The sequence below is a fragment of the Microtetraspora niveoalba genome, from assembly GCF_001570405.1.
In the GTDB taxonomy this organism is placed as follows: Bacteria; Actinomycetota; Actinomycetes; order Streptosporangiales; family Streptosporangiaceae; genus Microtetraspora; species Microtetraspora niveoalba.
Window position 1 is genome coordinate 114,074 of record NZ_BBYM01000011.1, and the last position, 57,671, is coordinate 171,744.

General features: G+C 71.1%; 48 protein-coding genes (2 of these 48 running past the window's edge). 17 read left to right on the plus strand and 31 right to left on the minus strand.

Going from position 1 to position 57,671, the window contains the following annotated elements; translation table 11 throughout:
* From atpA to AWQ70_RS41130, 12 genes are all read right to left on the minus strand, one after another.
* A protein-coding gene (atpA, locus tag AWQ70_RS11835; RefSeq protein ID WP_067174256.1) for a F0F1 ATP synthase subunit alpha crosses the window boundary here: on the minus strand, positions 1 to 247 show its 5' portion. The gene continues 1,403 nt to the left of window position 1, outside the view; the window shows 247 of its 1,650 coding nt (coding positions 1–247); it begins with the start codon at positions 245 to 247; its stop codon lies beyond the left edge, outside the window.
* A gap of 23 nt (positions 248 to 270) precedes the next feature.
* A complete protein-coding gene (locus AWQ70_RS11840) occupies positions 271 to 1,080 on the minus strand; it encodes a F0F1 ATP synthase subunit delta (RefSeq protein WP_067174258.1) in 810 nt (269 codons plus the stop codon).
* A 55-nt stretch (positions 1,081 to 1,135) separates the two neighbouring features.
* Entirely contained in the window at positions 1,136 to 1,678 is a 543-nt protein-coding gene (locus AWQ70_RS11845) for a F0F1 ATP synthase subunit B (RefSeq protein ID WP_067174261.1), read from the minus strand.
* Positions 1,679 to 1,707: 29 nt separating this feature from the next.
* The gene (gene atpE / locus AWQ70_RS11850) at positions 1,708 to 1,929 is read right to left on the minus strand and encodes an ATP synthase F0 subunit C (protein ID WP_067174264.1); all 222 of its coding nucleotides are present in this window, start codon (positions 1,927 to 1,929) and stop codon (positions 1,708 to 1,710) included.
* 62 nt (positions 1,930 to 1,991) lie between these two features.
* Complete coding sequence (gene atpB, locus AWQ70_RS11855; protein WP_067174267.1) at positions 1,992 to 2,783, minus strand: F0F1 ATP synthase subunit A; 792 nt, start codon at positions 2,781 to 2,783, stop codon at positions 1,992 to 1,994.
* A 67-nt stretch (positions 2,784 to 2,850) separates the two neighbouring features.
* Positions 2,851 to 3,066 (minus strand): hypothetical protein, encoded by a 216-nt coding sequence (locus AWQ70_RS11860; protein ID WP_067174510.1) that lies wholly within the window; start codon positions 3,064 to 3,066, stop codon positions 2,851 to 2,853.
* 63 nt (positions 3,067 to 3,129) lie between these two features.
* Positions 3,130 to 3,552, minus strand: a complete 423-nt coding sequence (locus AWQ70_RS11865) for a Cg1360 family ATP-synthase-associated protein (protein ID WP_067174270.1) — start codon at positions 3,550 to 3,552, stop codon at positions 3,130 to 3,132.
* Between the two features lie 129 nt (positions 3,553 to 3,681).
* Positions 3,682 to 4,953, minus strand: coding sequence for a glycosyltransferase family 4 protein (locus AWQ70_RS11870; RefSeq protein ID WP_084516875.1), 1,272 nt, complete (start codon positions 4,951 to 4,953; stop codon positions 3,682 to 3,684).
* A 57-nt stretch (positions 4,954 to 5,010) separates the two neighbouring features.
* Positions 5,011 to 6,276 carry a serine hydroxymethyltransferase gene (glyA, locus tag AWQ70_RS11875; RefSeq protein WP_067174273.1) on the minus strand — a complete coding sequence of 422 codons (1,266 nt, stop codon included), beginning with the start codon at positions 6,274 to 6,276 and terminating at the stop codon, positions 5,011 to 5,013.
* A 185-nt stretch (positions 6,277 to 6,461) separates the two neighbouring features.
* Positions 6,462 to 6,626 carry a hypothetical protein gene (locus AWQ70_RS38765; protein ID WP_157530017.1) on the minus strand — a complete coding sequence of 55 codons (165 nt, stop codon included), beginning with the start codon at positions 6,624 to 6,626 and terminating at the stop codon, positions 6,462 to 6,464.
* The gene (locus tag AWQ70_RS11880; RefSeq protein ID WP_218004502.1) at positions 6,627 to 7,685 is read right to left on the minus strand and encodes a glycosyltransferase family 2 protein; all 1,059 of its coding nucleotides are present in this window, start codon (positions 7,683 to 7,685) and stop codon (positions 6,627 to 6,629) included.
* 233 nt (positions 7,686 to 7,918) lie between these two features.
* Positions 7,919 to 8,185 carry a hypothetical protein gene (locus AWQ70_RS41130; protein ID WP_169808650.1) on the minus strand — a complete coding sequence of 89 codons (267 nt, stop codon included), beginning with the start codon at positions 8,183 to 8,185 and terminating at the stop codon, positions 7,919 to 7,921.
* On the opposite strand from AWQ70_RS41130, the gene AWQ70_RS11885 reads away from it, so the two are divergent.
* Positions 8,124 to 8,585 (plus strand): class F sortase, encoded by a 462-nt coding sequence (locus AWQ70_RS11885; RefSeq protein ID WP_157530025.1) that lies wholly within the window; start codon positions 8,124 to 8,126, stop codon positions 8,583 to 8,585. The genes AWQ70_RS41130 and AWQ70_RS11885 overlap by 62 nt on opposite strands.
* A gap of 78 nt (positions 8,586 to 8,663) precedes the next feature.
* Here the strand turns inward: AWQ70_RS11885 and AWQ70_RS11890 are convergent, their stop codons facing one another.
* The 6 genes from AWQ70_RS11890 to rpmE all read right to left on the minus strand — a co-directional run bounded on the left by AWQ70_RS11890 (position 8,664) and on the right by rpmE (position 14,517).
* Positions 8,664 to 9,050: a hypothetical protein gene (locus AWQ70_RS11890; protein WP_245646917.1), complete on the minus strand. Its 387-nt coding sequence runs from the start codon at positions 9,048 to 9,050 to the stop codon at positions 8,664 to 8,666.
* Positions 9,047 to 11,407 (minus strand): hypothetical protein, encoded by a 2,361-nt coding sequence (locus AWQ70_RS38770; RefSeq protein WP_157530018.1) that lies wholly within the window; start codon positions 11,405 to 11,407, stop codon positions 9,047 to 9,049. Before AWQ70_RS38770 ends, AWQ70_RS11890 begins: the two co-directional genes overlap by 4 nt.
* Before the next feature lie 178 nt (positions 11,408 to 11,585).
* Positions 11,586 to 12,233, minus strand: a complete 648-nt coding sequence (locus AWQ70_RS11905) for an L-threonylcarbamoyladenylate synthase (protein WP_067174286.1) — start codon at positions 12,231 to 12,233, stop codon at positions 11,586 to 11,588.
* A gap of 33 nt (positions 12,234 to 12,266) precedes the next feature.
* Entirely contained in the window at positions 12,267 to 13,121 is an 855-nt protein-coding gene (prmC, locus tag AWQ70_RS11910) for a peptide chain release factor N(5)-glutamine methyltransferase (RefSeq protein ID WP_067174289.1), read from the minus strand.
* A gap of 8 nt (positions 13,122 to 13,129) precedes the next feature.
* Entirely contained in the window at positions 13,130 to 14,176 is a 1,047-nt protein-coding gene (prfA, locus tag AWQ70_RS11915; RefSeq protein WP_067174292.1) for a peptide chain release factor 1, read from the minus strand.
* Between the two features lie 119 nt (positions 14,177 to 14,295).
* Positions 14,296 to 14,517 (minus strand): 50S ribosomal protein L31, encoded by a 222-nt coding sequence (rpmE, locus tag AWQ70_RS11920; protein WP_067174295.1) that lies wholly within the window; start codon positions 14,515 to 14,517, stop codon positions 14,296 to 14,298.
* A 731-nt stretch (positions 14,518 to 15,248) separates the two neighbouring features.
* On the opposite strand from rpmE, the gene AWQ70_RS11925 reads away from it, so the two are divergent.
* From AWQ70_RS11925 to AWQ70_RS11935, 3 genes are all read left to right on the plus strand, one after another.
* A complete protein-coding gene (locus tag AWQ70_RS11925) occupies positions 15,249 to 16,226 on the plus strand; it encodes a hypothetical protein (RefSeq protein WP_067174298.1) in 978 nt (325 codons plus the stop codon).
* 195 nt (positions 16,227 to 16,421) lie between these two features.
* On the plus strand, positions 16,422 to 16,922 hold the full coding sequence (locus tag AWQ70_RS11930; RefSeq protein ID WP_067174301.1) for a SigE family RNA polymerase sigma factor: 501 nt from the start codon (positions 16,422 to 16,424) through the stop codon (positions 16,920 to 16,922).
* Between the two features lies 1 nt (position 16,923).
* The gene (locus AWQ70_RS11935; RefSeq protein WP_067174304.1) at positions 16,924 to 17,871 is read left to right on the plus strand and encodes a hypothetical protein; all 948 of its coding nucleotides are present in this window, start codon (positions 16,924 to 16,926) and stop codon (positions 17,869 to 17,871) included.
* A 153-nt stretch (positions 17,872 to 18,024) separates the two neighbouring features.
* On the opposite strand, the gene rho is transcribed toward AWQ70_RS11935, so the two are convergent.
* The 3 genes from rho to thrC all read right to left on the minus strand — a co-directional run bounded on the left by rho (position 18,025) and on the right by thrC (position 22,613).
* On the minus strand, positions 18,025 to 20,052 hold the full coding sequence (rho, locus tag AWQ70_RS11940) for a transcription termination factor Rho (RefSeq protein WP_067174308.1): 2,028 nt from the start codon (positions 20,050 to 20,052) through the stop codon (positions 18,025 to 18,027).
* Positions 20,053 to 20,420: 368 nt separating this feature from the next.
* The gene (thrB, locus tag AWQ70_RS11945; protein ID WP_067174311.1) at positions 20,421 to 21,365 is read right to left on the minus strand and encodes a homoserine kinase; all 945 of its coding nucleotides are present in this window, start codon (positions 21,363 to 21,365) and stop codon (positions 20,421 to 20,423) included.
* 189 nt (positions 21,366 to 21,554) lie between these two features.
* Positions 21,555 to 22,613 (minus strand): threonine synthase, encoded by a 1,059-nt coding sequence (gene thrC, locus AWQ70_RS11950; RefSeq protein ID WP_067174315.1) that lies wholly within the window; start codon positions 22,611 to 22,613, stop codon positions 21,555 to 21,557.
* 236 nt (positions 22,614 to 22,849) lie between these two features.
* Between thrC and AWQ70_RS11955 the strand changes: the two genes are divergently transcribed.
* On the plus strand, positions 22,850 to 24,442 hold the full coding sequence (locus AWQ70_RS11955) for a glycosyltransferase family 2 protein (protein WP_067174318.1): 1,593 nt from the start codon (positions 22,850 to 22,852) through the stop codon (positions 24,440 to 24,442).
* Positions 24,443 to 24,731: 289 nt separating this feature from the next.
* Here the strand turns inward: AWQ70_RS11955 and AWQ70_RS11960 are convergent, their stop codons facing one another.
* Positions 24,732 to 26,555, minus strand: coding sequence for a glycosyltransferase family 2 protein (locus AWQ70_RS11960; protein ID WP_245646918.1), 1,824 nt, complete (start codon positions 26,553 to 26,555; stop codon positions 24,732 to 24,734).
* Positions 26,552 to 27,736 (minus strand): glycosyltransferase family 2 protein, encoded by a 1,185-nt coding sequence (locus AWQ70_RS11965; RefSeq protein WP_067174322.1) that lies wholly within the window; start codon positions 27,734 to 27,736, stop codon positions 26,552 to 26,554. Before AWQ70_RS11965 ends, AWQ70_RS11960 begins: the two co-directional genes overlap by 4 nt.
* Positions 27,737 to 28,129: 393 nt before the next feature.
* Here AWQ70_RS11965 and AWQ70_RS11970 point away from each other — a divergent pair, with 393 nt between their 5' ends.
* The 4 genes from AWQ70_RS11970 to AWQ70_RS11985 are packed head-to-tail and all read left to right on the plus strand — an operon-like array spanning position 28,130 to position 35,356.
* Positions 28,130 to 29,287: a class I SAM-dependent methyltransferase gene (locus tag AWQ70_RS11970; RefSeq protein ID WP_067174326.1), complete on the plus strand. Its 1,158-nt coding sequence runs from the start codon at positions 28,130 to 28,132 to the stop codon at positions 29,285 to 29,287.
* The gene (locus AWQ70_RS11975; protein WP_084516879.1) at positions 29,284 to 31,311 is read left to right on the plus strand and encodes a glycosyltransferase family 2 protein; all 2,028 of its coding nucleotides are present in this window, start codon (positions 29,284 to 29,286) and stop codon (positions 31,309 to 31,311) included. The genes AWQ70_RS11970 and AWQ70_RS11975 overlap by 4 nt, the downstream gene beginning before the upstream one ends.
* Positions 31,308 to 33,545, plus strand: coding sequence for a glycosyltransferase (locus AWQ70_RS11980; RefSeq protein ID WP_067174329.1), 2,238 nt, complete (start codon positions 31,308 to 31,310; stop codon positions 33,543 to 33,545). Before AWQ70_RS11975 ends, AWQ70_RS11980 begins: the two co-directional genes overlap by 4 nt.
* Positions 33,542 to 35,356 (plus strand): glycosyltransferase, encoded by a 1,815-nt coding sequence (locus AWQ70_RS11985; RefSeq protein ID WP_084516882.1) that lies wholly within the window; start codon positions 33,542 to 33,544, stop codon positions 35,354 to 35,356. Before AWQ70_RS11980 ends, AWQ70_RS11985 begins: the two co-directional genes overlap by 4 nt.
* A gap of 80 nt (positions 35,357 to 35,436) precedes the next feature.
* Here AWQ70_RS11985 and AWQ70_RS11990 read toward each other — a convergent pair whose 3' ends face one another.
* The 5 genes from AWQ70_RS11990 to AWQ70_RS12010 all read right to left on the minus strand — a co-directional run bounded on the left by AWQ70_RS11990 (position 35,437) and on the right by AWQ70_RS12010 (position 42,421).
* The gene (locus tag AWQ70_RS11990) at positions 35,437 to 36,384 is read right to left on the minus strand and encodes a polysaccharide deacetylase family protein (protein WP_067174332.1); all 948 of its coding nucleotides are present in this window, start codon (positions 36,382 to 36,384) and stop codon (positions 35,437 to 35,439) included.
* Positions 36,385 to 36,660: 276 nt separating this feature from the next.
* Positions 36,661 to 37,941, minus strand: coding sequence for a homoserine dehydrogenase (locus AWQ70_RS11995; RefSeq protein WP_174552384.1), 1,281 nt, complete (start codon positions 37,939 to 37,941; stop codon positions 36,661 to 36,663).
* A 14-nt stretch (positions 37,942 to 37,955) separates the two neighbouring features.
* A complete protein-coding gene (gene lysA, locus AWQ70_RS12000; RefSeq protein WP_067174335.1) occupies positions 37,956 to 39,338 on the minus strand; it encodes a diaminopimelate decarboxylase in 1,383 nt (460 codons plus the stop codon).
* A 189-nt stretch (positions 39,339 to 39,527) separates the two neighbouring features.
* Positions 39,528 to 40,202 (minus strand): DALR anticodon-binding domain-containing protein, encoded by a 675-nt coding sequence (locus AWQ70_RS12005; protein WP_067174338.1) that lies wholly within the window; start codon positions 40,200 to 40,202, stop codon positions 39,528 to 39,530.
* A 26-nt stretch (positions 40,203 to 40,228) separates the two neighbouring features.
* Entirely contained in the window at positions 40,229 to 42,421 is a 2,193-nt protein-coding gene (locus AWQ70_RS12010; RefSeq protein ID WP_067174340.1) for a hypothetical protein, read from the minus strand.
* Positions 42,422 to 42,788: 367 nt separating this feature from the next.
* On the opposite strand from AWQ70_RS12010, the gene AWQ70_RS12015 reads away from it, so the two are divergent.
* The 3 genes from AWQ70_RS12015 (at position 42,789) to treS (ending at position 47,957) form a co-directional block, all read left to right on the plus strand.
* Complete coding sequence (locus tag AWQ70_RS12015) at positions 42,789 to 44,036, plus strand: ATP-binding protein (protein ID WP_067174342.1); 1,248 nt, start codon at positions 42,789 to 42,791, stop codon at positions 44,034 to 44,036.
* 105 nt (positions 44,037 to 44,141) lie between these two features.
* A complete protein-coding gene (locus AWQ70_RS12020; RefSeq protein ID WP_067174344.1) occupies positions 44,142 to 45,887 on the plus strand; it encodes an asparagine synthase in 1,746 nt (581 codons plus the stop codon).
* 399 nt (positions 45,888 to 46,286) lie between these two features.
* Complete coding sequence (treS, locus tag AWQ70_RS12025) at positions 46,287 to 47,957, plus strand: maltose alpha-D-glucosyltransferase (protein ID WP_157530019.1); 1,671 nt, start codon at positions 46,287 to 46,289, stop codon at positions 47,955 to 47,957.
* Between the two features lie 48 nt (positions 47,958 to 48,005).
* On the opposite strand, the gene AWQ70_RS12030 is transcribed toward treS, so the two are convergent.
* The 3 genes from AWQ70_RS12030 to AWQ70_RS12040 form a co-directional block, all read right to left on the minus strand.
* Positions 48,006 to 50,264: an ABC transporter permease gene (locus tag AWQ70_RS12030; RefSeq protein ID WP_067174346.1), complete on the minus strand. Its 2,259-nt coding sequence runs from the start codon at positions 50,262 to 50,264 to the stop codon at positions 48,006 to 48,008.
* Between the two features lie 3 nt (positions 50,265 to 50,267).
* Positions 50,268 to 51,014 (minus strand): ABC transporter ATP-binding protein, encoded by a 747-nt coding sequence (locus AWQ70_RS12035; RefSeq protein ID WP_067174348.1) that lies wholly within the window; start codon positions 51,012 to 51,014, stop codon positions 50,268 to 50,270.
* A 61-nt stretch (positions 51,015 to 51,075) separates the two neighbouring features.
* Positions 51,076 to 51,582 carry a PadR family transcriptional regulator gene (locus AWQ70_RS12040; protein ID WP_067174350.1) on the minus strand — a complete coding sequence of 169 codons (507 nt, stop codon included), beginning with the start codon at positions 51,580 to 51,582 and terminating at the stop codon, positions 51,076 to 51,078.
* Between the two features lie 139 nt (positions 51,583 to 51,721).
* On the opposite strand from AWQ70_RS12040, the gene AWQ70_RS12045 reads away from it, so the two are divergent.
* The 5 genes from AWQ70_RS12045 to AWQ70_RS12065 form a co-directional block, all read left to right on the plus strand.
* Positions 51,722 to 52,987, plus strand: coding sequence for an ABC transporter substrate-binding protein (locus AWQ70_RS12045; protein ID WP_067174352.1), 1,266 nt, complete (start codon positions 51,722 to 51,724; stop codon positions 52,985 to 52,987).
* A 3-nt stretch (positions 52,988 to 52,990) separates the two neighbouring features.
* Complete coding sequence (locus AWQ70_RS12050; RefSeq protein WP_067174353.1) at positions 52,991 to 54,316, plus strand: ABC transporter substrate-binding protein; 1,326 nt, start codon at positions 52,991 to 52,993, stop codon at positions 54,314 to 54,316.
* A gap of 291 nt (positions 54,317 to 54,607) precedes the next feature.
* On the plus strand, positions 54,608 to 55,864 hold the full coding sequence (locus tag AWQ70_RS12055; protein WP_084516886.1) for an ABC transporter permease: 1,257 nt from the start codon (positions 54,608 to 54,610) through the stop codon (positions 55,862 to 55,864).
* Positions 55,861 to 56,748, plus strand: a complete 888-nt coding sequence (locus tag AWQ70_RS12060) for a carbohydrate ABC transporter permease (RefSeq protein ID WP_067174357.1) — start codon at positions 55,861 to 55,863, stop codon at positions 56,746 to 56,748. The genes AWQ70_RS12055 and AWQ70_RS12060 overlap by 4 nt, the downstream gene beginning before the upstream one ends.
* 295 nt (positions 56,749 to 57,043) lie before the next feature.
* Positions 57,044 to 57,671 carry the 5' portion of a uracil-DNA glycosylase gene (locus AWQ70_RS12065; protein WP_067174360.1) on the plus strand. It continues 50 nt past the right edge of the window, so 628 of the gene's 678 nt are visible here — the first part of the coding sequence; its start codon is at positions 57,044 to 57,046; its stop codon lies beyond the right edge, outside the window.

Below are 57,671 nucleotides of genomic sequence, written 5' to 3' on the forward strand. Positions count from 1 at the left end.
AGTCGCCCAGGATAACGACACCGATCTCCCGGACGTCCAGGTTCAGTGCCAGGCCACGCGTGCCGTCCTCGAACTCGAGCAGCTCGTTCGCCATCGTCGAGGGCAGGCCGGAGACATGGGCGATGCCGTCGCCACAGTCGACGACGGTCCCGATCTCCTCGCGCGCGGCACCTTCCGGCTCGTACGCCTGGACGAAGCGCTCAAGCGCGTCCCGGATCTCGTCCGGCCGGATCGTAAGCTCCGCCATCTCTCTTCTGTCTCCCTATTCGCCTAGCCGGCCAACCGGCGGCGTACTTCTTCGATACGTCCTGCGATGGTGTTGTCGATCAGGTCGTCGCCGATCCTGATCGAGAAGCCACCGAGCACCTTGGGGTCCACCTCGACGTTCAGGTGGACGTCACGTCCGTACGTGCCGCGAAGCCAGGCGGCGAGACGCTGCTTCTGGGTCTCGTCGAGCGGCACGGCGCTGCGCACCACTCCGACCAGGCGTTCCCGCTGCTGGGCGACGATCCAGCCGTACTCGTCGAGGCCCGATTCCAGGCTACGTCCTCGCGGGTGCGCGGCGAGCTGGGTGACCAGCCGAAGAGTCGTCGGCGCGGTCTTGCCGGACAGCAGCGAGGTGAGCAGCTCCCGCTTGCGGTCGCCCGGCACGGCGGCGTCGTTCAGCGTGCGCCGCAGTTCCGGGTTGGCCGCGAGGATCCGGCCGAAGCGGAAGAGCTCGTCCTCGACGTCGTCGAGCCGGCTCTGGCTCTCGGCCTCGGCGGAGGCGGCGATCACGGAAAGCCGCTCCAGCGCGTCGGCCATGTCGCCCGGGCGGGACCACTTGGCCTCGGCGGAGGCGACCACGGTCTCCATCGTCGCCGCGCTCACCTTGCCCGACAGCAGCGACCGCACGACGTCGGCCTTCTGCGCGGCCGGGCGGGCCGCGTCGGAAAGGCCGCGGCGCAGGCCGTGCTCGCGGTCGAGCAGGCCGGCGACCGCGATGAGCTCGTCCGCGAGCGTGCCCAGGTCCGCGGACCCGGCCACGCTGTTGAACCGCTCTTCGACCTCGGCGAGCGAGGTCCTGCTCAGACCTCTCATCTGCCGATCACCGCCCCTCCTTCGCCGCGCTCAGCGCGTCGGGTTCGCCGCGTCATCAGTGGACCGCCTGCGTTCCCTCGAGCTCCTCGAGGAACCGGTCCACGACCCGGCGCTGCCTGGCCTCGTCCTCCAGGGACTCACCCACGATGCGGCCGGCGAGTTCGGTGGACAGGCGACCGATCTCACCGCGCAGCTGCGCCATGGCCTGCTGCCGGTCGGCCTCGATCTGCGCGTGAGCCGCCTGGATGAGGCGACGCGCCTCTTCCTGCGCCTCCTCGCGGAGCTCGGCCTTGATCCGGGCGCCCTGCTCGCGCGCCTCTTCCCGCAGTCGGGCCGCCTCCTGGCGGGCCTCGGCGAGCTGGGCGCGGTACTGCTCCAGCGTGCGCTGGGCCTCGGCCTGGGCGTCCTCGGCCTTCTTGATGCCGCCTTCGATCGCCTCCGTGCGCTCGTTCAGCGTCTTCTGGATGCGCGGCGTCAGGATCTTGCCGACGACGACGAGGACGAGAAGGAACGCGAAGACGCCGACGACGAGCTCGTACATGTGCGGCATGATGGGGCTGTTGCCCTCAGCCGCGAGAAGCGTAGCTGCCGCTTTCATGGATGCAGCCTTCCGTCAGGGGTCTTCCGTCAGTAGATGAACGGCGCAACGAGGCCGATCAGCGCGAGGGCCTCGACGAGAACGAAGCCGAGAAGCATGTTCTGCCGGATCAGGCCGTAGGCCTCGGGCTGACGCGCGATGGCCTGGAGGCCGTTGCCGAAGATGAGGCCGACGCCGATGCCGGGGCCGAGGGTCGCCAGGCCGTAACCGATGGCGCCGATGTTGCCGGAGACCTCAGCGAGAACGCTCATTGCTTTTCCTTTACTGGACGGCCGGTGCAGGGTGTCACCGGTCTGGACTAGTGGGAAGGGTCTTAGTGCTCGGCGTGCAGGGAGCCGCCGATGTACATGGCGGCGAGCAGCGCGAACAGGAAGGCCTGCAGGAACTGGATGAACAGCTCAAATCCGGTCATGGCGATCGTCATGAGGACACCCAGCACTCCCACCGGCGCTCCGAGCGGGGTCAGCTTCTCGAAGAGGAACCAGAAGCCCACCATGCTGAAGAACGCAATGATGATGTGACCGGCGAACATGTTCGCGAACAGTCGCACCGCGTGCGTGAAGGGGGCGACGATCATGTTCGAGAGGAACTCGATCGGAGCCAGCAGGAAGTAGATCGGCTTGGGCAGCCCCGGGGGGAACATCATGTTCTTGAAGTAGCCGAGAGCGCCCTGGTGCTTCATGCCCAGGTAGATCTTCATGCCGTAGACCACCAGCGCCAGCACGACGGGGAAGGCGATGTGCGAGGCGACCGGGAACTGGAGGACGGGGATGACACCCATCAGGTTCCAGATCCAGACCAGGAAGAAGAGGCTCAGCAGCAGGCCCATGTAGCGGTCGGCGTCCTTGCCCAGGAACGGGCGTGCCACCTGATCCCGCACGAACATGTAGCCGTACTCGCCGACGTTCTGCATGCCTCGCGGCACCAGCTTGGGGTTGCCGAACGCCGACCAGCAGAAGGCGATGACGACCAGCGAGCTCAGGACCGCGAGCAGCACCGGCTTCGTCAGCCAGAAGGGCGCCCCCGCCCAGAGCGTGGGGAAGTCGAACAGTTCAAGCCCCGGGGCCTTGAACTCGTCGGCGGCGAGAACCGTCAGCGCGCTCACGCGGCGTTCCCTTCAACGTGGAGATGGATCAGGATGGCTTGCCCAGAGGGGTGACCGTCGGCTGAGTTCAGCGACCGTACTTCAGATAGACGAGGTAGATCGCGAGCACTACCCCGATGAGGATGCCGACGGGAATGAAGGCGTGCACGCCCGTCCAACGGCTCAGCAACCAGCCGGAGCCGCCCCAGATAATCATTCCCGAGATCAGATAGCTGGGAATCGACCAGGCGGCATTGGCGAAGTCGCGGCCGTCCTGCTCGGGGCTGCGCTCCATATCGCTCATCGCGGGCACGACGATAGCAGGCAGGGAGCGGACTAGTCATATCGGACTGCGCCATGACGCGGGTCACGGGTGTCCCTGCCCGGAAACCCCGGCCTCGGGCTCGACGTAAAGCAGGCGCAACTTCATGAACCCGCGCATCTCGCCCACCGTCCATGCCACCGTACACGCCACGACCGTGAGCGCGAACGCGCGCGGGCTGAAGGCGGTCGCGTTCTCGAAGGCCTTCAGCAGGGCCATGATGAGCAGCACCTTGACCGCGTAGCTCGCGATCGCGGCCAGCATCATCATCTGCGGCGAGATCCGGCCGGCCCACGAGACGGCGACGAGGCCGACGGTGAAGAAGACCGCGACCAGTGCGACGCCGATGAACGCGCCGAGCGCGCCCTGAACACCGGCGAGGATCACCGCGACGACCACGGCGACCAGGCCCACCGCGAGGGCGGGGATGGCGGCACCCTTGAGCACGCGCACGTCGTTGGCCTGCATCGGAACTCCATGAACCGGTTGTCAAGCGAGCGATTGCTTCCTGAGAGATTCCAGCATGTGAAATCCCTGCTAGTGAAAGCTATCACAAGCTCAGCGGGGGCTGCCTTTACCTGCCGGTTCGCGCGGCGGTCAGAAGGTCGTGGTGCGCGTGCCCGTCGTCGCGCTGGCGGCGGCCGTACCCGGGTCCGACGGGCCGGAGGATCCGAATCCGCCGGGGCCGCCGCCCGGCAGGCCCGCTCCGCCCGGCCCCGGCTCGCCCTTGCCGCGCGACCCGCGCTGGCGGCGCCCACCCTTGCGCGACCTCCACCGCGGCGAGGCCATCATGATCAGCACGGCCACGGCCAGCACGACGGTGAGCGGGAACAGGATCAGCGGCACGCCGCCGATCGCGAGGCCGACCAGCGTGAAAGAGAACAGGAACGTCCAGCCGTACATGATCAGGACGCTGCGGCGCTGCGAGTGGCCGATGTCGAGCAGCCGGTGGTGCAGGTGGCCGCGGTCGGGCGCGAACGGCGACAGGCCGGCGGACGTGCGGCGGACCACCGCCATGACCAGGTCCAGTAATGGCAGGACCATCACCGCGATCGGCAACAGCAGCGGCAGCACGACGGGGAACTTGTTCATCCGGTCGATGGCGCCCGAGTCGACCGACGAGATGATCGTGATCAGCGAGGTGGCGAGGAGCATCCCGATCAGCATCGCCCCGGTGTCGCCCATGAAGATCTTGGCCGGGTTGAAGTTGTGGGGCAGGAAGCCCAGACACATCCCGATCAGGATCGCCGCGATGGCCGCCGTCACGTTGATGCGGGACCCGCTGCTGTTCTGCGAGAGCGCGATGGAGTACGCGAAGGTCGCCAGCGCCCCGATGCCCACGATGCCCGCCGCGAGCCCGTCCAGGCCGTCCACGAAGTTGACCGCGTTGATCACGATGACCACGATCATGATCGTGATGATCGTGCGAAGGTTGGCGTCGAGCCCGGTCGAGCCGCCCATGTCCTTGGGCAGCGGCAGCCAGGGCAGGTACATCCCGAAGTAGACGAGCAGACCGCCCGCCGCGATCTGCCCGCCCAGCTTGACCAGCGCGTCCATGCCGAGCCAGTCGTCGAGGAAGCCGGTCAGCACGATCACGCCGCCCGCGACCAGCAGGGCCGTCACCGTCTGCCCCGCCTGACCGGTGGCGAGCGCGCCTCCGACGTAGGGAAGGTGTGTCGCGAGCAGCAGCCCGGCGGCCATCCCGCCGAACATCGCGAGGCCCCCCAACCTGGGGATCGGCACCTTGTGCACGTCCCTGTCCCGCACCTCGGGCGCCGCGCCGATGCGCAGTGCGAACACCCGGACCGGAGGCACCAGCAGGTAGGTGACCGCGGCCGTGACGAGCGCCAGGAGCAGATATTCGCGCACGGACCTAGTTTCTCGCTTGGGCGGACCAGTTGTGACGGGAAAAGGCCACGAATCGCCTCATTCGCCGGGATAAGCCGGATGCGTGGCGGTCAGCGCCCTTACCCGTTCGATCACTGACGTTATAGCACCAGGGTTGCACACGGCCTGCACGACGGCTGAAGCGATCTCTTTCATCTCCCCCGGCCCCATGCCCTGGGTCGTCACGCACGCGGTGCCCACCCTGATGCCCGACGTGACCGTGGGCGGCTCCGGGTCGTACGGGATGGCGCTGCGGTTGAGGGTGATCGCCGCCTCCTCGCAGCGCCCCTCCGCCTCCGCGCCCGTCACCCCGGCGCCGCGCACGTCGAGCAGGACCAGGTGGGTGTCCGTGCCGCCCGAGACCGGGCGCAGCCCCTCGGACGCCACCGCCTCGGCGAACGCCGCCGCGTTCTCCACCACTCCGGCGGCGTACGCGCGGAACTCGGGCCGCAGCGCCTCGCCGAACGCGACCGCCTTGGCCGCCACCGAGTGCATCAGCGGACCGCTCTGCGTGAACGGGAACACCGCGCGGTCGATCCGCTGCGCCAGCTCGGCGGTGCACAGGATCGCGCCCCCGCGCGGCCCGCGCAGCGTCTTGTGCGTCGTGAACGTGACCACGTCCCCGTACGGCACCGCGGACGGGACCGCCTCTCCCGCCATCAGCCCGATCGTGTGCGCGGCGTCCACGAGCAGCCAGGCGCCGGTCTCGTCGGCGATCCCCCGGAACGCCGCGTAGTCGATCAGCCGGGAGTACGCCGCCGCGCCGCAGATGATCATCTTGGGGCGGTGCCTGAGCGCGAGGTCGCGCACCTCGTCGTAGTCGATCAGCTCGTTGTCGCGTCGCACCCCATAGGAGACGACGTCGAACCACCTGCCGGAGAAGTTGAGCTTGGAGCCGTGCGTCAGGTGGCCGCCGTGCTGCAGTTCCATGGCTAGGACGGTGTCGCCCGGCTGGAGCAGCGCCGCGTACGCCGCGAAGTTGGCCGAGGCCCCCGTGTGCGGCTGGACGTTCACGTGCTCGGCGCGGAACAGGCGCTTGGCCCGGTCGATGGCGAGCCGTTCGGCCTGGTCGACCACGTCGCAGCCGCCGTAGTACCGGCTGCCGGGGTATCCCTCGGCGTACTTGTTGGTGAGCGTCGAGCCGAGGGCCGCCATCACGGCGGGTGAGGTGAGGTTCTCGCCCGCGATGAGCTGGAGCCCGCCGCGCAGCCGGGCGAGCTCGTCCAGGAGAAGCTGCGCGACCTCCGGATCCTGCCGCGCAAGCTGGGAGAAGTCGGGTCCGTAGAACGGTTGCGTCTCATTCATGAAACCGGGCTCACATCGCGGGGACGACCGTTCTCCCAATGTAAGCCCGGAAATGCCCGCCACGACCGCCCTCAGCGGGCTTTACGGAAGCTCTACCGAGTATCAGGGAAATCGCGGCGGAGTTCCTGGGGATTGTCGTGGCGGGCCTTTCTCGTAAAACACGACCGGCTGTCACCGGGCGGCGATCACGACTCCCGCTTCGGGATGATCCGCTTGATCGCGACGGCCGCGGAGACCAGCGTGAACACGCCGAGCGCTATCCATAGAGCGTTCCAGCCCATGAAGGGAGCCGACAGCGCGCCGCCTCCAAAACCGGCGGCCACACCGCCGACAGGGGGATTGTTGTACATTTACCATTTCCTTTCTCTACGCCATGCGGCGTCCCAGAAGGCTTTCGCTTGGGCGATCTGCAGGAATACGTCGAAAACCATCTCGACGAGCAGCAGGCCCGCGATCACCATCTGCTTGGGGCCCCTGCTCCTGACGGTCACGACCCGCTCGATCACGAAGATGACCGTGACCGCCAGCCAGAGGGGATGAATCGCCAGTCCACCCGCGACGGCGATCGACCACGCCGTCGCGCCGAGATAGGCGAAGATCACGATGATGCCGAGGAGCGACAGGAACTGGCGGCCCCAGTAGGGCAGGGTCACCCGCGTCCAGCCGTAGTCCGTGAGGTTCTCCAGCGCCCCGCGCTTCCACCGGAGACGCTGCTTGAAGAGGTCCGCCCAGGTCTCCATGACCTCCGTGGTGAGCGTGCACTCCGCGGGGCAGAGGATGCGGAACCTCAGATGCAGCAGGGCCAGGGTCAGCTCGTTGTCCTCGGTCAGGACGCGTACGTCGTACACCTGGTCGCGTCCGGGCAGACGGCCGGCGCGCCTGGCGGACACGACCTCCTTGAGCGCGAGGGCCCGGAACAGCGTCGCCGTACCGGTCAGCACCAGGGCCTTTCCCTCGAGCCTGCGCACGTCCCTGGCGTAACGCGCGTACTCGTTTCGCTGGAACATGCCCACGATGCCGCCACCGGGCTTGCCGGTGAACGTGCCGCCGATCGCGGCCAGTCTCCCCGGCGCCAGCCTGATGACCGCGTTGTGGATGAAGCCGGGGTGGAGCGCGGAGTCCGCGTCCATGACGAGCACCGCGTACCGGCCGTCCAGGGTCGGCAGCAGCATCTCCAGCACCTGGTTGAGCGCGCCCGCCTTCTTGTGCCGGTTGCCGGCGGTCCTGATCACCTCGGCGCCGTGCGATCGAGCGATCTCCTCGGTCGCGTCGGTGCAGTTGTCGGCGATGACGATGATCCTGTCGGGCCTGCGCTGCTGGAGGTGGAGCGACTGAATGGTCTCGGCGACCTGGTCTTCCTCGTTGTGGGCGGGGACGAGCACGATGACCCGCATCTCGGAGACGTCCACCGGAGGCAGGTCGCGACCTCTGTCCGCCCGCGAGGACGGCCGATGGCGGCCGGGCTCATCGTGTGCGCCGCCCTCGGCTCCACGGCGCCGCTTGTGACGAGGGGCGCGCCGGATCCCCGCCCGAACCATCGTTGACCGTCCCGAACAATTCTGTAGACCGTTCCATATGATCTTAAAGGTACATTTGTGACCTATGAGACAGTCGCCCGTCCTGTTACTTAACTCACAGGAAACTATGAATGCCGGTGCATTGTGATTCGGCGCCGGATTGCAGGCGGGATCATCGCCTTCGCCCTGGTCACGACGTCCGCCGCCGCATTCGCGCTCGCGTTTTCCTCCGGCGCCGACCAGCCGCTGCCGCCCGCCCCGCCGCCGAGTGCGGCCACCCCGGCGGCGTCGTCACCGGCCGCCGAACCGGCGCCGACGGCCGCGAAGGCGATGTCCGCCTCGCCTCCCGTACGGCTGGAGATCCCGAGGATCGGCGTGCGTACGAGCCTCATGAAGCTGGGCAAGAACCCGGACGGCACGCTGGAGGTGCCGCCGCTCTCCCGAGTGGACGAGGCGGGCTGGTACCGCCTCGGCCCGGCGCCGGGAGCGACCGGGCCGGCCGTGATCGTCGGGCACGTGGACTCGAAGAAGGGACCGGGTGTCTTCTTCCGCCTCGGCGACCTGCGGCCGGGCGACACCGTGAAGGTGTCCCGACAGGACGGGACCAAGGCGACATTCAGCGTCGACTCCCTGGAAAGCGTAAGAAAAGATCGCTTTCCGACCGCCAAAGTGTATGAGATGACGGATTTTCCAGGCCTGCGGCTGATCACCTGTGGTGGGTCGTTCGACCGGGACAGCGGGCACTATCTCAACAACGTGATCGTCTACGCCCACCTGGTGTCTCAGCAGTGAGCATCTCGCCGGTCACCCAGTGCCGCTCAGGTGGGCCTGCTCAGGAGACGGGCCGACGTGGGCGCCGTTCCAGGGATGTCAGGAGAACGCGCGGGGCGCGCCGACGCCTTTCGGGATCCACCGCGGCGTGTCGGCGGCCTGGTCACTGATCGCCGTCAGCACCGCCTGCCGGTACATCGCCAGACGGTTGCGCCATTCCCCGACGTCGTCCACGTACCGTTTCGCCACCGGCGCGTCCCAGACGTCGTTGCTCCGCGCCATCTCGTACGGCTTGTCCAGCGACCGGGTGAGCTGCTCCATCAGCGGCAGGACCCGGAGCCACAGGTCGACGAGCCGCTGGTACTCGGGATTGAACACCCAGGTGGTGTGCTGGCCGCCGGGCGCGAGCAGATCCGTGGCCGACGGCGCGGGCGGCGTCTCGCCCGGCTGGAGCGGAGCCGGCGCGGGCGGATCCCCGTAGATCACGTCTTGCCTCCCTTGGTCTTGGCACTCGCCGCTTCCACCGACTCCGGCGTGCCGTGAATCGCCTCACCGCCGCCCGTGGCGAACGGGTCCTCCGTGACGTTGTCCTCCGCCGTTCCCACGTAGTCGCCGAGGGGATCTCCGGGGGCGAGCCCCTCCTGGCGGACGGTCCGCCTGGTCGGCTCCAGCGGCTCGACGTACCCGGGCGGGCCGTCCGGATGCGGCCCCGGCGTCTTGGCGGCAGCCCCCTGAACCCCCTGAGTCCTCGTCTCCCGGGCTCCCTCGCCCCTCGTCTCCTGAGCTCCCTGGACGCTCGGCTCGTGCGCTCCCGCGCCCCGGGCGCCTTCGCCACCGGCCCCCGCGACGCCCCCCGCCGCCCCGGCACCGGCTGTGGCGTGCGTGTCGGCGGGCTGGACATGAGCCGCGCTTCCGTCCACGGACGTGAGGGAAACGTCGGCGACGTGGTTCATCGGGGTGGAGACCACCTTCACGCCGTCCACCACGATCACCTGCCGGCCGACGGTCTGGTCGATGTCGTCCGGGTGGTCCTTCCACGGCGTGTCGATGATCTGGGAGTCGTCCCTCGGAAGCCCCGCACCGCCGGTGGCCGACGCCCCGTCCCCTCCGCCGGAGACACCGTGCGCCGCCACCCCGGCAGCCGCCGAACCAGTGCCCGCTGCGCCAGTAGGTGCCGTACCGGTAGCCGCCGTGTCAGCGCCCGCTGTACCAGTGCCCGTCGTGCCCGTAGCGGTCGTTCCGGTAGCCGCCGTGTCGGTGCCCGCTGTGCCAACGGCCGTCGTACCAGTAGATGCCGCACCGGTAGTGGTCGTACCGGACGCCGCGTCCGATGTCCCGGCTGGTCCCGTCACGACATCGGCGCCGACAGTCGCACCACCTGGAGCACCCCCGGCCGTTCCACCGGCTGTACCCGCCGCAGCGCCACCGGAAGTCGTCGCCGTCGATGAAGCACCACTCGCCGCACCGCTGATCGAGCTGCCCCAGGCATCGTGGGTGGCCCCTGCGGACGCTACGGCACCGGTGCCGCCGCCTGCTCCCGTCACGTCGGAGGTGGGCACGCCGAGGCTCGGGGACGAAGTCGTTCCACCATGGGAAACCGTGCTCTCGCCGCCCCCGACGCCGCCTGTTACTGGAGCGGTCGTGGCCGCCCCGTCGGCGCCGCCAACGCTCGTGCCGGTAGCGCCTGCGACGGAAGGCGCGCCTGAAGACACGTCACCGGTCGTGCCCGCGGACACTCCGCCGGCCGCTGGCATGCCGCTTGTTGAAACCCCACCCGCGTGGACGTCTGCCGACGGATTACCACCAGCGGGAAGAACCCCACCGGTCACATCGCCACCGGTCGGCACGGCCCCTGTTACACCGGGGGACGGGATGCTGCCAGTACTGACGGGAACGGTGCCGGGTGGAGCGGTGGTGGTCCCAGGGGAGGCGGAGCCCGTGGACGGGCCTGTGGACGCGTGCCCGGTGTCGGTGCCGGTCCATGTGTCGTAGACGGCGTCGGGATGGGGGTTGTCGACGGCCACCTTCGGCGCGGAGTCCCCGGAGACGTGTCGGGCGATGTCCTTGGACGCTACGTCCACCCGGACCGGCTCTTCGGTCGCCTTGGCCCCACCGGAGGACCCTCCGGACTTCGGGGCGTGGTCCTTGGCCTTCTCGCCGTCCTTGGCGGGGTGGTCCGCACTCCCCCGGCCGTCGGCCTCCTTGGCGCTCGAACCGTGGCCGGACTCCTTGGCGGATTCCTTCCCCGAGTCCTTCCCGGGCTCCTTGGCGGTCTCCTTGCCCGACTCCTTGCCTGAGTCCTTTCCGGACTCCTTGGTCGTGCTGTCCTTGGGGTCGTCCGCCGGCCTGGTGATGTCGCGCTCGACGTCGGTGCTCTTGCCGGTGTCGTGGCCGGACGCCTTCGGCTTCTTGTGCTCCGGATCGTCCGAGCCGCCGTGCGTGCCCTTGTCCGACCCCGACGCCTTGCCGGAGTCTGAGCCCTTGCCGGAATGCTCCCCTTTGTCGTGGTCCGTCTTCTTGGACGCCTCGTCCTTGGGATCGTCCGCCGGTCTCGTGATGTCGCGTTCCCCCTGGGAGGAAGCCGACGACACGGGCCTGCCCGCCCCGGAGGACTGCTTCTCCTTCTTCTCCAGAAGGTCGAGGCGGGCGCTCACGTCCTTCACCATCGCGCCGCAGTCGTCCGCCACCTGGGCGGGGCGGTGCGTCGTCTGTACGGCGACGCCGGCGGCGCGCGTGAGCCGCGTGACCTGGGCCTCGACGGAGTCCATCTGTTTCGCGGCCTGCTTGACGTGGGCCAGCAGTTCGCGGACCAGCTTCGGATCCATCCCGTCCAGTTTGGGCATGGGCACGCCTCCACGAAGACATCGGCGCACTTACCGTAACCGCGACGTTAGCCCGACATGCCTTCGATAGCCAGACGGCATGATTGACCCGGTTTGCTCAAGTCAGTCAGCCTCGCCCCCGGCATCGGGTCCCAGCCTCGTGATCGGTCAGCCTCGGGCCACCCCAGGCTCGGGCGGGTCAGTCTCCGGTGGCGATGTAGCTGACGACGCCGCGCAGTTTGTCGACGGGAAGCGCCCCCTTGCGCAGCACGCGGGGCACCGCGCTGGTCAGGTCCACGATGGTGGAGGGTACCTCGTCGGCGCACTTGCCGCCGTCGAGATAGACGGCGACCGAATCGCCGAGCTGCGACTCGGCCTCCTCCGCCGTCGTGGCGGGCGCGGCGCCGGACCGGTTGGCGCTGGAAACCGCCATGGGGCCGGTCTCCTTGAGCAGGTCGAGCGCGATCGCGTGCAGCGGCATCCGGACGGCGACCGTGCCCTTGGTGTCGCCCAGGTCCCAGGAGAGCGAACGGTTGGCCCGGCAGATCAGCGTCAGCGGCCCGGGCCAGAACGCGTCCACCAGGTCCTGTCCGTACGGGCCGAGGTCCTCTACCAGGGCGGTCGCGGCGCGCACCGTGCCGACGAGCACGGGGACCGGCATGTCCCGGCCGCGCCCCTTGGCCTCCAGGAGCGCCGCCACGGCCGAGGGGGTGAAGGCGTCGGCGCCGATGCCGTACACCGTGTCGGTCGGCAGCACCACCAACTCGCCCCGGCGCACGACCGACGCGGCGTCGATCAGCCCCGAAGTCCGCTCGCCCTGCTTGGCGCAGTCATAGCGCCTGCTCATGCGTCCCATCTCCTTCCACGTACGGCACGGCTCTCATTCCTGTCCGAGGCGCGCGGTGACGAAGCGGTCCCGGCCGGTGAGGTCCTGGCGGAGCCGCACGTCACGCCAGCCGTTGTCCTCGGAGAACAGCCAGTAGACCGGGTTTCCCTGCTCGTCGGCGTGCTCGACCGCCACGAAACCGCCGGGCCGCAGCAGCCGCCGTGCCGTGCGCTCGACCGCCCTGACCTCGTCGAGGCCGTCCTTCCCGGAACCGTACAGCGCGCGCGAGGGGTCGTAGTCGCGGACCTCGGGATCGCGCGGCACCGCTCCCGGCGGGATGTACGGCGGGTTGGAGATCACCAGATCGACCTTGCCGTTCAGCTCCTGCAGGCAGTCGGTGAGGTCCTCGGGGTGCAGCATGGTCCGGCCCTGGCCGTGCTCCAGGATGTTCCGCCTGGCCCAGCCGTACGCGACGGGGTCGATCTCGACGGCGTGCACCTGGGCGAGCGCCACCTCCTGCGCGATCGACAGCGCGATGGCGCCCGACCCCGTGCCGAGATCGACGACGACGGGCGAGGCGACGTCCATCTCGCGCAGCCGGTCGATCGCCCAGCCGGCCACGACCTCGGTCTCGGGGCGCGGGACGAACACTCCGGGGCCGACTTCGAGGGAGAGATAGCGGAAGTAGGCGCGGCCGGTGATGTGCTGCAGCGGCTCCCGCGCCTCCCTGCGCGCGATGCCCTCCCAGAAGAGCGCGTCGAAGTCCGCGTCCTTGACGGTGTGCAACTTGCCGCGCGGCACGCCGTGCACGAAGGCCGCGATCTCCTCGGCGTCGGTACGCGGTGACGGCACGCCCGCCTCGGCGAGCCGGGCGGTGGCGAGTGCGATCTCGTCAAGCAGGAAGGTCATGGGTCCACTTACGAATGGGCAGCGAGCTTTTCCGCCAGTTCGGCGTCGAGCAATGCCTGTATCACCGCGTCCAGATCCCCGTCCAGGACTTGGTCGAGGTTATAGGCCTTGAAGCCCACCCGATGGTCGGAAATGCGATTCTCAGGGAAGTTGTACGTGCGGATGCGCTCGGAACGGTCGACCGTGCGCACCTGGGATTTGCGCTCGGCCATGGCGGCCGCCTCGGCCTCCTCCTGGGCCATCACCAGCAGGCGGGCCCGCAGGATGCGCATCGCCGACTCCTTGTTCTGGAGCTGGCTCTTCTCGTTCTGGCAGGAGACGACCACACCGGTCGGGATGTGGGTGATCCGGACGGCCGAGTCGGTCGTGTTGACGCTCTGGCCTCCCGGGCCGCTGGACCGGAAGACGTCGATCCGCAGGTCGTTCGGGTCGATCTGGACGTCCACCTCTTCGGCTTCGGGGTAGACGAGCACGCCCGCCGCCGAGGTGTGGATGCGGCCCTGCGACTCGGTCACCGGGACGCGCTGGACACGGTGGACGCCGCCTTCGAACTTGAGGCGGGCCCAGACGCCCTCTCTGCCCTTGATCGCGACCGTGACGTCCTTGTAGCCGCCGAGGTCGGAGTGCTGCGCGTCGATGATCTCGGTCTTGTAGCCGGCGCGCTCGGAGTACCGCAGGTACATCCGGAGGAGGTCGCCGGCGAACAGGGCCGACTCCTGGCCGCCCTCGCCCGCCTTGATCTCCATGATGATGTCTTTGTCGTCGTTCGGGTCGCGCGGGACCAGGAGGTGCGTCAGCCGCTCCTCCAGCGCCGGGATGCGTCCCTCCAACTCGGCGGCCTCGTCGGCGAACGCCGGGTCCTCCGCCGCCAGCTCCCGCGCCGCCACGAGGTCCTCCCGGACGCCCTCCAGCTCGCGGTACGTCGTGACGATGGGCGTGAGCGTCGCGTAGCGCTTGCCGTACGTCCGCGCCTTGGCCTGGTCGGCGTGCACGGAGGGATCGGCGAGCTTCAACTCCAGATCCGCGTACTCACTGATGATCTCGTCGAGATTCACCGCGCGATCCTTTCCTTGGGAACGGCTCTCGGGATTCGGCCTCCATCACGAAGAACGCCGACCCGGGCGCGCCTCTGTCGAAATCGAAAGAGACGGTCCGAGCCGGCGTCCGCGTAGAGCTACTTGCTCTTCTGGGCCTTCTTCCCGAAGCGCGCCTCGAAGCGCGCCACCCGGCCGCCCGTGTCGAGGATCTTCTGCTTGCCCGTGTAGAACGGGTGGCAGGCGGAGCAGACGTCGGCGTGGATGACACCGTTCTTGGCGGTGCTGCGGGTGGTGAAGCTGTTCCCGCAGGTGCAGGTCACCTGCGTGACGACGTAGTCCGGGTGGATCTCGGCCTTCATTGTTCAGTCCTAACGCTAGGCGCGGTCGCCGGGTCGCTTGTTCACCGTGCAGGATCACCCATACAGGTTTGCGCGCGTCGGGCACACGCGGACGCGCGCGCGGGAACCGGTACCGCTGCGGTTCGGCTACCAGTGTGCCAGATCGAGAAACCCCTCCACGCCCCCGGCTATTCCCCGCCCGTACATGCGCCGCCTTCCGGGGCTTCGGCGTGTCGCGGTGCGCGCCTCTTCGGGCCCGTCAACGGCCTCGGGTAGGCGCTCTGACCGGACGTGTCGGCGGCACCGGAATGCGGGAGCGCCATCGGGCGGGCCGCGATGTGTCCTATGCCACTCTCGGCCCGCAAGATCTCTTTCTCGAGCGCTTGCCGGAATGCCTCTCAGGGACGCCCCGGGATGTGGATAACTCGAAAGTTCCCAGGTAGTGACCTATATCCCAACATTGTGGAACAACCCGGAAAGGGTTCAGTAAATGAGGACCATCCTCACCATCCGGGTGGACGAGTCACACAGGCACCACTAGGCTCCGGTGTTCAAACCCGACTTTTCCCTCAATTTTACCAATGTTAGGGGTATCCATGAGGAAGAGCCTGCGGCTTGCAGTAGCAGCCGCAACGGGGGCAGCAGTCTTCGCTACCGGTGCGGCCATCACCGTAGCCTCCCCCGCAAGCGCCCTGAGCGCCGCTGTACGCGCCGCCGCTGCGGACATCGCCTCCGTTACAGTCGACACCTCGGTGGCATTCATCCCGCCCACCGGCAGTGACACGATCCCCTTCGTGATCAAGGTGAACAACCCCTATGGCGGCACCTCGAAGGCGCCGACCATCAAGGCGGAGTTCTGGAAGGAGGGCGAGCAGACCAGCAGCGCCGGGCACGCTGCCACGGTCACCCAGCTGACGGATCTGGCGAACTCGACGCCGGCACCGACGCCGCCGGCGAGCCCCGTTGAGGTCAAGGGCACCATTCCGGTCTCGTCGAGCGACAAGCCGACCACGTCGACCGGCAAGTGGACCCTCAAGGTCACCGTGACGCCCGACGGCGCCACCCAGGCCGCCGACACCAAGGACGTGACCTTCGAGGTCAAGGCGGCGACGCGGATCAACGGGGCGAGTGTTTCGCCCAACCCCGTCAAGCTGCAGTCGGGCAAGGAAGTCGACGTCTTCGTGGCGTTCGAGCTGGAGAAGTCCGGTGACGAGAAGGTCACCGACGTCCGGCTCGAGAGCAAGAGCTACGACGACTACTACTCGCTGGGCACCGGCCTGGAGTCGGACGGCAAGTCGTTCCACGACTCGGCCGCCTTCGACTACAGCACCTCGACCGGCTCCTGGCAGCTGAAGATCACGGTCACCCGTGGTTCGAAGACCTACAGCTTCGTCAAGGGCTTCGAGGTCTCGAAGACCGGCTCGTCGAAGGCCAAGTCCAAGGTCAAGCTGTCCGCCTCGCCCACCAAGGTGAAGAAGGGCAAGGCGACCAAGCTCTACGGCAAGGTCTACCGGGGCTCCAGCGCCTGGAAGAAGAAGATCATGAAGCTCTACTTCAAGAAGAAGGGCTCCTCGAAGTGGTCGTTCGTGGGCTACGTCGGCGCCACCTCGACCGGTAAGTTCAGCAAGACCGTCAAGCCGAAGTACACCGGCTACTGGCGTCTGGCGGCCACGGGTACCAGCGCGACCTACGGCTCCTACTCCAACTACAAGCTCGTGACGGTCAAGTAGCGCGGCTCAGGGGATCTGCACGCCTCGCGTCACCAACCCCTGGCGCAAGCCGTACAGCACCAGGAGGGCCCGCACGGTTCACACCGTGCGGGCCCTTTCCGCTTTTCCTGAACGGATGTCCGGCAGCGACGGGCCACGCCATAGATCCGCGACCTCGCGCTCGTCTCCAGGAGTGATGAGACTCGAGGAGAACCTTTGCACCCCAGCAGACGAGACGACTTCACGGAGTTCGTGGCCGGCCGGTCGGACAGCCTGATCCGGCTCGCGTACCTCCTGACCGGCGACCAGCACGCGGCCGAGGACCTCCTGCAGACCGCCTTGACCAGGACGGCGGCACGGTGGCGGAAGATCCGCGACAACCCCGAAGCGTACGTACGCCGGGTCATGTACCACGAACAGGTCGACCGGTGGCGGAGCCCGCGCTGGGGGCGCGAGCGCGCGACGGACGTCCTTCCCGAGCGGCCGGTCGGCGACCACAGCGGCGAGATCGATACGCGGGTCAGCCTCGCGCAGGCCATGCGTGCCCTTCCGGCGCGCAAACGCGCCGTGCTGGTGCTGCGCTACTACGAGGACCTCCCGGAGTCGGAGGTCGCCAAGATCATGGGCTGCTCGGTCGGAACCGTACGCAGCCAGGCCCACCAGGCGATCGTCCGGCTCCGTCGTCTGGTCGGCGCGCCCGTCACCAAGGAGAGCTGACATGGATCTCGACGAGCAGAAGATCGCCCAGGAACTCCACCTGATGGCGCGGGAGGCGCTGCCGGTGGACGCGCACGTCTACGCCGCGCGGGCGCTGGCCCGATCAACGCGGCGCCGCCTGTCGTGGTCGCTCGCGAGCCTCGCGGTCGCCGCGGCATCCGTGGCCGGGGTGGTGGCCGTGCTCCCGGCATCAGGCGTCCAGGACATCGCGGCGAGCGTCCACGAGCTGCCGGACAACACTCCCGAGCAGTTGAAGGTCGTACGCGACTGCATGCCCATGGGCGGCCCGGTGCACGACATGGACGGCCGTAGGCGCATCCCCGAGCACGGCGAGGTCGGCGACTTCCGCGTCCTCGTGGAATATCGCGACGACGTGGGAACGACGGCACTCGTCGGCAGCACCGCCGGATTCGTCCTGTGCACACCGCAGAAGAATCCGGATTTCGCCGACCGTCCGGTGTTCACGTACTGGGGTTACGCCCCGCCGGGCGATCTGGAGGCGGGCCTCACCGGGGCCCTCACCGTGGACGCGTACGAGGTGCAGACCGATTCGCACGCGATGCGGGACGACGACCGATTCGGCGGCGGCTACCGGGTCGTCGCCGGGCGGGTCGCGTCCGGGGTGCGCGAGGTCGAGATCGACTGGGCGGACGGCCGGCGCACGGCCGCGCGGGTGCGCGACGGCTTCTTCATCGGGCGGGTGTCCGCCGCGTTCGTCCCCGCCCCGGGCGACGGCAGAGGCGCGCCCGCCGAACCGTCGACCGTCGTCGACTCCCCCGATGTCACCGTCACCGCGTACGGCGAGGCGGGCGAGGTCCTCGGGCAGCGCAAGGACGTCAAGTTCTACACCGCAGGACGCACCGGCTCGGAGTCCGGTCCCGGCCCCGGTGGCGACGACGCCTCGTCGGCGGAGGACGGCCGGGCGACCCCTTCACCGGGTGCCTCCTGACGACGATCCGGGTTCGCCGGTACGGCGGGGGCATCGGAGGCGGCGAGGCCCGCGTAGGGCCCGCACAGGGAAACGCCCCGGGTGGTCGGAACCACCCGGGGCGTTTCGCAGCTTCTCGCCGTGTTCGCCGTACGGCGAACGTCGGACGGGAACTCAGTCGCGGCCGTTGCTGACCGTCGTCGTCTGCACCTGGAGCAGGAACTCGGCGTTCGACTTGGTCTCGCGCATCTTCTCCAGGAGGAGTTCCAGCGCCTGCTGCATGTCGAGGGCGTGGAGCACCCGGCGCAGCTTCCAGACGATCTGGAGCTCGTCCTTGGACATGAGGATCTCTTCCTTGCGGGTGCCGGACGCGTCGACGTCCACCGCCGGGAAGATCCGCTTGTCGGCGAGGGACCGGTTGAGCTTGAGCTCCATGTTTCCGGTGCCCTTGAACTCCTCGAAGATGACCTCGTCCATCTTGGAGCCGGTCTCGACCAGCGCCGTGGCGAGGATCGTCAGGGAGCCGCCGTTCTCGATGTTGCGGGCGGCGCCGAAGAAGCGCTTCGGCGGGTACAGCGCGGTGGAGTCCACACCACCGGACAGGATGCGGCCCGACGCGGGCGCGGCCAGGTTGTAGGCGCGGCCCAGGCGGGTGATCGAGTCCAGCAGCACGACGACGTCGTGGCCGAGCTCCACGAGGCGCTTGGCCCGCTCGATGGCGAGCTCGGCGACCGTGGTGTGGTCCTCGGCGGGACGGTCGAAGGTCGAGTGGATGACCTCGCCCTTGACCGACCGCTGCATGTCGGTGACCTCTTCCGGACGCTCGTCCACCAGGACGACCATCAGGTGGCACTCGGGGTTGTTGCGCGTGATCGCGTTGGCGATCGACTGCAGCACCATCGTCTTACCGGCCTTCGGCGGCGAGACGATCAGGCCGCGCTGGCCCTTGCCGATCGGCGAGACCAGGTCGATGATCCGCGTGGTGAGGACGTTCGGCTCGGTCTCCAGGCGCAGGCGCTCCTGCGGGTAGAGCGGCGTGAGCTTGTTGAAGTCGGGCCGCTGCCGGGCCTGCTCCGGCTCCATGCCGTTGACCGTGTCGAGGCGGACGAGCGCGTTGAACTTCTCGCGCCGCTCGCCCTCGCGCGGCTGCCGGACGGCGCCGGTGACGACGTCGCCCTTGCGCAGGCCGTTGCGGCGGATCTGCGCCAGCGACACGTACACGTCGTTCGCGCCCGGCAGGTAGCCGCTGGTGCGGACGAACGCGTAGTTGTCGAGGATGTCCAGGATGCCGGCGATCGGGATGAGGACGTCGTCCTCGCTGATCACGGGCTCGTTGCTGTCGAAGCGGTCACGGCCACGGCGGTTGCGCTCGCGGAACCTGCCGCGGCGGCCGCGCGCGTCGTCGCCCTGGTCGCCGCGGCTGTCACCACGGCTGTCGCCGCGGGCGTCGCCCCGGCTCTCGCCACGGTCACCGCGGTCACTGCGGTCACCACGGTTGTCGCGGTCGCCGCGGTTGTCACGGTTGTCGCTACGACCGTCACGGCTGTCACGACCGTCGCGGCCGTCGCGGCCCTGCTGGTCACGGCCGCGCGTCTGGGCGTCGCCGCCCGCGTCGGCGGCCCGCTGGTCCGTACGGCTCTCGCGGTCGCCGGAGCGGTCGGAGCGCTCGCGCCGGTCGCCGCGGCCGCGGCGCTCACGACGGTCGGAGCGCTCGCCGCGGCTGTCGCCGCGCGTCTCGTTCTGGGCGTCGCCCTGGGGCTCCGCCGTCACGGGCGCCTCGGCGGGCGCGGCCGTGGAAGTTCCGGTGGAGGCGGCGGCCGGAGCGGCGGCGGGAGCGCTGTCCACGCGCTCGGCGGCGGGCTGCTCCTCGCGGGCCTCGGCCACGGGCGCGGCGGCGCGGGAACGTTCCCTGCGACCGCGAACGGGGCGTTCGGCGACGGCGGCCGGCGCTTCCGCGGCCGGCTTCGGCTCCGCCTGCGCCTCTCCCGTCGCCCCCTGCTTCTCCTGGATGGCCGCGATGAGCTGGCTCTTGCGCATCCGCCCGATCCCGGTGATGCCGAGACCGGTGGCCATGGCCTGCAGCTCGGGCAGCACCATGCCGGCCAGGCCGGTGCCGGAGCGACGACGCGGTCGAGCCGGGGCAGTGGTGGGGGTGTCGCCGGCGGCCTGGCCGTCGGAGAGGAGTTCGGTGGTGTCGCTCAACTAAGGGTCCTTCCCAGGGGTCGGGCACCGGACTCGTGCGTCCTGGTGTCCCGGTGGTGCGACCCGGCGGGACAGACCGGGTCGGGCTTCGCGAATCTCAGGTGTTGGTGACTCTCCGGACTCGCGAGCTGCCAGATGTCGAAGTGATTCGAACGCGCATGCCTCCGAGAACCCCACCTCTCGTCGCGCCGATCGGGGCAACGGGAGGAAACGGTTTCGGGAAAATCGCCTTGCCCGCGTCGAAGGACGCGAAGCGAAGTGCAGCGATGTGCGAATGACAAGCACGCACCCAACATGGGGGCATCTGGTGCGGCTATCAGCCTAACATCACCAGCGCACACAGCTATTCCCTGGAGGTCGAAGAGGCATCAGCGTGTCTCGGGAAACTGAACGCCCGCACCGTGCAGGTCGACGTTCAAGGGCTGGATTAGCCAGTCCGTACCCACTTCTGGTGCGATCAAATCCTCGGTGTCCGATGTCGAAAACGCAAGGACCGTCGGACCCGCCCCCGAGACGACCGCGGGGACCCCCGCGGCGCGCAGCCGTCGTACCAGGTCGGCGGTCCGCGGCATGGCGGGCGCGCGATAGTCCTGGTGCAGTCGGTCCTCGGTGGCGGCGAGAAGCAGGCCGGGCTCCGGCATCCGGGTCAGCGCCGCGATGAGCAGCGCCGCCCGCCCCGCGTTGACGGCGGCGTCGGAATGCGGAACCTCTGGCGGCAGCAGCCCGCGCGCCTCCTTCGTGGACGACCGGAAGGACGGGATGAACACGACCGGCCGGATGTCCTCGTGCAGGGCCAGCTTCACCATACGCGGAGTGCCGGACCGCTCCGTCCACGCGATGGTGAGCCCGCCGGCCAGGCACGGGGCCACGTTGTCGGGGTGCCCCTCCAGCTCCGTGGCCAGCGCGAACGCGTCGTCGTCGGAGAGACTCATCCCGGCCGGGGCGTTCGCCGTGCCGGCGACGGCGGGGGCGAGCGCCCTCGCGGCGAGGATCCCGGCGCAGATCGCGGCGGAGGACGAGCCGAGCCCGCGCGCGTGCGGGATGCGGTTGCGGCAGCGGAGCGCGAGGCCGGACGGCTGCGGGACGCCCATGCGCTCGAACGTCGCGCGCATCGTTTTGACGATCAGGTGTCCCTCGCCCGGGTCCACCTCTCCGGCGCCCTGCCCCTCGACCTCGACCGTCACGCCGTCGCCGGAGAGGGCGACCTCGACCTCGTCGTACAGGTCGAGCGCGAGGCCCAGGCTGTCGTATCCGGGACCGAGATTGGCGCTCGTCGCCGGGACCCGGACGACCACGCTGCTGCTACCTGTCATCGAACTCCTTGTTCGGGTGGGGTCCCCGGGCCGCGGCCACGGGGAAGGAGCGCGGCGCGCCCTCGTGCGGCGACCGGCGCCACGCGCGGGCGGGCCGTACCGGATCGGCTCCTGGAACGGCGGGCGATCCGGGCGCGACCGGGAACGGCGCGGCCGGGCGGGCCGGCGCCGTCCGCGCGGTCGCCGGGGTCAGGCCAGTTCGAGCGCGGCGGCCGCGGCGTAGGCGTCCACCGGGATCGTCAGCGGGGCGGGAGCCCCCGAGATGGCCCAGTCGGGGTCCTTGAGGCCGTTGCCGGTCACGGTGCAGACAACGCGCTGCCCCGGGGACAGCAGCCCCTGCTCGTGGGCCTGCAGCAGGCCCGCGACGCTCGCCGCCGACGCGAGCTCGACGAAGACGCCCTCGCCCTGCGCGAGCAGCTTGTACGCCGCCGCGATCTGGCGGTCGGTCACCGCCTGGATGTCGCCGCCGGACTCGTCGCGCGCGGCCTCGGCGAGCTTCCACGAGGCGGGGTTGCCGATCCTGATCGCGGTGGCGATGGTGTGCGGGTGGGTGACCGGGGCGCCGCCGACGATGGGCGCGGCGCCGCTCGCCTGGAAGCCGAGCATGCGCGGCGTCTTCGTGGCGACGCCGTCCGCGGCGTACTCCTTGTAGCCCATCCAGTACGCGGAGATGTTGCCGGCGTTGCCGACGGGGATGCAGTGGACGTCGGGCGCGTCGCCGAGCGTGTCGACGATCTCGAACGCGGCGGTCTTCTGCCCCTGCAGCCGGTACGGGTTCACCGAGTTGACCAGGGCGATCGGGTAGTTCTCCGCGAGCTTCCTGGTCATCTCCAGGCAGTCGTCGAAGGAGCCCTCGACCTGGAGCAGCCGGGCCCCGTGGACGAGCGCCTGGGCCAGCTTGCCCATGGCGATCTTGCCGCGCGGCACGAGCACCGCGCAGGTCAGCCCGGCCCGTACGGCGTAGGCGGCGGCGGAGGCGCTGGTGTTGCCGGTGGAGGCGCAGATCACGGCCTGGGCGCCGTCTTCCACGGCCTTGCTGATGGCCATGGTCATGCCGCGGTCCTTGAAGCTGCCGGTGGGGTTGAGCCCCTCGACCTTCAGGTAGACGTCGCAGCCGGTCATCTCGGAGACGCGCTTGGCGGGCACGAGCGGCGTGCCGCCTTCGAGCAGGGTGACCACGGGCGTCGTAGTGGTCACCGGAAGCCGGTCACGGTACTCCTCGATGAGGCCACGCCAAGCCCTGGTCATGATCGCTCCTTCTACGCGGGCGCCGTCACACGGGCCCACCTGCGGTATTGGCCATCGAGTTTACGGCCAACCGCTCTACCAGCGGGATCCACCGTCCACCTTATGGACACATTTCTGGACATGGTGCCGACATACGCGGACTAATGGCGTTTCCAGCTCTCAGCGAACTACAAGTTCCCTTCGCTAAGGTCGATCCCCTGACTTGACTCGACAGGTGACAATCGAGGAGGGGAATCGTGGCGCGCGACGAGGTCCGGCCGAGGATCCGGCACAACGACTATTCTCCCCTGGTCCCCGCGCCGGTCGGCGGCTGGCGGCCCGAACTGCCGGTCAGCGTGATCGTCCCCGCGCACGGCGGTCAGCACCGGCTCGACCTCGTCCTGGCCTCGCTCGCGGCGCAGACGTATCCCGCCCATCTGACAGAGGTCGTCATCGTGGACGACGGCAGCACGCCGCCGCTGCGGCTGCCGGAGATCCGCCCGGCCGAAACCCGGATCGTCACCACCTCCGGCGGCTGGGGTCCGGGCCACGCCTTCAACACCGGCGTCGCCGCGACCGACGGAACGGTCGTCCAGCGGCTCGACGCCGACATGGTCGTCCACCGCGACCATCTTGAGGCGCTGCTGCGCTGGCACCACCTCACCGACTATCTGGTCACGATCGGCGGGAAGCGGTTCATCGAGGAGTTCCCCGTGACGCCCGCCGAGGTGTACGAGGCCGTGACCGGCGACACGCTGACCCGCCTGTTCGACCCCGAGAAGACGATCCCCAGCACGACGGAGATGACGATCCTCCGCCTGGACGGCATGCGCAGCAGCAAGAACCCCTACCACGTCTGCACCGGCCCCACCCTGTCCCTGCACCGCACGCTCTTCCGCGCCGCCGGCGGGTTCGACGCGGCGGTCCAGCGGGGTGAGGACACCGAGCTGGGATACCGGCTCGCCCAGACGGGGGCCGTCTTCGTGCCGGACCTCACGGCTCGCGCCGTCCATCTCGGCCTTCCCGCGCAGCGGCGCGACCGCGGGGCGACCGTACGCACCGTCGAGCCCTACCTGGCCCATCGGGTGCCGCTCCGCCGCGACCTGCGCAAGGAGCGGGGCCGCGGCTGGCGGGTGCCGTACGTCGAGGTGGTCTTACGCGTGGCCGAGGCCGGTGAACGGGTGACACGCGCGGCGGTGAACGCGGCGCTCGACGGGTCGCTGCCCGACGTCGTCGTCACGCTCGTCGCGCCGTGGTCCACGCTGCCCACCGGGCGCCATCCGGTGCTCACGGCGCCGGGCTTCGAGCTGCGCATGTTGCGGGAGGGGTTCGCGGACGACCCCCGGGTGCGGCTGGCCGACGAGGTGCCGGCGAGCGCGACTCCGACGCCGTTCCGCTATTCCGGGCCGGTGGACGCGCCTCCGGCGGCGGAGACGCTGGAACGGATGATCAAGGCGATGCTCGACGAGCGGCTCGGCCTGCTCGTCGTCACGTTCCCCGACGGCCGCACCGCGACTCTCGAACGCACCGAGGCCGTGGGCCGCGCCCTCCTGCTGGCCGCCCCCGGCGAGCCGCTCCGGGACGTCATCCACCAGACCCACGGCGTACGGCACAGCCCGGCGGCGGAGTTCTGGCCCTCGGCGGCGGAGCCGGCGCCTGTGCCGCCCCGGGACGGGGCACCCGCGGCGACGGCGACGGACAAGCGCTCGGACGTGCGATCGGACATGCGGTCGGCGATGGCGGGGCTCACCGAGGCTCCCGGGGCGGGGCGACCGCGCGGTGAACGTTCCTGGGCCCGGAGGCTGCGCACCGCCATCCGGACCCGCTACCTGTCGTCGCCCCGGCCGTGACCGCCGGGCCTCCAGCAGGACGTACACCCGGACGTCGTGTCACGGATGTCGTCCCCCAGGACGGCCCGGATCGAGCCCACCACCCGCTCACGGCCGCCCCCGTCTCCGGACAGCTCGCGACCGCTGTCTCCAGCCGGTCCAGGTGTGGGCGATCCCCCGCACCGGCGCGCCCGCGGCCCGCGAGACTCCGGTCTCGGCCTCCCGCCGGACACCGCCGTCCCCTGACACGCCGAGCGCGGGCGCCGGCCACCACAAACAGGGTCCCGATACCCGCCTTCCACTGCGACACTCAGCGGTAGATCACGCGGCGCACGATCGCCTTGATGCTCCGCTTCCGGTTCCGGCGCAGCGAGCCGACCTCCTTGCGGAGGGAGCCGACCTCGCGGCGCAGATCCACGGCAGATTTGCGCCATTTGGCCGCTTCGTCGCGCCATTTCCCCACCTGGCCGCGTAGCCGTTCGACCTCCTTGGCGAGCTTGGCCGCCTCGGCCTCCGCCTCGACGCGCGCGCGGTAGGCGCTTCGCCGCCCCCGGACGGCGGGCGCCTCGCCCGCCGGGAGGAGTCCGACGGACCGGCCGTCGATCCAGACCGCGCCGTACATCTCGGCCACGGCGTCGTCCAGGGCCTCGGAGACCTGCGCCGCCTGCCGCGCCCGTCCCTCCGGTTCCGCGACCGTCTCGGCCGGTCGGGCACCCTCAGGGCCGCCACCACCCGGCCGGGAACCGACGGCCGGGCCGGGCTCGCCGGCGACGGGCTCCCGGACGAAGGCGGCCCGGTTGTACGCCGCCGAACGTTCCAGGCGCGCCACCGTCACCTCGCCGCGGCCGCCGTGCACATCCCCGCCCGCGTCCTCACCGTCCTCGCGGTCCTCGCCGTCGTGGCCGGGGCCGTCCTCGGACAGGAGGAGGCCGACCAGGCCGAGCCCGCGCTCCTCCATCGTGTCGATCAGCGTCGCCAGGGTGTCCTCCCCCAGCGCCCACCCGGCGGGCACGCGCAGCCGGAACGGCGCGGGCGCGCCCGGCTCGGTGAACCGTACGCGGGCCTCGTGCGCGTAGTGGCCGCGGACGAGCGTGCGGTCGAGGCAGGGGTCGGTGAGCGGCGCGCGCCGCTCCCGCGTCTCGGGCTCGGGCACCCCGGTCACCACCACGCCCACGTCGGGGACGGTCCCGGCGAGGACGGTGTCCACCGTGGCCCGCACGTCCTCGTAGGAGGCGCCCGCGCCGTCCACCACCACCTCGACGTACGGCACGAGCCACTGGCGGGCGGGGTGGGAGCGCAGCCAGCGGTACTGCGCGACCCGGTCGGTGATGAACGCGTGGCTGACCCGGCTGACCGAGTCCATGTCGCGCATCCGCATCGTCGGGCCGAGGTGGTACGCCCGGGAGCGGGGCTCGGGGATGAACACCGCCCCCGCCTGGGCCAGGCGGTAGCCCATCTCGGTGTCCTGGCCCAGCATGAGGCCGGTGTCCATCGGACCGGCCGTCTCGATCAGCCGCCGGTTGACCGAGGTCGATCCCCCGACGTGCAGGCTGAAGGCCCGGTGCGCGTCACGCAGCCCGTCCGTACGGCCGACGAGGTCGACGATCCACGCGTGCGGCTCGGCGGGCTCGAAGATCGGGGCCAGCCCGTCGGCGTCCGCGATGTCGGCGGGCCGGGGCGGCGGCGCGGTGGTGAACCTCAGATATCCGGTCACGGAGAGGTAGGGGGCGAGGTGGTGCCAGCGCATCTGCGCCTCGACGGCGTCCCGCTCCAGCACGACGTCGGAGTCCAGCCAGTGGACGACGTCTCCGCCGGTCGCGGCGAGCCCCGCGTTCCTGGCCTCGGCCCGGCCCGGCGTCTCACATGTGATCAGGCGGGTGCCCGCGGGCCTCAGGTCGGGGAGGCGCAGCGGCGGGCTGCTGCCGTTGTCCACGACCACGACCTCGGTCAGCTCCGGCGGATAGGTCTGGACGGAGAGGGCGGCGAGCACGAGGTCGAGCTTGTCCTGCCCGCCGTACGCGGGGATGACGACGCTCACCCGGAGCCGGGGCGTCCAGGATCCGATCTCGGGAGGCGTGAGGACGGAGTAGTCGTTCCTGCTGATCCGGGGGGTGCTTTCGGGCGTTTCGATCAATGAGCCGGCTCCAGGATGCGGCTGGGCCTCACGCCCCGCCATTGGTTGGTCGCGACCTTCAGGAAGTGGGCGAGGGGCAACCGCCAGGTGTGGCGGCCCGCCGTCGATCGCCTGAGCATGTATCCGAGGCCGTGCGTCCGGTAGATGCGGGCGCCCGCGGCCTCCGCCGCCGTGAGCATCCCCTCGTCGACCGCGCGCGGCACCGAGGGGAACCCGGTGAAGGTCGCGCGGTCGAGCATGATCGTGCCGCCCGCGACGTGCCGGTTCCAGACCTCGCTCTTGTAGTCGGTGCGCCTGATGGTGAGGTTCAGCGGTTCGAGGTGGAAGAACTCGGCCGTCGTGCCGACGATGTCCGCGCCGGAGTACGAGCGGGCGAGCAGGAGGTCCGCGAGGTGCTCGGGCCCGTACCAGTCGTCGTCGTCCCACTTGGCGATGAGGTCGCCGCTCGCGTGACGCGCGGCCTCGTTGAGCACGTCCCCGAAGACCGTGCCGCCGTCCGCCTCGACGACCTCGACGGGGATGGGCAGCCCCTCGGCGGCCCGCCGTACGACGTCGGCCGGGTAACCGTGGGCGGCGAAGACGACCTCGACGTCCACGTGCCGCTGCCGGGCGATCTGGGCCAGCGCCCAGCCGGCCATCGACGGCCGCCTGCTGGCCACGATCACGCTGACGCTCGCCCTGGTGCGGCGGGCGGCGAGGGCGTGGCGGCGCAGCCGTACGCTGTGCTCCTCGCGGCGCAGGGCGGCCACGCTGACCCCCGACGTGTCGGTCTCGGGTTCGAGCCAGCCGGTCGAGGTGAGCAGCGCGGCAAGGGCGGGGTCGGCGGCGGCGAGCCACTCCGGGACCGTCTCCGCGTGCAGCGGCACACCGGCCGCCGCGAGCGCCATGACCGCGTCGAGGGATCGGCGTTCTCCTGTGTCGTACGGCGGGCCGGGGTCGTGCCCGCCGCCCCGTGACGGCTCGCCGTACGACGAGGGGCCGGGCCGATGATCGGGCCGGTGATCGAGCTGGGGGGCGGGCCAGGCGAGGCGCACGCTCTGGAATCGCCGCAGCCGCGCGACCGCGTCCTCCGCCGGCTCCTCCGGAAAGTGCGCTCCGTCGATCAGCCACCGGCTTCCGTCCCATGTGGCCCGCGCCGGTTCCGCGTCCGCGCTGCTCAGGAACCCCCGAGGGCTCGTCATGACCGTCCTATCAGGAAACTTTCAGGGATTACCCATGATTTACCTACAAAGCACCGCTAGAACATACATATACGCCGGAGATCGGACGCTTCCGCAATGTTCGGTGATCAAAGAATTCCACTGAAGTCGTGACAACAACAGTCCCGTAGACCATTTCGGTACTGTTCCGCGGATCCGCCGCCGGGGGGTGTCCGGCAGGGCGTGATCTGCCGGACACGACCTGGAGCGGGTCCGGGCGGACACGCCACGAGGCGGGGAGAGGGACGCGCGGGCACGCGCGGACGGCGGCACTGCCGCCGGGGCCCTCCCGGCGCCGGAGGCGGGCGGATCCGGGGAGGTGCCCCGCGCCCCCGGGCGAGCCGTGCCGGGGCGTACCACGGAGGTAGACACCCCATGCCCACCACCCGTCGGCTCGTCGTGGCCGCCGCGGCGGTCGGCGCGTTGACGCTGGCGACGTTGACCGTGCTGATCCTGCTGGAGATCCTCGAAATCCTCGCCGGCCTGACACTCGGCCTCCTCACCTGCGCGATCGGCCTGATGTTCCTCGTCACCCTCTCCGTACGGCGGCTGGACGGGAAGGCGCTGCGCATCGACGGCCGGGTCAAGCGGCAGGAGGCCGCCCTCGCCAAGGTCGCGGACGCCCTCGCGCAGGTCGCCGCGCGACTGGACCAGGCCGGCGCGGCGACCGACACGCACGGGTCGCGCCGCGACGAGGACCTGCGGGCGATCCTCGCCTCGCTCGGCGAGGACCGCGTCAACACGATGCTCGCCCGCCAGGAGATCGACGACGCCGTCGGCGGCGTCGGCACGCTCGTAGAGAGCGTCGGCGCCCGGCTGGACGGCGTCGAGAAGGCCCTGACCGGGGAGGTCAGGCGGGGCTACCGCCAGATCGAGGCGTACGTCGATCTGCGGGCCCTGATCGAGCCCAGAGCCCCGCTGCCCGCGCCCGGGAGCGCCGCACTCCTGAACAACGCGCCCCTGAACACCGGGCCTGTGAGCACCGCGCCTCCGAGCACCGGGCCCGACGTCCTTCGGCGGCTCGTCGAACACATCTGCGCGGACCGGCCGGGCCTCGTCGTCGCGTGCGGCGGCGGCTCGTCGAGCGTATGGCTCGGCTACGCCGTGGAACGTTTCGGCGGCGGCCGGGTCGTCGCCCTGGAGCACGACGGGCGCTGCGCGCAGCTCTCCCGCGACCTGGTGCGCGCACACGGGCTGGACCACGTCGTGGAGGTGCGGCACGCCCCGCTTCGCCCGTGGCGGCTCGGCGCGGAGTCCTGGGACTGGTACGACGAGGACGCCACGCGGGACCTCGACGGCATCGGGCTGCTCCTCGTGGACGGCCCGCCCGGCGCGACGGGGCGGCAGTCGCGCTATCCGGCGGTCCCCGCGCTGCTCGACCGGTGCGCGAAGGACGCGCGCATCGTCCTCGACGACGACCCGGGCGCCGACGAGTGGTCGGTGGTCAGCCGGTGGCTGGAGGAGTTCCCTCTGGAGGCCACGGACCACGAGGCCGGGACGGGCCTCGTGACGCTCAGGCTCGCGACGCCATGACCGTCCCCCACAGGCCCGCCGATCCCGCCACCGCGCGCGCTCCGCACCCGGACGGTCCGAGCCGAGCCGGGCACGGCTCCCCTGTCACACCAGCGGCGGACGACGGCTCCGGAACCCGGCGGGGCTCCCCTGTCACAGGCGCCCCACACCAGATCGCGAGCGATGTCCTCCGAACCGGGGCGGGCTCCCCTGTCACACCAGCGGCGGATGATGTCTCCGAGACCAGGGCGGGCTCCGTTGTCACAATCGCCCCACACCAGGCCGCGGACGATGTCCCCGGCGCCGGGGCGGGCTCCCCTGTCACGCCCGCTCCGCCCGTACGGCGCAACGACTACGGCACGCTCCGCCCGCCTGCGCTCGGCTCCTGGGAGCCCCGGCTGACCGTCAGCGTCGTCATCCCCGCGTACGAGTGCCAGGAGGCGCTGGACCGGACCCTGGCCGGGCTCGCCGCGCAGACCTACCCCGCGCATCTGATGGAGGTGGTCGTCGCCGACGACGGCAGCACTCCGGCGCTGCGCGTCCCCGCCGTCGCCCCCGAGGCCACCCGGATCGTACGCGTGCCCGCAGGCCGGTGGGGGCGCGGCTGGGCCCGGCAGACGGGCGCGGAGGCGGCGAGCGGGGACGTCGTCCACTGGGTCGACTCCGACATGATCCTCGCGCGGGACCACATCGAGGCGCACATGCGGTGGCACCACCTGGCGAGCTACGCGGTCGTCCACGGAAGGGTGGCGTTCGTCGCCGACGACGTGGCCCCTCCCCCGCCCGAGGACGTCCTCGCCGGGGCGTACGAGGGCGGCGCGGCGTTCGGCGAGGCGCGACCGCACGGCTGGACCGCCGAGGTGCTCAGGACGACCCGGGAGCTGCGCGACGAGGTCGCCGGAGCGTACCGGCTGCACTCCGGCGCGACGACATCGGTCGCGGCGTGGCTGCTGAGGGCCGCGGGCGGCGTGAACACGTCGCTGAACATGGCCGAGGACACCGATCTCGGCTACCGGCTCGCGCAGCGGGGAGCGGTCTTCATCCCGGACCCGGAGGCGCGGGCCTGGCATCTCGGCACGTCGACCGTCATGCGCCGCGAAGCGGACGTCCACCGGCACAACTGGTCGTTCCTGGGCGATCTGATCCCCGACCTGCGGTGGCTGCGCCGTCACCCCCGCCGCCGGTGGGCCGTGCCGTACGTCGAGGTGGTGATCGACGCGCACGGGGCGTCGTACGAGCGGGTGCGCGCGAGCGTGGACGCCGCCCTGGCGGGCACCGTGGCGGACACGTCGGTGGTGCTCCTCGGCCCGTGGGACGAGCTGCCCTCGGGGCGTCGCGCGTCGCTCGACGAACCGATGCTCGACACGCGTCTCGCGTACAACCTGTACGAGCACGAGCCGAGGGTGCGCTTCGTGCGGACGGCCTCGGAGAGCTGCGCGCCCACGCCCTTCCGGGTGACCTGCCCGGCCGGGTGGGTGCTCGGCCCCGACTCGCTCGCCAAGCTCGTCGGGCTGGCCGAACGCGACGGATACGGCCTCGTGTCGGTGGCCCTGGACGAGACCCCGGCCGGGGTGACGGCGCTCAGGCTGGAACGGACCTCGGCGTTCTCGCGTGCCGCGCTGGTGGCCGCCGACGGCCCGGGCCCCGCTTCCGGCACCGCCCCTCCAGGTTTCGCCACCACTCGCCCGGCCATGGCCACCCGTCCCACTCCGGACTCCATGGCGGCGGCCCCCGGCCCCGCTCCGGGCTCCCCGGTGTACGGCGTTCTGGACGCGCTGGTGGACGAGATGTACGGGTCGATCTGGGTCGCGGCGGCGGAGTACGGCGTCGTGACGGACGAGGAGGCCGAGCCCGTGGGCGGCGACCCGGCGAAGTGGCGGGCCGACGCGGCCCGCTGGCGGTCCGAGGCCACGCGGCTGCGAGCCGAAGTGGCGCGGCTGGAGGCGGAACTCCGGCACGCCCGTGACGCGGACGCCGACGGCGCGCGGCACGGCGGCGACCGGCGGCTCGTGGGCAGGCTCCTTCGCGAACTCGGGCGGCGATGATGTTCGAACGGATCGTCGCCGACGCCGTACGGCGCAACGCGGGACGCGTCGCCGTGTACTGCGTCGGAGTGGAATCGCCGGAGAAGCTCGCCGCCGAGGGCGTCCGGCATCTCGTGGATCTCGACGGCGACACGTACGGCGCGCCGTCGCCGGACAGCCGGACGACTTCCTCCGGGGACGGCCGGGCCACCGGAGGCGACCGGACACCTCCGGAGAACCGGACGGCTTCGTCGTCGGACGGCCGGGCCGCCGGGGGCGACCGGACGACTTCCTCCGCGGACGGCCACGCGGCATCGCCACTGGGGCAGGCGGTTCCGTCTCCGGACGAGCAGATGGCGGAGATCCTCGTGCTCGCCCGCACTCCCACGGACCTGCGCCGCGCCGCGACCATGCACGCGCTGCTGGCCAGGGCCGAGCGCGTGATCGTGGTGGCCGCCGAGACCCCGTACTGGTATCCGGCGCCGGCGCCGTCGCTCACGCCCGCCCACCGCTGGCGCGCTCTCACCGAGCTGAGGGTCCACCGGCCGGCAAGCGGCGCGTGGGCGGTGGACGCGCGTTTCTCCGCCCCCACACCGGCCGGCCGTACCGTGGCGGCGACCGCCAGGGCGTTCGCGGGGAACCGCCTCGACGGCATCGCCGCGCCCGTGGCGGCCCTCACCGGGCCCGGCGCCGCCCACTGGCGGCCCGGCGACCCCAACGCGTCCCTCGTGGAGCCGGGCGGCCCCCTGCCCGTACGCGTCGGCGCCCCGGGAGGGGATGTGGTGCTCCGCACGTCCCTCGCGGACGGCCTGCCCGCCTGGTCCGGGGACGAGCCCGTGGTGGACCTCCCCGCGCCGGGCGAGCTGAGCTGGGAACGCCTCGGCGAACCGGGAGGCGCCGCGCCCCTCGATCCGCCCCGGACCTCCCGTCCCGGGCGGAGCCCCGAGCCGAACCTCCGGCAGACCGAGAACCCGCCGGGAACCCCCGCCGCGCCTCCAAGCGAGACGGCGAGCCCATCCGGGGCCCCGGCCACGCGGCCCGCCGTACACGTGACCGACGTGCGGCTGGTGCCTCCCGTGGACGACCGCTCGGTGAACCCGATGGGCTTCGTCACCACCCCGACGCTCGGCATCGGCCGCCTGGAGCGGGCCGACGGACGGTGGAACGCCGTCCACGACGGGACGGTGCTCACCCGCTTCGCGGACTCGGGATGCGTCACCGTCACGGACGTCGCGCGTCTCAGGCAGTTGCGCGGCCTGCGGATCGACTGGCGGAACGGCCACACGGGACCGGTCGCCGCCGTACGCGTGGTCGCCTCGCTGGCGGCGGCGGGCGTCCCCCTGATCACCGGCGAGGTCCCCCCGTGGGCGGCAGCGCTCGGAGACGGGCTCGTCGGGCTGCTCGGCTCCGTCACCCCTGAGGACCTGGAGGACGATCTGCGGCGCGAGGAGCACAGCGTCAGGCTCCGCAGGCGGGCCCTCCGCGACCACGGCGTCGAGGCCCGCTGGGAACGGCTCGGCGCCCCCGCCCGGCAGCGGCCGCTCACGTCCGTGCTGCTGACGACCCGCCGCCCCGAGATGGTGCGCTTCGCGCTCGCCCAGGCCGCACGGCAGCGCGACGCGGAGCTGGAGGTCGTCCTCGCCCTGCACGGGATCCCGCGCGACCATCCGGCCGTGGCCCCGGCCGTCGCCGCGTTCGAGCGGCCGATCAGGGTCGTGGAGGGCGAGGCGTCGCTCCCGTTCGGCGCGCTGCTCAACAGGGCGGCGGCGCGGGCGTCCGGCTCGTTCCTGCTCAAGATGGACGACGACGACTGGTACGGCCCCGACTTCCTGGCCGACCTGCTGCTCGCGCACTCCTACTCCGGCGCGAACGTGCTGGGCACGGCCCTGGAGTTCGTCTACCTCGGAGCGATCGACGTCACCGTCCACCGCGACCAGGTCACCGAGCAGATCACCAACTTCGTCGCGGGAGGCACGATCTTCACCGAGCGTACGGCGTTCGACGCGGTGGGCGGCTTCCGCCCGCTCCCCCGCGCCGTGGACACCCAGTTCCAGCACGCCGTCCAGAGCGCGGGCGGGCAGGTCTACCGCACGCACGGCCTCGGATACGTGCTGCGCCGCGGCCCCTCGTCCCAGCACACCTGGCGCGAGCCGATCGGCACGTTCCTGCGGAGGAACAAGCGGCAGTGGCGCGGGTTCCGGCCGAGCGCCCTCATGGAGCTCCCGGAGACCGCCGCCATGGGGACGGCGCCATGACGCCCCTCACGCCTTCGCCTCTCCACGGACCGGGTGGCGCCCTCACCGACCCGGCGGGTTTGTTCACGGGCGCGGACGGCTCCCCCGCCCGGCCGGGGCCCGTGCGGATCCGGCGGAACGACTACGGCGTGCTCGCCCCGCCCGCCCCGGGCGCCTGGGAGCCCTCCCTGTCCGTCAGCGTGGTCATCCCGGCACGGAACTGCCAGGCGGAGCTCGATCTGCTCCTGGCGGCGCTGGCCGCGCAGAGCTACCCCGACCGCCTCCTCGAAGTGATCGTCGTGGACGACGGCAGCGGCCCGCCGCTGCGGCTGCCGCCGATCGCGCCGAGCCGTACCCGCCTCGTGCCCGCCCGCCCGGGCGGCTGGGGCATCGCCTGGGCGCTCGACACCGGTACGGCTCTCGCCGAGGGCCACGTGATCCACCGCGTCGACGCCGACATGGTGCCGTACCGCGAGCACGTCGAGGCGCACATGCGATGGCATCACCTCTGCGATCACGCCGTCGTGCTCGGGACGCTGCGCTTCGCCGACGTGGCGGGCGGGCTGCCCGCTCCCCCGGTCGTACGGGACGCGCTGGCCGCCGGAGAGGAGGACGGGCTGTTCGACCTGCCCTCCAGCGCGGCGCACGACTGGTGGGAGGAGCTGGTCGACCGGTACGACGGGTTCAGGCACGCGCCCAGCTCCGTGCTGCACCGCGTCCACGTCGGGGCGACGGCGTCGCTCCCCGCCGAGCTGCTGCGCGCGGCGGGCGGCCTGGACACCTCGCTGGTCCTGGCCGAGGACACCGAGCTGGGATATCGCCTCACCCAGGCCGGTGCGGTGTTCGTTCCGGACAGGGCGGCGCGAAGCTGGCATCTCGGCAAGCCGACCGCCATGCTGCGCGGGGACGAGGTGCGCCGGCACAACGCGCCGTTCGTCGCGGACCGCGTCCCCTATCGGCGGTTCCTCCGGGTGGAGGGTGGCCGGCAGTGGCTCGTGCCGTACGTCGAAGTGCTCGTGGACGCGTCGGCGGCAGGGTGCGAGAGCGTGTCGGGGACCGTGGACAGCGCGCTCGTCAGCACGCTCCCGGACGTCCACGTCACCGTGACCGGCCCGTGGGACGCGCTGGACGACGGGCGCCGGGCGCCGCTGGACGACCCGCTGCTCGACCTCCGGCTCGTCCGCGGCCGTTACGCGCACGACGGGCGGGTCCGGTTCGCGGTGTCCGCGCCCGCGACGGCGGCGCCCGCGCCCTTCCGGCTGGTCTGCCCGCCCGGCTGGGGCGTCGCCGCCGACACCGTGGACCGGCTGGTCGCGTACGCGGAGGAGGGCGACCTCGGGCTGCTGTGCGTCGCCCTGGACGAGGGCGAGGGCGGCGTGCTCAGCGCCCGCCTGGAGCGGACCTCGTCCGTCGCGCGGGCGGTGCGCCTGGCCGAGGACGGCGAGAGCCTCGACGACGTGATCCACGAGACCTTCGGCTCGGAGTGGCTCGACGGGGAGACGTGGGGCTTCGTCCGGCTCGACCCGGCCGCCCGGCTGCCCCGGAGCAGCCGCAACACGGAGGCGGCCCATTGGAAGGCGCTGGCCGTCCAGCGCAAGATCGACGGCGGTCGGCTGCGGTCACGCGTCACGGCCCTGGAGAAGGAGGTCGCCCGGCTCCGCAAGGAGGCCGAGAAGGGCCGGCGGGACACCGAGCGGTGGCGGGCCAAGGCCGAGCAGTGGCGGGTCGAGGCGGTGCGGCTGCGGCGCGAACGCGATCTGACGGTCCTGCGCCGGGCGGTCAGGAAGGCCCGCCGTCTGCTCCGCGACCGCGACGACCCCGCCTCGACCTGACCGCTACGGGGTGGCGGCGGCGCGCGACGCGCCGCCTCCACCCCACCGGGCACGGCCCGGAGCGGCTCATCGCGGTGTCCCTAGAGGGCGGCGGGCTCTTCGGGGACGGGGCGCACCCGGCCGCCGGTGACGTCCGCGAGCGTGCGGACGGCGGTGCCGTGCCGCTCACGCTTCGCCAGCCAGCCGAGGAACTGGTCGAGCACGGCCGTACGGACCGAGAACGTGCCGCACCCTCGCGCGCACACCTTGTGGAAGGCCAGCGGGAGCAGGCCGCCGCCGCTCTGCTCGGCGCGGAGCACGTACCGCTTCATGTCCGCCAGGGTGGTGCTCTCGCGCACGGATCCCGGCGTGCGGATCTCGTAGACCCGCTCGGGGCGGGTGGGCTCGGCCACGACGCAGTCCCGGCACGGCCCCTGCGCGATGCCGCCGATGGTCCGCGCCGCGTTGTAGCCGCAGTCCCGCGCGGCCTGGCGGGCGCTCGCGTCCACGGCTCCGTACGGATAGGCGAAGGTCCGCACCGTGAGGCCCATCCCGAGGAGGGCACGGCGGTCGGCGCAGATCGTCTCCGTCTGCTCCTCGGGGGCGAGGTCGGTGAGCCGCTCGTGGTTCACGGTGTGGCCGCCGATCTCGTGGCCCGCCTTCGCGATGGCCGCCGCCTGCGCGCGGGTGAGTTTGCCCTTCGTCCCGAGGTCGCCGCTGTTGATGTAGAAGGTGCCGCGCAGTCCGTGTCTCTCCAGCAGCTTCGCGGCCATGGTGTGGCTGCGGTCGCCGTCGTCGAAGGTGAGCGCGACGACGGTCCTGGGGCGCGTACGGGACTTCGGCGTGGCTTTCGGCCGGGGTTTCGCCGCGGGCGCGGCGGTCGTGCCGTGGGTGCTCCCGGCGCGTACGGAGCCGGCTTCGGGGGTCGCGACCGCGGCGACTCCTGTACCGCCGGAGGCGGCTCCGGTCACGGCGTGGGCGGCCTGGGCCTGGAACACCAGCGGGACGAGGACGGAGAGCGCGAGCGGCGCCCACAGTGTTCTTCGCACGATCTCACGTCCTCACTACGTCACGCTTTCCGAGCCGGTCGCGCTGTCGTACAACCTTTGGCCCGGGCAAGTCGCGGCTTCCGCCCGGCGGCCCTGGGAGCGGATCCGGGTCAAGGTTCGAAGGCGCCCCACTGGCGCGCCGAACCGGGTCGACTTTCCTAGATATATCGGAAATATCGAACTAATGGGGGACGGACCCCGTTGGGTGGTGGAGACGCGAATCGGCCCCGGACCGTGTTCGCGACCCGGGGCCGATGATGACGTGCCGGCGCCCCGCTACGGGGTCTCGTCGCCTTCGACGCGCATCACGCCGGCGACCGCGCGGACGATGTCCATCTCGCGCAGGCTCTCGATCGTGGCCGAGAGCGCGGCGTCGGTGGCCCGGTGGGTGACGATGACGAGCTGCGCGTCGTCGCCCCTGCCCTCCTGGCGGACGGTCTGGATGGACACGTCGTGCTTGGCGAAGATGTCGGCCACGCTGGCGAGGACGCCCGGCTTGTCGGCCACGTCGAGGGAGACGTGGCACCGCGTGATGCTCTCGCCCATCGGGTGGACCCGCAGATCCGCGTACGTGGACTCCTCGGGGCCACGGGTGTTCGCGATGCGGTTGCGCGCCACGGCGACGATGTCGCCGAGCACCGCCGAGGCGGTGGGCGCGCCGCCCGCGCCCGCGCCGTAGAACATCAGCCGGCCGGCCGACTCGGCCTCCACGAACACCGCGTTGTACGCCTCGCGGACGCCCGCGAGCGGGTGCGACCTCGGGATCATCGCGGGGTGGACGCGGACGCCGACGGACCTGCCGTCGTCGGACCGCGCGCAGATGGCGAGCAGCTTGATGACGTAGCCCATGGCCTTGGCCGAGGCGACGTCGGCCGCGGTGATCTCGGTGATGCCCTCGCGGTGGACGTCGGCCGCGGTCACCCGGCTGTGGAAGGCGATGCCCGCGAGGATCGCCGCCTTGGCCGCCGCGTCGAAGCCCTCGACGTCGGCGGTCGGGTCCGCCTCGGCGTAGCCGAGCGCCTGGGCCTCCTCCAGGGCGTCGTTGAAGGACGCGCCGGTGGAGTCCATCTTGTCGAGGATGTAGTTGGTGGTGCCGTTCACGATGCCGAGCACCCGCTGCACGCGGTCACCGGCCATCGACTCCCGCAGCGGGCGCAGCAGCGGGATCGCGCCCGCGACACTGGCCTCGAAGTACAGGTCGGCGCCGTTCTCGCGGGCGGCGCGGTGGATGGTCGCGCCGTCCTCGGCGAGCAGCGCCTTGTTCGCGGTGACCACGGACTTGCCCGAGGCCATCGCGGACAGGATCAGCGACCTGGCCGGCTCGATGCCGCCGATCACCTCGACCACGATGTCGACGTCGTCGCGGGACACCAGGCTCTCGGCGTCCGTGGTGAGGAGCGCGGGGTCGATCTCGGTGTCGCGCTTGCGGCCGAGCTTGCGCACCGCCACGCCGGCGAGTTCGAGGGGCGCGCCCACACGCGCGGCGAGGTCGCTCTCCTGCTCGCGCAGGAGCCGGACGACCTGCGAGCCGACGACCCCGCAGCCCAGCAACGCGATTTTCAGAGGTTTGGTCACAGTTGTCCCCTCAGGAGGTCGTCTTCGGTCTCCCGGCGCACGATGACGCGCGACTGGCCGTGGGACACGGCCACGACGGCCGGCTTGGGCAGGTAGTTGTAGTTGTTGGCGAGCGAGCGGCAGTAGGCGCCCGTCCCGGCCACGGCGACCAGGTCGCCCGGCGTGAGGTCGGCGGGGAACCACAGGTCGCGCACGACCATGTCGCCGCTCTCGCAGTGCTTGCCGACGAGGCGGGAGAGCATCGGCCCGGCCTCGCTCTCGCGGGAGGCGAGCACCGCCGTGTAGTCGGCGCCGTACAGCGCGGTGCGGATGTTGTCGCTCATGCCGCCGTCCACGCTGACGTAGGTGCGCAGGCCCTCGACGTCCTTGACCGTGCCGACCTCGTACAGCGTCACGCCGGCGAGCCCGGCGATGGACCGGCCCGGCTCGACGGTCAGCCGGGGCACCGGCAGGCCGGCCGCCTCGCACACCTTGGCGACGATGTCGCGCAGGCTGTCCGCGAGCTCCTTCACGTCCAGGACCTCGTCGCCCTTGACGTACGGGATGCCGTAGCCGCCGCCGAGGTCGAGCTCGGGCAGGACGACGCCGTGCTCCTCCTTGATCTCGACGAGCAGCGCGGCGAGGCGGCGTGCCGCGACCTCGAACCCGGCCGTGTCGGTGATCTGCGACCCGATGTGGGAGTGGAGGCCGACCAGTTCGAGCTGCGGCAGCGCGAGGATGCGGCGGACCGCCTCGGCCGCCGCGCCGCTGCTCAGCGACAGGCCGAACTTCTGGTCGTCGTGCGCCGTCGCGATGAACTCGTGGGTGTGGGCCTCGACGCCCACGGTCACCCTGATCATGACCTTGGGGCGGGCGCCGTACTTGTCCGCGAGGAACCCGAGCCGGGCGATCTCCTCGTACGAGTCGACCACGATGTGGCCGACGCCGACGTCCACGGCCCGCTCCAGCTCGGCGAACGACTTGTTGTTGCCGTGCATGGTGATGCGCTCGGGCGGGAAACCGACGCTGAGCGCGACGGCGAGCTCGCCCGCGCTGCACACGTCCAGGCCGAGGTCCTCCTGCTGGATCCAGCGGGCGATCTCCCTGCACAGGAACGCCTTGCCCGCGTAGTGGACCTCGCCGTCGTGGAACGCCGCGCGGTAGTCGCGGCAGCGGGACCGGAAGTCCTCCTCGTCGACGACGTAGAGCGGCGTACCGTACTGTGCCGCCAGGTCGCGCACGTCGACGCCGCCGATCGTGACGGCGCCGTCGATCCGGCCGGACGTTCGCGTCCAGATCGCCGGGTCGAGGCCGTTCAGATCAGCGGGGACGTGCGGTGGACGTTCCTCGGGCAGCGCGTCGGCGTGCCCGTCACCGGCGGAATGGGCGAATCGGCTCACCCGAACGAGGCTATCCGACCCCGCCGCCACCACGAGACGGATGACCAACTGGCGAGACAGATCGCCACACGAAATCCGGAAATTTCAGCATTTTGGCGAAAATTTGGTGGCAAAGGCCCCCATGACGCACGAACTCCTTCACCACCGCCCCATCCCTCGCACGGCCGACGGTCCCGGAAGACGCCGTATTCACAGCCGCTCCGGGAGATCGGGCGCCACGACCGCGGCCAGGACGGCCCGTACGGCGGCCGCCAGCCAGACCCGGGCGGTGTGCACATCGCCGGCGGGGCGGTCCCCCCACGGCACGGCCGGGCAGTGTTCGTGCGCGTCGTGGTAGGCGAGGGCGAGCTGCCCGGCGTACGCCTCCCACGCCGGGTCGCGGCTCGCGGCACGGCTCGGCAACTCGGCGAGCAGCCTGAGCACGGCGCGGTCGCGCGGATCGTCCAGCGCCTCGGGACGGAATCCCTCCTGGGGGACGCCCAGATCACGCGCCCATCGCCGCACCGCCGCCGCCCGCGCGTGGGCGTACCGGACGACGAATCCGGGGTTGTCCCAGGTGCGGGGGAGATCCGGAGCGAGCGCGCCGGGCCCGTGGATCGCGGGCGGCCCCTTCCGCACGATCTCGCCGGCCACCTCGCCCGGCCGGGCGACCGCGATCAGCAGGAACCCGTCGGGCCGGACCCTGACCTCGTCGACGCCGTCGTATGGGCGCAGCCGTGCCGCGATCTCCTCGGCCACCTCGCGCGGCGGCCGCCCCTGCCCCGCCCGGAACGCGACCGGCGAGCCGTAGACCGCCTCCCGTGCCCACGACCCCCAGGGAGCGGGCGGCGCGCCGAGGAGCCCGGCGAGCTGTTCAGGGGTCATCCCGGCAGCCTATGCCGGTCGGAGCACTAGATCAGGGCGAGGGGCTCGGCGGGGAAGTAGCCCTGGAGCCGAGCGGAGCCGAGCAGGCGGCCGACGGCGGTCTCGCGGACGCAGATGTAGGAGTACCGGTCCGCCGAGTACACGCGCACCCCGTCGGCCCGGCACTGGCGCATGATCACCTCGTCCCAGTCGTCCGAGACGTCGGCGAAGCCCAGGTCGGAGAGCACCTGGCGGCGGCCGAGCAGCGTGCCGCCGCCCAGCTCAGGCAGGAACCTGTGCTCGGCGCCCGGCTGGCGCAGGAGCGTGGCCCCCACCTCGGGCAGATGCGCATAGAACGACGCCTTCCCCACGATCTCGGCGTCCGTGGAGCCGAAGTGGCGGAAGAGGTCGGACAGGTAGTGCTGGCCGTACACGTCCCGGGGGTCGAAGACCGCGACGTAGTCGCCCTCGGCGAGCCGCAGCGCCCGGTCGAGGGCCGCGCCGCGGGTCAGCGGGACCTCGGGGACCCGTACGACGAGGTCCTGGAGGACGGCCACGCCCTGCGGCAGCGCCGGGCCGGCGGCCTGCGCGCCCTCGCCGGAGACGGCCGTCTGGAGCGGGGCGAGGATCTGGCGGGCGCTCTTCTCGACCAGCCCGGCGTCCAGGCCCTCGGCGACGATGACGAGCTGCCCCGGCACGTGCGCCTGGCGCGCGATCTGGTCCAGGAGGTGCTCCAGCTCGGCCGCGCCATGGACGGCCGCGATGACCGAGACGGTGCCGGTGTTGCGGACGTTCGGGAGCCCGACCACGTCGAACACCGGGTCGAGCAGCGGCGTGACGGATTCGGTGCGGCGCCAGCCCAGATGGGCCTCGCGGTCGAGGCCCACGGCGTCCGCGAGCAGCGCCTCCGCCTGCGCCACCGTCACCTCGGGTTTGACCCCGGCGGCCAGCCTGAGCACGGGCGTGGCGCAGGCCGCGATCTCGGCGACGACCCGCGCGTCGGCGTCGGCCACCGCCACCACGAGCCCGGCCCGCCGGTACGCGGTCAGGACGTCGTCGTAGGACGTCTTGTCGTCGTCCTGTCCGGGGAGCGGCCGCCAGACGCGCCCGCCGAGCGTGGGGTCGGCCCCCTGAGGCTGCGGCGTACCGGTCGCGGAGGCGGCCTCGCTCTGGGCCCCACTCTGGGGCTCCACCGCGTTCGCCATCCCGTCGGCCGTCCCGTCGGCGGGCTCGGCCGGGCGGGCCGGCAGCGCCACGGCGCCGAGCGTGAAGACGTCGGAGGTGCGGCCGCCGACCGCCGGGATCGGGTTGTGGACGCGCGGCTGCACGGCCAGCGGGAGGACGCCGACGCGGTCGTGGCGCAGCGCGGACCGCCATTCGCGGGCCCGCGCCTCGGTCGTCGTCAGGACGTACTCGAAGTGCTCCGCCGCCGGGATCGCGCGCGAGATCGCGCCCCCGGAGTGCCAGAAGACGGTCTTGACGCCGCGCTTGCGGCACGCCTCCACGAGGTCGCGCAGCGCCCGCGACTCGCCGGCCAGCGCCTCCAGCCAGCGCCCGCCGTTGCCCTGCCGGGGGCCGGGCTGTACGGACTCGACGAAGAGCAGGTGCGGCTGGTGCCGGTCGAGCATCGCGGCCCAGTTCTCGGGGCCGAAGTTCGTCACCTGCCGCCACTCGTAGCGCAGCAGCGCCTCGGTCTGCCGGTCCACGATCGCGGCGACGGTGAGGTACGGCCGGGCCAGCGGGCCCTTGGGCACCTCGAAGCCGTCGGCCATGGGAGCGGAGACCTCGGGCGCCCGCGGGTCGGGCGCGACCGGCGTCGCGGGGGGCTCGCCGACGTCGGGCAGTTCGGGCTTGAATTCGGAGCGTTTGGGGGCGGGCCGTTTCTTCACCGGCTCCTTGAGGGTCCTGGCGACCGTGCCGGGATTCTTGGTGTGCAGCGCGTCGCCGAGCTTGAGCCAGCGGCTCTCCTGCACCGAGGCGAGCTTCCACTGGGTGACCTCGGTCTGGTAGCGCTGCTCGGCCAGTTGCTTGGCGAGTTGCGTGTTCTGCCGCTCGGCGGTCCTGGCCCGGACCTCGGCCTCGCGCATCCGCGTCAGCGCCTCGGCCTCGGAGCGCGCCGCCTCGTCGAGCCGCCGCTCGTAGTCGGCGAGCAGCCGGGCCAGCTCCGCCGCCCCCGCGGCCTCCTCGACGGCCTGCGCCAATGCGCGCTTGACGCTCTCGAGGTCGCTCGTCTCGCTCATGGGTCACTCCGCGGTAGTCCGAAAAGGCGGGAGTCACAATATTCGCAGATCACTCGGATCGATCTCCGCTCCCCGAACCACTGCGAAACTCCGCACAGCTTCCGAGATCCGGCTGACCATGAACTTACCGGCGAAGCGCCGCGACATGGCCGGCGGATCTCGCCGCACACCGACGGCCGCGTCCCCGCAACCGGCCGGCGAAGCTTCCACGGCACCGGCGACGAAATCTCCACAGCACCAGCGACCATCTGTCCACACACCCTGCGACTTTCTTTCCACAGACCCCGCGGCCATCTCGCCATACCGACTTCTCCCGCGCCTGCCTCTGTGGCATCGTGACCTGGTGGTCACCCCTTCTCAGACGCCGATGGGCCGGGTCGTTCCGCGCCACGCAGAGCGCACGGTCGCGGAAGCGATGTCGGACACCCGTGTCGTGCTCCTCAACGGAGCACGACAGTGTGGCAAGAGCACGCTGGTGCGACTGATCTCGAAGGATCGGACGGCCGAGTGGCGCAACCTCGACACGCCGGCCGTGCGGCAGGCCGCGCTCGCCGACCCGGCTGGATTCGTCGCGTTCCCGGAGCTCATGGTGATCGACGAGATCCAGCGGGTCCCGGAGCTGCTCCTGTCCATCAAGGAGCAGGTCGACGAAGATCCACGTCCCGGCCGCTATCTGCTGACAGGGTCCGCGCGGGTGCTCGGCCTGCGTACGTTGCCCGACACATTGCCCGGACGCATGGAAACGGTCGAGCTGTGGCCGTTCTCCCAGGGGGAGATCGACGACGCGCCCGACGGATTCGTGGACGCGATCTTCGCGGAAGGCGAGAACCTCCACCACACCTCCGCCGTCTCACGCGGCGACTACGCCGCGCGAATCGTGCGCGGCGGATTTCCCGAGGCGGTGGCGCGCACCAATCCGCGGCGGCGGGAGCGCTTTCTCGACTCCTATGTGTCCGACCTCATCTCCCGTGACGTCAGCCAATTGTCGGAGATCGAGCGGACGAGTGAGATGCGACGGCTCGTGCGTCTCGTAGCGGCACGATCGGGGCAACTTCTGCTCAACGCCGCGATCGGTCGAGACGCCGGGCTGCCCGCGAACACCGCGAGCCGATATCTCAGCCTGCTCGAAGAGGTCTTCCTGATCAAGCGGATCCCTGCCTGGTCGCGAAATCTGAGTTCGCGGGCGACATCCACCCCCAAGGTGGCCTTCGTCGATTCCGGTGTCGCCGCGAACCTTCTCGGCCTCGACCCCCGGAGCCTGCTACGCCCCGAAGGCCCCTTCGGACCGCTTTTGGAGGGATTTGTTCTCATGGAACTCGCCCGCCAGCTGACCTGGTCCGACGAACGTGCGGAACTCTTCCACTACCGCACGAAGGACATGATCGAAGTGGACGCCGTTCTGGAGAACCGCCAGGGCAGGGTCGTAGGCGTGGAGGTGAAGGCCTCCTCCACCGTTCGGTCGGAGGACTTCAAGGGGCTCCGCCACCTGGCGGGTCGGCTGGGTGAGGACTTCGTCGCGGGGGTCGTCCTCTATACGGGTACGCAGACGCTGCCTTTCGGGCCGAAGCTCCGCGCCGTGCCGGTGAGCGCACTGTGGGAGGTCGCCGGGCGATGAGCCGCCCGGCACGGCGGGGCCGGACGGGGCGTCGCGGTTTCGCGCGTCGTGGGATGGCGGCGCGGATCCGTAGACTCTCCCGTCGAGGTAGAAGGAGGGCGAACGGTGCGCAAAGGTGAGTTGCCGCGATACCAGGCCAGGCCGTACGTGTGTGGTGCCATCGGCCCCTTCGATCCGGCCCGCCTGGACGTGCTGGCCCGCTCCGGCCCCGCCGTGCGGCTGGTCCATCGGGCGCCCGACGCGGCCCTCCTCACCTCCACGCCGATCAGGCCGTACGGCACGAGCACCGGAGACGGCGGGGAGCAGGATTCCGGCGGCTCCGGGCCCGCCGCGTTCGCCTGGGGCGGCCGGCTCCCGGTGAGCGCCGCGCCGGGGACCGGCGGCGGGACGCTCGCGGGGACGGGGGCGCGGCCGGCCTGGCTGTCCGTCGCCGAGACCTTCGAGACGCCCGGCCTGATCGACGAGCCGGACGAGGTGCTCCTGCACACCGGCGCCTTCGGCCTCGACGACGTCTACTACCTGGCCGACGGGGACGCGATCTACTTCGCCGGCCTGATCGAGCCGCTGCTCGCCCTCGCGCGCACGCCGTACGAGGTGAACTGGGACGCCTGGGCGGCCATTCTCAAGCTGACCTACCCGCTGCTCGAGGACACTCCGTACCGGCAGGTGAAGCGGCTGCCGGGCGCGTCCGCGCTGATCTGGTCGCGGACCGACCGGCGGGTGCGGGTGGACCGGCGGGCGCCGCGCTGGGTGCGCGAGGAGCCGTTCGACCGGGGCGTGACGGGCGGCGACCTGGTCGAGCTGCTGCACGAGGCGCTCAAGCCGTACGACAGGGTGCTGGTGCCGGTGAGCGGCGGCTACGACTCGCGGCTGCTGGCGAGCATCGCGGTGGCCGCGAAGATGGACGTCGAGTCGTGGACGACCAGCCCGGACGACGGGCTGGACAACGACATCGACTTCGCGCGGTACATCACGCGGGAGCTCGGCCTGCCGCACCGAATTATCCCGCAATATCCCGAAAAATACCCGGAAGAGGCGCTGTGGGCGGCTCGGCGGCTGGAGTACCTGACCAGCCACCACGCCTGGTACTCCCCGTTCGCCCGGGAGGTCCACGCCGCCGGACGGCCGGTGGTGGACGGCCTGGCCGGCGGCCCGCTGATGAAGAACTTCCTCATCACCGCCGACGCCGTCGGCGCCGGGACCGGCGCCACTCGGCGCGAGGCGCTCCTGGCCGCCCTGGCGACCGGCGAGCCCCACATGCCCGTCCTCGGCGACGCCGCGCTCGCCTGGATGGACGACCGGGTGCGCGCCGCCTTCACCCGGGCCACCTCGATGCTGCACGGCCACCGCTCCGAGCTGCCGCTCAGCGTGCTGCACACACGCACCGCGCGGGGCATCGCGCGCTCCCCGGTCAACCTGGTGGGCCCGGAGGCCACGCCGGTGTTCCCGTTCCTGCACCCGGAGTTCTTCGACGCGGCCCTCTCGGTGCCGGTGACGCGCAAGGAGGGCGGCAGGTTCTACCGGGAGATCCTGCGGGCGGCCAACCCCAGGGTGGCGACGCTGCCGTCCACCAACGGCGCCCTCCCCCACCGCCGGGTGCCGCTACGGTCGAACGGCCCGGTCGCCCGCGAGTGGAACCACCGGATGTTGCGCAAGGCGGCGACCGTCCCGGGCCTGATGTCGCCCCAGATGCTGGAGGTCGTCGCGCAGGGCCCGGACGCGCTGGCGTCGTTCGGCTCGTGGAACTCCCGCTTCTGGCTGCGCGGCCTGGTGCTGTTCGGCGCGTGGCTGGGCGACTACGAGGACGTCCTCGGCGACCTCACTCCCCCGTGGTCCGGAAGCATCGGCTGACGGCTCCGCCGGCGGCCCGGCCGTCGCCCGCGCGCGGCTCGCGAGGGCGACGGCGAGATGACTCTCCGCGATCATGCGGCAATAGACGAAAAGCACTTGTCAGGGCGGAGTAACGACTCCTTGTCAGACCCGGGCGAGTGGTAGTTTCTTGTTATGTATATGGCATGAGCTGGCATACAGCTGCGGAGTGTGACCAGGCCACCCCACCCCTTCCTCATCAAGCGAGACCAGATGAACGCTGCTTCGCCATGCCCGGAACCCGTTTCCGAGGCTGCCGCTGACCTGTCCCCCCAGGTCACGGCGCCCAGCAACCTCATCCCGGCTTCACAGCCGACTGCGGCCTCCGCGAGTCCCGGCGCCCCCGCCGCGGCTCGCGAACCCGGTAGTCACGGCGCTCTCATGCCCACCCCCGAGATCGAGGACTTCACCTCCCAGGACCCCCATTGGTACAAACGGGCGGTCTTCTACGAGGTGCTGGTCCGCGGCTTCAAGGACTCGAACGGCGACGGCACCGGCGACCTTCGCGGGCTCATCGAGCAGATGGACTACCTCAAGTGGCTGGGCGTCGACTGCCTCTGGCTGCTGCCGCTGTACGAGTCGCCGCTGCGCGACGGCGGATACGACATCTCCGACTACCTGAAGATCCTTCCGGAATTCGGCGATCTCAGTGACTTCATCAAGATGATCGAGGCGGCCCACGAGCGCGGGCTCCGCGTCATCACCGACCTCGTCATGAACCACACCAGTGACAAACACCCGTGGTTCCAGGCGTCCCGGCACGACCCGGAGGGCCCCTTCGGCGACTTCTACGTCTGGACCGACGACCCGACGCGCTACCCCGACGCGCCGATCATCTTCATCGGCGCCGAGGAGTCCAACTGGACGTACGACCCGGTGCGCGGGCAGTACTACTGGCACCGGTTCTTCCACCACCAGCCGGACCTCAACTACGACAACCCGGCCGTGCAGGACGCGATGCTGGAGGTGCTGCGCTTCTGGCTCGACCTGGGCGTGGACGGGTTCCGGCTGGACGCGGTGCCGTACCTCTTCGAGCGCGACGGCACGTCCTGCTCCGGGCTGCCGGAGACGCACGCGTACCTCAAGCGGGTGCGGGCCGAGGTGGACCGGATCTATCCGGACCGGGTGCTGCTCGCCGAGGCGAACGGCTGGCCCGAGGACGTCGTGGAGTACTTCGGCGACCCGACGACGGGCGGCGACGAGTGCCACATGGCGTTCCACTTCCCGCTGATGCCGCGCATCTTCATGGCCGTGCGCCGGGAGAACCGGGAGCCCATCTCGGAGATCATGTCCCGCACGCCGAAGCTGCCGGAGAACGCCCAGTGGGGCATCTTCCTCCGCAACCACGACGAGCTCACGCTCGAGACGGTCACCGAGGAAGAGCGCGACTACATGCACGCCGAGTACGCCAAGGACCCGCGGATGCGGGCCTACCTCGGCATCCGGCGGCGCCTGGCCCCCCTGCTGGAGAACGACAGGGACCAGATCGAGCTGTTCACCGCGCTGCTGCTCAGCATGCCGGGCTCGCCGGTCATGTACTACGGCGACGAGATCGGCATGGGCGACAACATCTGGCTGGAGGACCGCGACTCGGTCCGCACGCCGATGCAGTGGAGCCCGGACCGCAACGCCGGGTTCTCCCAGGCGGACCCGGGCCGGCTGTACCTCCCCGCCGTGATGGACCCGATCTACGGGTACCAGTCGGTCAACGTGGAGGCGCAGATCAAGAGCGAGTCGTCGCTGCTCCACTTCACCCGGCGGATGCTGCAGATCAGGCGCGAGCACCCGGTCTTCGGCACCGGCCAGTACATCGAGTTGTGGTCGCCGAACCCGGCCGTGCTGGCCTTCCTGCGCGAGGAGGGGGACGACCGCATCCTGTGCGTCAACAACCTCTCCAAGCACCCGCAGCCGGTCGAGCTGGACCTGCGCAGGTTCACCGGCATGACCCCGGTCGAGTGCCGCGGCGGGGTGCCGTTCCCCGTCATCGGTGAGCTGCCGTACCTGCTGACCCTGCCGGGCCACGGGTTCTACTGGTTCTCGATCCGCCCCTGAGAACCGTCCTCCCGGTGATCGGCCGACGGCCGATCACCGGGACTCCCGTCAGCGGGCGCTGTGCGGCACCCGGGCGCGCGCCGCCCGCCGGGCCGGGATCAGCGTGATGAGCAGCGACGCGCCCACCGCGACCAGCACGGAGGCGGCGAGCATCCCCGGTGTGGGTGCGCGGCCGATCCCCGCCCCCACGCCGCTCTCGCGTCCCTCCAGATCGATCAGTACGGCCGAGAGGGACGCGCCCGCCGCGGTGCCGGCCACCACGCCGCAGACGGCGAGCAGGCCGGTGCCGGCCACCAGCGTCGCCATGACCTGGCGCGGGGTGAGCCCCATCGCCTTGAGCACCGCCAGGTCCGGCGCGTGGTCGCGCAGGCCGAGCGCGCTCGCGGTCAGCAGGTTCGCCAGGCCGATCAGCGCCAGCACGACGACCAGCGCGATGATGATCATCCTTATGATCGACAACCGGTCGGCCGGGTTCACCACCTGGGAGACGTCGAGCGACATGCCATGCAGCCGGGTCCGCACCTCGGCGGGGTCGGCCCCCTCGCGCAGCACGAGGCTGTAGAACTGCGGCACCGCGTCCTTGGCCGCCAGGCTGTCCAGCCCGAACGAGAGCACCTCGCCGTCGTGCTCGGGCTCCACGACCCGGCCGACGATCCGGACGATCAGCGGCGTGCCGCCGATCGTCATCCGCACCCGATCGCCGATGTGGACGCCCAGCAGGTCGAGCAGGCCCTGCCCGGCCACCGCCTCGCCCCGGTCGCGGTACATCCGTCCCTCCACGACCGGGAACGGATAGGGGTCGGCGGACCGGCCGAGCGCCCGGGTGCGCACCGTACGCGTCTGCCACGGCACGAGCGCGTCCGGTTCCGCGCCGGGATAGACCGCCGCGACGTCCGGGTCGGCGGCGGCCCGCCTGAGCGCCTCGTCCGCCGTCAGGTCCCCGGGACGTACGGTCAGCGCGGCGGCCTGGCCGACCCGCTCCGGATGCCGGATGAAGTCGTCGAGCGTCGACCAGCAGCCGAGCCCGATGGAGATCATCATCATCGGGATGGCCACCCCGGACACCGTGAGCAGCGCGGGGGTCCGGCGGGTGAACGCGTCCCGCGCGCCCAGCACCAGCGCGGGCGGCAGCCGTACGAGCAGGGCCACCCGGGCCAGCCGGGACAGGTGGCCGCGCGGCGGCGCCGCGGGCGAGGCGGGGATCGGCGGCGTACGGCCGCCGCCCCAGGCGGGCACCCACACCGAGCCCAGGACGACCAGGCCGGTGCCGAGGGCGATCGCGGCGAACGGTCCGGGAGAGAGCGGGACGACCACGGTGTCCGGCAGCGCGTACGCGGTGATCAGGCGGCCCACGACCAGCCCGGCCACGATCCCGACCAGGCCGAGGACGCCGTGCTCGGCGACCAGCGTCCACGTCACCTGGCGCCGGGTGAAGCCGAGCGACTTCAGCGTGGCGATGTCGCGCACCTGGCCGAGCACCCGGCCTCCGGTGGCGTTGGCGAGGGCGAGGGCCGCGGCGACCAGCCCGGCGATGCCGAAGAGGGCGAGCAGCAGGCCGAGCAGCCGGTTGTCGAGCTCCATCGACGCCCGCACCTCGCGCCAGGTGGACACCCGCTGCACCTGGTTGTCGAGCACGGTGACGGCCCGCTGCACGACGAGGTCGGTGTCGTCGGGGTCGGCGAGCCGCAGCCCGACGACGCTCTCGGTGCGGCCGGCGGCGGGCTCGACGACGTCGAGCGTCCCGGCCAGCGTCCAGACGAGGCCCGGGGCCCAGTCGGGATAGAAGCCCTGGTCGCCGCTCTCGGCCAGGCCGGCCACGACCAGGGCGTGCGTGGCGCCGTTCAGGCCGGTGACCGGGAACGGGCTGCCCGGCGCCAGCCCGAGCTCGCGCGCGAACGACCGCTCGACCACGACCGCGTCCGGGTCGCGCACGTCGAGCCAGCGTCCCTCGCGCAGCAGCGGGCGGGCGACCGCCTGGAACGCGGCGGGCGTCTCCTGCAGGGCGATGGGCACCTTGCGCCCGCGCGAGGCCAGGGTGGCCGGCGCGCTCCGGTACGGCCCGGCCAGGTCGGTGACGCCGTCCAGCCCCCGCAGGGCGACGACGTCGGGGGTGTCCTTGGTGTGGATCCAGATGTGCGCGCCGTTCCCCCGGGTGAACAGGCCGCGCCAGGGGTTGGTGCCGTCTTCGAGCAGGGTGGCCGCGGTGACGAGCGCGGTGACGATCCCGGCGACGGTGAGGATCGTGAGCAGCGCCTGGCCCCGGCGCGCGCGCAGGTCGGCGCGGATCCAGCGCAGCTCGGCCCGCACGCCTCAGCCCCGCAGCTCGACGACGTCGCCCACCGTTCCGGCCGGGCGGCGGCGTGCCCTGGGCAGGGCGCCGTCGTCGACGATCTCGCCGTCGAGGAGGCTGACCACCCGGTCGGCCATGCTGGCCACCCGCGCGTCGTGCGTGACGAGGACGATCGTCTGGCCCTTCCTGTGCACGTCGGACAGCAGGCGCAGCACGTCCTTGGTGTTGCGGCTGTCGAGATTGCCGGTGGGCTCGTCGGCGAGGAGCAGCCGGGGCTGGTTGGCCAGCGCGCGGGCCAGCGCGACCCGCTGCTGCTCGCCGCCGGAGAGCTGCGCGGGAGCGGCCGAGGCCCGCTCGGTGAGCCCCAGTTCACCGAGGAGGTACTCACGCCGCTCCCGGGCCTGCCGCGGGGTTGCCCCGCCGAGCAGCGCGGGCAGCTCGACGTTGTCGGCCACGGTCATGTTGGCGACGAGGTTGAAGAACTGGAAGACGAAGCCGACCTTCCGCCGCCGCAGCAGCGCCCACCCGCTCTCGGACAACGTGTCGGCGCGGGTGCCGTCGAGCCAGATCTCCCCGCTCGTACGGACGTCGAGCCCGCCGAGCATGTGGACGAGGGTGGACTTGCCCGAGCCCGACGGGCCCATGATGGCGACGAACTCGCCGCTCTCGACCCGCATGTCGATGCCGCGCACGGCCGGCACCGGCACTCCCCCGGACTGGTAGATCTTGACGAGGTTGATCGCCTTGATCGCGGGGGTTCCGGTCACGACCGGCCCCCTACGTACGAGATCGGACGCGACGCGCGGGGTTCGGGGGGTGTGGGGAGCATCAGGGAAGTTCCTCCTGGCAGCGTTCCAGCCAGTCGAGGTCGGCCTGCAGATGGAGCATGGCGCCCTCGATCAGCAGCAGAGCCACCCGATTCCCCGGATCGGTTTGCTCGGCGAGTTCGTTGAGGTCCCGCATCAGCGAGAGGTAGTGGCGGCGCTGGCGGTTCACCAGGGCCATCCGGTCGGCGATGCCCGTCAGCGGGGCGAGCACGAGCTTCATGAAGAACTCGTCCCTGACCCGCGGCCCCTCGGTGGGCTCGTCGACCCAGTTCTCCAGCGCCTCGCGGCCGACGGCCGTGAGGTAGTAGACCTTCTTGTTCGGCCGGTTGGACTGCTCGACGTCCACGGCGCGGACGTAGCCGTCCTTCTCCAGGCGGCCGAGCGTGACGTAGATCTGGCCGATGTTCGGCGACGGGTACGCGCTTCCGAATGTCTTCTCGAGAGCGTGCTTCAGTTCGTAGCCATGGGCAGGTTCCTTCGCGAGGAGCGCCAGCAGCGGCAGCCGCACGCGCACACCTCCCAGAGCGTAGTGACCGGAACGTTACCGAGCGGACTTGATACACCCGTTGACGCCCACATTATCGCTATGCATAACATGCATGCACCTACCTAACACGTATGTAACTCGGACTTAATCCGGAGGTCACGTGGTCCGCCGAGGTTGCCTTCTCCTGGTCACCCTGCTGCTGGCAGGCTGCTCCGGGTTCGGCGGCGACTCCGGCGGGGAGCGGGACGGCGCGACGGGCGGAACCGGCCCGATCACGCTCGTCATCGGCCGCGACACGACCGCGTACCTCCGGCCGTTGCTCGACCGGTGGAACCAGGCCCATCCCGCCGAACGGGTGACGCTGCTCGAACTGCCCGAGGCGGCCGACGAGCAGCGCGCCCAGATGGTGGCCAACCTGCAGGCGCACAGCGACCGCTATGACGTGCTCGGGCTGGACGTGGTCTGGACGGCGGAGTTCGCCGACGCCGGCTGGATCGTCCCGCTGGACCGCGGCCTGTTCCCCCTGAACAAGCTGCTGGCCCCGGTCGTGGACACCGCCGTCTACCGGGACCGGCTGTGGGCCGTGCCGTTCACGAGCAACGCCGGGTTGTTGTACTACCGGTCCGATCTCCTCAAGAAGGAGCACCTCAAACCGCCCACGACCTGGGCGGAGCTCCGCGATCAGGCCAAACGGCTGGGAAAGAAATATGACATAGGCGGATACGCGGGCCAGTTCCTGCCGTACGAGGGGCTGACCGTGAACTTCGCGGAGGCGGTCCACTCGGCCGGCGGCACGATCCTCTCGCCGGACGCGCGGACCGTGACCATGAACCCCGACACCACCCGGACCGCGCTCGGCTTCCTCGTGGACGGCCTCAAGGAGGGGTGGATCCCCCAGGAGGCGCTCGCCTACAAGGAAGAGGAGTCCAGGCTCGCCTTCCAGCGGGGCGAGCTGCTCTTCGCCCGCAACTGGCCGCACGCGTACGGCCCGGCCACGCACTCCGCCGTGGCCGGCAAGTTCCAGGTGACCCGGCTCCCGGGCCACGACGGCCCCGGATCCAGCACGCTGGGCGGGCAGAACCTCGCCATCAGCGCGTACTCGAAGCGGCAGAAGTCGGCTCTCAACTTCATCCGCTACTTCACCGGACCGGAGAACCAGCGGCTGGTCCTCACCCAGGGGTCGTTCCCCCCGGTGTGGGCCGACCTGTACGACGATCCGGACCTCATCAGGCGGTTCCCGTACCTTCCCGTGCTCAAGGAGGCGATCCTCTCCGCACGGCCGAGGCCGGTCACCGCCAACTACAACCAGGTCAGCCTGGTCATCTCCAGCGCCGTTTCCAGCGCGCTCACCCTCGGCAAACCCGTCGATGAGACCGTCACCGAGCTGAAACAGCAGCTCGGCGAGGTCATCCAGACTGGAGGATAGACAATGCGGAAACTCCCCCCGGTGGTCGCCATCCTCGCCCTCGCGGCGGCCGCGTGCAGCAACTCCGCGTCAGACAACCCCGCGGGCGGCAACAGCGCCGCCGCCTCCGCCCCCGCGGAGGCCAAGCCCCTCGCCGGCGTCACGGTCGAGATCGCCGCCAAGTGGACCGGCGACGAGCAGGCCAGCTTCGAGAAGGTCCTCAAGGCGTTCGAGGAGAAGACGGGCGCCAAGGTCACCTACGCCTCCACCGGCGAGGACACCGGCGCCTACCTCGGCCCGCGCATCCAGGGTGGCAACCCGCCGGACGTCGCGATCCTGCCGCAGCCCGGACTCGTGCAGCAGTACGCCGACCAGAAGGCGCTCAAGCCGCTGTCCTCCGAGGTCCTGTCGCAGATCGACCAGAACTACACCCCGTACTGGAAGGAGCTCGGCTCCGCGGGCGGCCAGGTGTACGGCGTGCTCGTGAAGGCGGCGCACAAGTCCCTGATCTGGTACCGCCAGGGGGCCTTCGACGACGCGGGCGCCCAGGAGGCCGCGAGCTGGGACGACCTGATCGGCAAGACCGCGCAGACCCTGGCCGACTCCGGCACCGCGCCGTTCGCGCTGTGCGCCGCCTCCGGCTGGACGCTCACCGACCTGTTCGAGAACGTCTACCTGTCGTCGGCCGGCCCGGAGAACTACGACAAGCTGGCCAAGCACGAGATCCCGTGGACGGACCCGTCGGTCACCACCGCGCTGGAGAAGATGGCCCAGATCTTCGGCAAGAAGGACTTCATGCTCGGCGGCTCGTCCGGCGCGCTGCAGACCGACTTCCCGACCTGCGTCACCCAGGTGTACGGCCAGAAGAAGGCCGCGATGGTCATCGAGGCCGACTTCGTCGCCGCCTCCGTCGGCCAGTCGGGCGCCAAGGTCGGCGAGGAGGCGAAGATCATGCCGTTCCCGAAGGCCGGCGACACCGAGCCCGTCGTGCTCGGCGGCGACGTCGGTGTCGTGATGAAGGACTCCAAGGGCGCGCAGGCGCTGCTGGAGTTCCTCGCCTCCAAGGAGGGCGGCGAGGTCTGGGCGAAGGAGCCCGGCTACCTGTCCCCCAACCGCAACGTCTCGCCGGACAACTACCCGAGCGAGCTGACCAAGCAGCTCGCGCAGACGATCATCTCCGCGGGTGAGGCCGTCCGGTACGACATGTCCGACCTCGCGCCGAGCGCCTTCGGCGGCACCGACGGCAAGGGCGAGTGGAAGCACCTCCAGGACTTCCTGCGCGACCCCAAGGACATCAAGGGCATCCAGCAGAAGCTCGAGGCCGACGCCGCCAAGGCCTACGGCAAGTAAGGGGACAAGGCCGTGACCGAACGGTTGAACGGCCCGCAGGCTCCCGGCGGCGACGACCTCGCCGCCGGGGCCTCCCCCGGACCGACAGACGCCTCCACGGCGCCCGCGGCGAGTTCCCCGGCGCCCCCTCCCGAGCCCCCGGCCGGCACCCGTCCGGCTGGGGACTCCCCCGAACCCCGTGCCTCCTCCGAACCCCCCGCTTCCGCGCAGTCCCCGGGCTCCTCCGAGGCGGCCGCGGCGGAGCCCCCCGCTCGTGGCGCCAAGGCGGCACGACTCGGCCCGTCACCCAAGATGGCGGTGCTCTTCCTGCTCCCGGCGCTCCTGCTGCTGGCCGCCTGGGTGATCTACCCCATCGTCTACTCGATCTTCCGGAGCCTGTACGACGCGGCCGGTGACGGCTTCGTGGGCCTGGACAACTACCTGGCGATCTTCACGGACTCGGGCACGCTCACCACGATCAGGAACAACATCATCTGGGTCGTGGTGGCCCCGCTGATCGTGACCGTGCTCGGCCTGATGTTCGCGGTGCTGACCGAGCGCATCCGCTGGGCGACCGCATTCAAGCTCGTGCTGTTCATGCCGATGGCGGTCTCGCTGCTCGCCGCCGGCGTCATCTTCCGGCTCGTCTACGAGCAGGACCCGGACAAGGGCGTCGCCAACGCCGTCATCACCGTCGTGCACGACACCTTCAGCAGCAGCCAGGGCTATCCCGGCGCCCGTCCGCGGGAGAACGACGAGGCCCCCGCCGTGCTGAAGGGCGGCGACGTCGTCACCAGGCAGTCCGCGCAGCCCGGCGGGCAGGTCCTGATCCCGCTCGTCGGCCTGAAGCCGGACGCCGTCGCGAAGGCCCCTCCGGCCAAACCCGCCGGCTCCGGCGGCCTCAGCGGGACGGTCTGGCTCGACGTCGTACGCGGAGGCGGCGGCACGGTCAACCAGATCGACGACGCGGAGAAGGGGCTCGGCGGGATCACGGTCGAGGCGGTGGCGGACGGCCAGGTCAAGGCCACCACCGAGACGGCCGCCGACGGCACCTTCTACTTCTCGGGCCTCTCCGCCGGTTCGTACGACATCCGGCTCCCGAAGTCGAACTTCGAAGCGCCGTTCAACGGGCTCACCTGGCTCGGGCCGACCCTGATCACCCCGGCGATCATCGGCGCGTACATCTGGGTCTGGGCGGGTTTCGCGATGGTGCTGATCGCGGCCGGGCTCTCGGCGATCCCGCGGGACGCGCTGGAGGCGGCCCGCATCGACGGGGCCACGGAGTGGCAGGTGTTCCGGCGGATCACGGTGCCGCTGCTCGCACCGGTCCTGCTGGTCGTCTTCGTCACGATGGTCATCAACGTGCTGAAGGTCTTCGACCTGGTCTTCATCATCGCGCCGGGCTCGGTGCAACCGCAGGCGAACGTGATCGCGCTGGAGATGTGGCGCGTGTCGTTCGGCGGCGGCGGCAACCAGGGCATGGGTAGCGCCCTGGCCATCTTCCTGCTGGTCCTGGTGCTGCCGTTCATGATCTTCAACATCCGGCGGTTCAGGAGGGACGAGCGATGACAACCCTGACCGAGCCGAGGCACGCGCGGGCGATCGAGCGCGGCTTCCTCGCGCGCCTGGTCGACCGCCTCGGCGGCGGCCTGATCCAGGTCGCACTGGTCCTCATCGCGGTGTTCTGGCTCGTCCCGACGCTCGGCCTGCTGGTCGTCTCTCTGCGCGGCGAGACGGAGAACAACTCCACCGGCTGGTGGACCCTGTTCTCCAAGCCCGCGCAGGTCACCTTCGAGAACTACGGCAACCTGCTCGCCTCCGGGTTCACCTCGTCGTTCTGGAACACGGTGCTGATCACCGTGCCCGCGACGGTGCTGGTGATCGGCATCGCGGCCATGGCGGCGTACGCGTTCGCCTGGATCGACTTCCCCGGCAGGGACGCCGTCTTCCTCGTGGTCGTCGCCCTGCTGGTGGTGCCGGTCCAGATCGCCCTGATCCCCATCGCCAAGATGTACGGGGCGCTGGACATCTTCGGCTCCATCCTCGGAGTGGTGCTGTTCCACGTGGCCTTCGGCCTGCCGTTCGCCATCTTCCTGCTGCGCAACTTCTTCGTGGGCATCCCCCGGGAGCTCCTGGAGGCGGCGCGGATGGACGGCGCGCCCGAATGGCGGATCTTCGCGACCGTGGTGTTCCCGCTGGCCAAGCCGGCGATCGCGTCGCTCGGGATCTTCCAGTTCCTGTGGGTGTGGAACGACCTGCTGGTGGCCCTGGTGTTCGCGGACACCGCCAACCAGCCGATGACCAAGGCCCTGCAGTCCCAGATGCGGCAGTTCGGCACCAACGTGGACATCCTCGCGCCCGGCGCCTTCCTGTCGCTGATCATCCCGCTGGTGCTCTTCTTCGCCTTCCAGCGGTACTTCGTCCAGGGCCTGCTCGCCGGGTCGGTGAAGTAGCGACCACGGCTCCGGACGGCTCACGAAGCCCGGACGCGTGCCCCTCGGGGGAGGGCACGCGCCCGGGCCGCTTGGCACGCAGGCGGACCGCGGAGCTGGTTGGCACGCAGGTGGACCGGTGCGCACGCGCAGGGCTCTTTCGCACGCAGGCGGACCGCTGAGCTGTCTCGCACGCGGACGGACCTATGCGCACGCGCAGGGCTGTTTCGCAGCCGCGGGCTCGTTTCGCCCGTCACCGAAGCGGTTGTACCGACACTTCATCCTTGATCCCGAAAAGCCGATAGGCTTCGCGACCATGGCAGGGCGTCCACTAAACGAAATCATGGAAGCCGGTTGGGCCGCGGCCCTCGAACCCGTCGCCGAGCAGATCTCCGCGATGGGCGACTTCCTCCGGCAGGAGATCGCCGAAGGACGGCAGTATCTCCCCTCCGGGGCCAACGTGCTCCGCGCGTTCCAACAGCCCCTGGACGAGGTCCGGGTGCTGATCGTCGGCCAGGATCCCTACCCGACGCCCGGTCACCCGATCGGCCTGAGCTTCTCCGTCGCCGCCGATGTCCGCCCGCTGCCCGGCAGCCTGGTGAACATCTACAAGGAGTACATGGCCGACCTCGACTATCCGCAGCCCGGCAACGGCGATCTCACCCCGTGGACGGAGCAGGGCGTGCTGCTGCTCAACAGGGTGCTGACCGTGATGCCCGGGAAGCCGGCTTCGCACCGGGGCAAGGGCTGGGAGCAGGTCACCGAGCGCGCGATCACCGCCCTCGTCGAACGGGGCGGCCCGCTCGTCGCGATCCTGTGGGGGCGTGACGCCCGGAACCTGCGGCCCATGCTCGGCCAGGTGCCGTGCATCGAGTCGGCCCACCCCAGTCCCCTGTCGGCGCGGAGCGGGTTCTTCGGATCCCGTCCGTTCAGCCGCGCCAACG

Coding starts and splice junctions, on each gene's coding strand:
- AWQ70_RS11840 (WP_067174258.1), bottom strand. CDS start 1,080: ATGAGAGGTCTGAGCAGGACCTCGCTCGCCGAGGTCGAAGAGCGGTTC.
- AWQ70_RS11845 (WP_067174261.1), bottom strand. CDS start 1,678: ATGAAAGCGGCAGCTACGCTTCTCGCGGCTGAGGGCAACAGCCCCATC.
- atpE (WP_067174264.1), bottom strand. CDS start 1,929: ATGAGCGTTCTCGCTGAGGTCTCCGGCAACATCGGCGCCATCGGTTAC.
- AWQ70_RS11860 (WP_067174510.1), bottom strand. CDS start 3,066: ATGAGCGATATGGAGCGCAGCCCCGAGCAGGACGGCCGCGACTTCGCC.
- AWQ70_RS11865 (WP_067174270.1), bottom strand. CDS start 3,552: ATGCAGGCCAACGACGTGCGCGTGCTCAAGGGTGCCGCCATCCCCGCC.
- glyA (WP_067174273.1), bottom strand. CDS start 6,276: ATGAATGAGACGCAACCGTTCTACGGACCCGACTTCTCCCAGCTTGCG.
- AWQ70_RS38765 (WP_157530017.1), bottom strand. CDS start 6,626: ATGTACAACAATCCCCCTGTCGGCGGTGTGGCCGCCGGTTTTGGAGGC.
- AWQ70_RS11885 (WP_157530025.1), top strand. CDS start 8,124: ATGTCCGCCTCGCCTCCCGTACGGCTGGAGATCCCGAGGATCGGCGTG.
- AWQ70_RS41130 (WP_169808650.1), bottom strand. CDS start 8,185: ATGAGGCTCGTACGCACGCCGATCCTCGGGATCTCCAGCCGTACGGGA.
- AWQ70_RS38770 (WP_157530018.1), bottom strand. CDS start 11,407: ATGCCCAAACTGGACGGGATGGATCCGAAGCTGGTCCGCGAACTGCTG.
- AWQ70_RS11905 (WP_067174286.1), bottom strand. CDS start 12,233: ATGAGCAGGCGCTATGACTGCGCCAAGCAGGGCGAGCGGACTTCGGGG.
- prmC (WP_067174289.1), bottom strand. CDS start 13,121: ATGACCTTCCTGCTTGACGAGATCGCACTCGCCACCGCCCGGCTCGCC.
- rpmE (WP_067174295.1), bottom strand. CDS start 14,517: ATGAAGGCCGAGATCCACCCGGACTACGTCGTCACGCAGGTGACCTGC.
- AWQ70_RS11935 (WP_067174304.1), top strand. CDS start 16,924: ATGGATCTCGACGAGCAGAAGATCGCCCAGGAACTCCACCTGATGGCG.
- thrB (WP_067174311.1), bottom strand. CDS start 21,365: ATGACAGGTAGCAGCAGCGTGGTCGTCCGGGTCCCGGCGACGAGCGCC.
- thrC (WP_067174315.1), bottom strand. CDS start 22,613: ATGACCAGGGCTTGGCGTGGCCTCATCGAGGAGTACCGTGACCGGCTT.
- AWQ70_RS11965 (WP_067174322.1), bottom strand. CDS start 27,736: ATGACGAGCCCTCGGGGGTTCCTGAGCAGCGCGGACGCGGAACCGGCG.
- AWQ70_RS11970 (WP_067174326.1), top strand. CDS start 28,130: ATGCCCACCACCCGTCGGCTCGTCGTGGCCGCCGCGGCGGTCGGCGCG.
- AWQ70_RS11975 (WP_084516879.1), top strand. CDS start 29,284: ATGACCGTCCCCCACAGGCCCGCCGATCCCGCCACCGCGCGCGCTCCG.
- AWQ70_RS11980 (WP_067174329.1), top strand. CDS start 31,308: ATGATGTTCGAACGGATCGTCGCCGACGCCGTACGGCGCAACGCGGGA.
- AWQ70_RS11985 (WP_084516882.1), top strand. CDS start 33,542: ATGACGCCCCTCACGCCTTCGCCTCTCCACGGACCGGGTGGCGCCCTC.
- AWQ70_RS12005 (WP_067174338.1), bottom strand. CDS start 40,202: ATGACCCCTGAACAGCTCGCCGGGCTCCTCGGCGCGCCGCCCGCTCCC.
- AWQ70_RS12010 (WP_067174340.1), bottom strand. CDS start 42,421: ATGAGCGAGACGAGCGACCTCGAGAGCGTCAAGCGCGCATTGGCGCAG.
- AWQ70_RS12015 (WP_067174342.1), top strand. CDS start 42,789: ATGGGCCGGGTCGTTCCGCGCCACGCAGAGCGCACGGTCGCGGAAGCG.
- treS (WP_157530019.1), top strand. CDS start 46,287: ATGCCCACCCCCGAGATCGAGGACTTCACCTCCCAGGACCCCCATTGG.
- AWQ70_RS12050 (WP_067174353.1), top strand. CDS start 52,991: ATGCGGAAACTCCCCCCGGTGGTCGCCATCCTCGCCCTCGCGGCGGCC.
- AWQ70_RS12055 (WP_084516886.1), top strand. CDS start 54,608: ATGGCGGTGCTCTTCCTGCTCCCGGCGCTCCTGCTGCTGGCCGCCTGG.
- AWQ70_RS12060 (WP_067174357.1), top strand. CDS start 55,861: ATGACAACCCTGACCGAGCCGAGGCACGCGCGGGCGATCGAGCGCGGC.